This is a genomic window from Cytobacillus purgationiresistens, from assembly GCF_030813235.1.
Taxonomy (GTDB): domain Bacteria; phylum Bacillota; class Bacilli; order Bacillales; family Cytobacillaceae; genus Cytobacillus; species Cytobacillus purgationiresistens.
Genome location: NZ_JAUSUB010000008.1, coordinates 57,092 through 114,762, shown reverse-complemented (window position 1 = coordinate 114,762; position 57,671 = coordinate 57,092). Strand labels below are relative to the sequence as shown.

Genomic DNA, 57,671 nt, shown 5'->3' with positions numbered 1-57,671 from the left:
GTGCATACTAAGGCACGTCCTCTTTTTTGGCTTTTATATAGGGTAGATGGGTATAGTATAGTTGACATATGAAGGAGTTGTCCGATAATGAGTAGTTCCTCTAATAAAGAGGTTAACTTACCGATCGCGGGTATGACCTGCGCAGCCTGTTCAACAAGAATTGAAAAGGGTTTAAAAAAGCTAGAAGGCGTAGAGGATGCGAATGTGAATTTGGCGCTTGAAAAAGCTTCAATCAAATATAATTCTGACATTATAAGCGAAAAACAATTCAATGAAAAAATTGAAGCCCTTGGCTATTCAGTTGTTTCAGAAAAGGCGGAGTTTGATATTGCAGGTATGACCTGTGCCGCCTGTTCTTCACGTATCGAAAAAGTTCTTAACAAGCAACCGGGTGTTAAAAGCGCAAATGTTAATCTGGCTTTGGAAACCGGAACGGTCGAGTATAATCCAGAGCAAGTATCTGTGCAAGAATTAATTGAGAAAGTAGATAAGATTGGTTATCAGGCAAAATTGAAGAAAGATGATGAGGCAAGCGATTTTCGTGAAAAGGCGATAGAGAAGCAAAAGTGGAAATTTATTGCGGCACTTATATTGTCTCTTCCTCTCCTTTGGACGATGGTCGGTCACTTTGAATTTACTTCATTCATTTATATGCCAGATTTCCTTATGAACCCTTGGGTACAGCTCGCACTGGCGACACCCGTGCAATTTATAATTGGCTGGCAGTTCTATGTAGGTGCGTATAAAGCGCTTCGCAATGGAAGCGCCAATATGGATGTCCTTGTCGCATTAGGGACGTCCGCAGCCTATTTTTATAGCCTGTATCTAGGAATTCAATCGTTAGGTCAAACACATGCACACCATGTTGATTTATATTTTGAAACAAGTGCGATCATCATCACGCTCATTTTATTAGGGAAATTATTCGAAGCACGTGCTAAAGGCCGCTCTTCAGAAGCAATAAAGAAATTGATGGGCTTGCAGGCAAAGACGGCAACCGTTTTACGAGATGGAGAAGAAATGGTTGTAGAGATTGAAGAAGTGCGTAAAGGTGATGTTGTCTTCGTCAAGCCAGGAGAAAAGGTTCCAGTAGATGGAATCATTCTCGAAGGCCATTCCGCATTAGATGAATCAATGCTAACTGGCGAGAGCGTGCCGGTAGATAAAACAGCTGGCGATGAGGTAATTGGCTCAACCGTTAATAAAAATGGTTTTTTAAAAGTAGAAGCAACAAAGGTAGGCAGGGAAACGGCCCTGGCTCAAATTGTTAAAGTCGTTGAACAAGCACAAGGTTCAAAAGCGCCGATTCAACGATTAGCCGATAAGATTTCTGGAATCTTCGTGCCAATCGTTATCGGCATAGCTGTTATTACCTTTTTCATTTGGTACCTATGGCTCAGTCCTGGTGACTTTGGCGGTGCATTAGAAAAAGTAATTGCCGTCCTAGTAATCGCGTGCCCTTGTGCATTAGGATTAGCTACACCTACTTCTATCATGGCAGGATCAGGAAGAGCAGCTGAAAATGGGATACTGTTTAAAGGCGGCGAACATTTAGAATTAACACATCTAATCAATACTGTTGTGGTTGATAAAACTGGAACAGTTACAAATGGGAAACCCGTTTTAACTGATGTCATTGATGCAGGGAAAATGGAAAAGTCAGAATTTCTGAAGCTTGTAGGATCTGCTGAAAAGTCATCTGAGCATCCTTTAGCTGAAGCGATTGTACAAGGGATTGAAGGAAAGGGAATCGCGATAGACAGCCCTGAGCAATTCGAAGCCATTCCTGGGTATGGCGTAAAAGCGCAAGTGGGAGGCAAGGCAGTTCTAATCGGTACAAGAAGATTAATGAAGAGCAATCAGATTGATATCAAGTCTGTTTTGCCAATAATGGAAGATTTAGAATCCAATGGTAAAACAGCGATGCTCGTAGCTGTGGATGGTAATTATATGGGAATGATTGCAGTGGCAGACACAGTCAAGGATTCTTCAAAGGAAGCGATCCGCAGATTAAAAGATATGGGCCTCGATGTCATTATGATGACTGGAGATAATCAATTGACTGCAAATGCGATTGCTAAGGAAGTTGGAATCGACAGAACGATTGCAGAAGTGCTTCCAGAAGGAAAAGCGGAAGAAGTGAAAAAACTTCAGCAGCAAGGCAAAAAGGTCGCAATGGTTGGAGATGGTATTAACGATGCCCCAGCCCTAGCTGTTGCTGATATCGGTATGGCAATTGGCACAGGAACAGATATTGCTATGGAAGCGGCAGATATCACCTTGATGCGCGGAGACCTGAACAGCATTGCTGATGCTATTCTTATGAGTAAAAAGACAATCAAAAATATTAAGCAGAACCTATTCTGGGCATTTGGATATAACACTTTAGGTATTCCAATTGCAGCAGCAGGTTTTCTGGCCCCTTGGCTTGCTGGGGCAGCAATGGCATTCAGTTCGGTATCCGTTGTCTTAAATGCTTTAAGATTACAGCGAGTGAAACTTTAAGATTATGGGTTTTGAACTTTTATACAAATGATGTTACAATAAACGCCGCTCTGTAAATTTGGGTGGCGTTTATTTTTTACATTTATTTTATCTTTAGGAACTTGAAGATCGAACTAATAACCGGAAGTGATAGGTGAAGGATAAACGGGTAACTAGATGATCGAACTAGTGCCCGAATGGGATGGAAAAGAACAAAAGGGTAAACTAGATGATCGAACTAGTGCCCGAACAGGCTGGAAAAGAGTAAAAGGGTAAACTAGATGATCAAACTAATGCCCGAATGAGCTGGAAAAGAGTAAAAGGGTTAACTAGATGATCAAACTAGTGCCCGAATGGGATGGAAAAGAACAAGAGGGTAAACTAGATGATCAAACTAATGCCCGAACGAGCTGGAAAAGAGTAAAAGGGTAAACTAGATGATCAAACTAATGCCCGAACAGGCTGGAAAAGAGTAAAAGGGTTAACTAGATAATCAAACTAATGCCCGAATGAGCTGGAAAAGAGTAAAAGGGTAAACTAGATGATCAAACTAGTGCCCGAATGAGCTGGAAAAGAACAAAAGGGTAAACTAGATAATCAAACTAGTGCCCGAACAGGCTGGAAAAGAGTAAAAGGGTAAACTAGATGATCAAACTAGTGCCCGAATGAGCTGGAAAAGAGTAAAAGGGTAAACTAGATGATCAAACTAGTGCCCGAATGAGCTGGAAAAGAGTAAAAGGGTTAACTAGATGATCAAACTAGTGCCCGAATGAGCTGGAAAAGAGTAAAAGGGTTAACTAGATAATCAAACTAATGCCCGAATGAGCTGGAAAAGAACAATAGGGTAAAGAAGATGATCGAACTAGTGCCCGAACAAGAGGGCAAATGATAAATCTGTAAATCAAAATAAGATCGAACTAATACCTCGAACGAGATAGTTAAAAAAGAAATGGGGAACGAGATTCTCTCTTTAAAAGAAAAATAATTTGAAATCTGTAATTCCTTATGATAGAATTACTCATACAATATATTGTGTATGGAAATGAAAACAACAACTACATATAGTGATTAAGCGATGGTGTTCTATCAGAACATAATAGGGAATCCGGTCTAAATCCGGAGCTGTCCCCGCAACTGTAAGTGTCGACGAACAAAGCATGCCACTGTTTCATCCGAAAATATTCGGAGAAACGGGAAGGGCTTTTAGTAGAATGAAGCATGAGCCAGGAGACCTGCCACCTTAATCTAAAGTTTCTTTTTCTTCGGGGGTTGGGAAGATGAAACGATAGTACATAGTGAAGGTGCGTCATGCTTTATTATTATTCTGTCGTTTTATCCGCTCAAATCCTTGAGCGGATTTTTTTTGTTCAATTTCAGCTCTGTCAACCCTTGAGGATTAAGATTTCCATAAAAGTCGGGCCTGATCAAGGCGCCTACGCATTTCGTTTGCCTAGCTTCAGCGCCTAGCCCCTCGAGGTCTTAAGCCAAATCGTCAGGAAGGTGAAGAACAACCTTCCTGCCAATCCGTCTTAAGCTTGTCGGGCCTGAACAAGGCGCCTACGCATTTCGTTTCACATTTGGAGGAGGAATTAATTTGAAAATATTAGAAGTAAGTTATGAAATCAATTTTGACGAACTAATGAAATCATTCCCTAAATTACCTATACAATCATTGAAAAATAGAGCGGAGCAAATGGATCATTTAGATTCATCAACAATATATGAGCAACTCATTCTGGAATGCTTATCCTACATATCGATGGATGAGCCTGATTGGACCTATGTTGCAGCACAATTATATTCGAAAAAGATATATAAAGAAGCTGCACTCAATAGGAATTATTCAGATGAACAAGCTTACGGAGATTTCTATTCTCTACTAAAGAAGCTTACTGAACTGGATATCTATGAAAAAGACTTACTAAACACTTATTCAAAAGAAGATATTGATGAGTTAGGTACATTCATTTCTCCAGAACGCGATCAGCTTTTCACCTATTTAGGTGTGAAAATGCTGGCAGACCGATACTTAGCAAAGGATAGAATGAAGAATATTTATGAATTGCCACAGGAGCGATTCATGATTATAGCTATGGTATTAATGAAAAAAGAAACTTCCAATAGATTGGAATTGGTTAAAGAAGCTTATTGGGCGATGAGCAATCTGTATATGACTGTTGCAACACCAACGTTAACGAACGCAGGGAAAAACTGGGGGCAGCTATCCAGCTGTTTTATTGAAACAGTGGATGATAGCCTCGATTCCATTTATGACAGTAATACAGATATTGCAGCTCTATCTAAAAACGGTGGGGGAATTGGCGTTTATCTTGGGAAAATCCGCAGCCGCGGCAGTGAAATAAAGGGCTTCAAAGGTGCTTCTTCAGGTGTTCTTCCTTGGATGAAACAGTTGAATAACACGGCTGTAAGTGTGGATCAGCTTGGTCAAAGACAAGGCGCAATCAGTGTGTATCTTGATGTATGGCATAAAGACATCTTTTCTTTCTTAGATGCAAAGCTAAATAATGGCGATGAGAGATTGCGCACACATGATTTATTTACTGGAGTATGTCTTCCTGACTTATTTATGGAAAAAGTAGAAAACAGAGAAGAATGGTATTTATTTGATCCCCATGAGGTCAGACAAAAAATGGGTTATTCCCTAGAGGATTTCTATGATGAATCTGAAGGATCAGGTTCATTCCGTCAGAAGTATGAGGAATGTGTTCAGCATGCTGGATTGTCAAAAGAAACTGTACCGGCGATCGAAATAATGAAAATGATTATGAGAAGCCAGCTTGAGACAGGAACGCCTTTCATGTTTTATCGGGATGAAGTCAATCGTAAAAACGCAAATGCTCATGCAGGGATGATATATTGTACAAATCTATGTACAGAAATTGTTCAAAACCAAAGTGTAACAAAGCGGGAGGAAGAGTATACGAGGGATGGAAGAATCATTATTGAAAAAATCCCAGGAGATTTTGTCGTTTGCAATCTATCGTCTATAAATCTCGCACGAGCGTACAATGATCAAGTATTAGAAAGATTAGTCCCCATTCAAGTTAGAATGCTTGATAATGTGATTGATATCAATACGATTCCAGTATTGCAAGGTCAACTGACCAATCAGAAATATCGCGCAATTGGCCTTGGAACCTTCGGATGGCACCATCTGTTAGCAACAAATAAAATAATCTGGGAGAGCCCAGAGTCTCTCGATTTTGCAGATGAGATTTATGAGAAGATCGCTTATTTAACGATTGATAGCTCAATGAAGTTAGCAGCAGAAAAAGGAGCTTATCCAGCATTTCCAGGATCGGATTGGGATACGGGTGCTTATTTTACAAAACGTGGATATTTGGCATCCGAAAGTCAATATGATTGGTCTGGTTTGATGGCAGATGTTAAGAAAAATGGGATGAGAAACGGTTACTTGCAGGCCGTAGCTCCAAATGCATCTACAGCTTTAATCGCTGGGAGCACTCCGAGCATTGATCCAATTTTCAATAAGCAATATTCCGAGGAAAAGAAGGATTACCGCATCCCTGTAACAGCACCTGACTTGAACAGCCAAACGACTTGGTATTATAAATCGGCTTATCATATCGATCAAAAATGGAGCATTGAGCAAAACGCGCGCAGACAAAAACATATTGATCAAGCCATTTCTTTTAACCTTTATATTCAAAATAATGTTAAAGCAAAAGAACTATTAGATCTGCATGTTTCCGCTTGGAAAAACAAATTTAAAACAACTTATTATCTGCGGTCAACATCAACAGAAGTTGAGGACTGTGAATCTTGTTCCAGCTAAAAAAAGTTAGGAGAGTTTAATAAAATGGATGTTATAAAAAAACGCCCGATTATGAATCACGAGGCACCCAACCGTTCCACAGGGATTTTAAATGGTGAATGCTCAAATATTCTAAATTGGGATGATGTCAGATATTCATGGGCGTACCCGAAATATAAAAAAATGCTCGCAAATTTTTGGACACCTTTTGAAATAAATATGTCTCAGGATATAAGGCAATTCCCTCAATTAACTGATGACGAACAAGATGCCTTTTTAAAGATTATCGGTCTGTTAGCATTGCTTGATAGCATTCAAACCGACTATGCGGGGAAAACAGCAGACTATCTGACAGATTCCAGCCTGTCTGCATTGATGATCATTTTGGCACAACAAGAAGTGATTCACAATCATTCCTATTCTTATATCCTTTCCTCGCTTGTTCCTAAAAAGAAACAGGATGAAGTGTTTGATTATTGGAGAACAGAGCCAACATTGAGAAAAAGAAATGACTTTATTACGAACGGTTATAAAGATTTTGCAGAAAACCCAACAGCTGAAAACTTATTAAAATCCATAGTATATGATGTAGTTCTCGAAGGGTTATTCTTTTACTCAGGTTTTGCCTTCTTTTATTATCTTGCTCGCAATCAGAAGATGGTTTCGACTTCAACGATGATAAATTATATTAATCGTGATGAACAGATCCATGTTGATTTATTTGTGAAGATATTTAAAGAAATACTGAATGAAAACCCGGAACTAAACACATTAGAGTTGCAAGAATTTGTAAAAGAAACATTTAAAGAAGCGGCCGAGCTTGAAATTGAATGGGCCCATTATATCATTGGAGATAAAATGGATGGTATTTTAATCAGTGACTTAGAAGCTTATATTAAGTTCTATGCCAATGTTAGAAGCAATCAGCTAGGTTTTGAAAGACCCTTCGAAGGCTACCGCAAGAATCCTCTTCGATGGATTGTTGCCTATGAAGAAGTCGATCAAGGTAAATCAGACTTTTTCGAGCAGAAATCAAGACAATATACAAAAGTAAATCAAGTTGATAATGGATTTGACGAACTATAACACATATAATAAACCTTGCAAATACTGCAAGGTTTATTTTTATAAGAAAAGCGCAGGCAGCTCGCCCAGCCCCGACAAGCTAAAGGCCTCGAGGGGCTAGCCGCCGAAGCTGGACAAAGAGAAGCGCAAAAGGTATAAGAGATGAGTCACATGCGCTCGGTCCCACTGGTGTGTAGGATTTAACCCACGTTCATGGATTGGGCATGTCCGCCATAAGTCAAAAAGTCAGCCTACGAATGTAGATAAAAAGAATAGAGGGATTGAAAATGAAGACTGTTTTAATCGTTGACGATGATCAGCATGTCAGATATTTAGTGAAGGATTTATTGTTAAAGGAAGGATTTCGTGCAGTTGAAGCAGCAGATGGAAATGAAGCATTGGCTGAGCTCGAAAAAAGAGACTTCGATTTAGCGATAGCTGATATAATGATGCCTAATTTGGACGGATACGGACTAACAGAGCAGATTCGTACCAATTACGATATTCCGGTTATTTTATTAACTGCAAAAGGCCAAATAGAGGATAAGGAAAAGGGCTATCTTCTTGGTACAGATGATTATTTAGTAAAGCCATTCGAGCCTAAAGAGCTCCTTTTTAGAGTGAATGCACTATTAAGAAGGTATGGTAAAGCAGCGGAATCGAGTGTGAAGGCCGGCCCATTATTTATAAATAAAAAAAGCTACGAAGTAGAAGTAAACGGAAAAACATACATCCTTCCATTAAAGGAGTTTGATTTGCTTCATTTCTTTGCTTCACGTCCGAACCAAGTGTTCAGCCGAGCGCAATTAATTGAAAATGTCTGGGGTCTGGGTTTTGAAGGAGATGAACGGACTGTAGATGTACATATTAAGCGGTTAAGAGAAAGATTTACGAAACTAGGTATAGCTGTCAGCATAAAAACCATCCGAGGAGTAGGCTATTCACTGGAGGTCAATTAATGAAAACCTTATATTCAAAAATTGCCATCACCACAATTGTGATCATGCTTATTAGCAGTTTGCTTTCTTTTTTTATTTCGAATCTGTATTATCAAAAAACCCTTAAACCGCTGAATGATGAAAAAGTAACGAATATCGGTTTAGAATTAGTGGCTTTTTTAAATCATCATCAACAATTAAATATTGATGAATATTTGCACCATATTGGCGATATCGGTTATCAGCTTTATGTAACAGATGGACAGAATGATCATCGTTTTTATGGAGCAGAGTACCGTGAAACGAACTTGCCCAATACTGCGGTCGGTCAGGTTTTGAGAGGAGATATTTATCACGGCATATCCAACTTCCCAATTACAACATTTGTAACGGGTTTCTTTGCCAACGAATTAAAGAATTCAGTCGGTGTTCAATTTGAACATGGAGGTCATACATATGCACTTTTCATTAGACCGGATATTAAATTATTATTTAGTGAAATGCATATCATGTTTGGTTGGTTACTTTTCGGAATTCTTGTGCTCAGCATCCTTTTTGTATTAATTAGTACGAAGTATATTGTGAAACCGATTAGTAAATTAAATGAGGCAACCGCAATTATTGCAGATGGAAGGTTTGGCATTCAGCTTAATACTTCACAAAAAGATGAAATTGGTGAGCTCTCAGCAAGTTTTATGAAAATGGCCAGGAAACTAGATAAAGCTAATGAAATGAGAAAGGAATTTATTTCTAATATTTCTCATGATATTCAATCGCCATTATCCAACATTAAAGGGTACCTAAATCTGTTTAAAAAGAAAACATTATCAGCAGAAGAAAGAGATTATATTCATGTAGTAGAGGGAGAGGTCGACCGCTTATCAAACTTGACGAATCAACTATTACTATTATCGTCTATTGATACGAAAAAGGATTTGGTCAACCGATCATCTTTTGATATAAGCGATCAGATAAAACTCGTCATTAAACAAAATCAATGGTATTTAGAGGAAAAGGGAATAATGGTGAGCTATGCTTTGCCCCCATTTCAATATACAGGCGACCCGTCATTGCTCTATTCCATATGGGAAAATTTGATGACGAATGCGATAAAATATAGTGATGAAAATGGCGAAATAGATATCCGTTTAGAAGAGAAAGCAGATAGTGTGCATATTCATTTCCAAGATGATGGCATCGGTTTAACTAACGCTGAAATTGAGAGAATCTTTGAACGCCTTTATCGTGCAGATATATCAAGGAATCGAGCGGTTAAAGGTACCGGATTAGGCTTAGCCATAGTTCAATCAATTATAGAACTGCATGATGGCAAGATATTTGTTGAAAGTGAAAAAACAAAAGGAACAACTTTTACCATCATTCTTCCAAAAAATGCGGATTTATAGTAATCGAATTTAATTATAAAAAAGTAAAATCGATTGATTCAATTGTAAATTTCTATTCATATTCCGTTCATATTCATCTTGTAAATTGAAGGAGAAGTAAAGGAAAGGTGTTCATGAGACAACTTTCATACTTTATAATAATATATACTTGAATTGAACTTATATTTATATTGATGAAAAGAGGGGAATTATATGAATAAATATAGTAAGCTTTTATTAAGATTATCCGCAATATTTGCACTAGTTGGCGCATTTTTAGGCTCACATATGGCAGGAGAGGGCAGTTACTTATATAAGCCCATTCATGCCCATAGCTTGGTTGTTGGCTGGCTTTCACTATTTGCCTGGGCGGTCTATTATAAAGTATTCACGCCAAAACTGGGCTTGCTTGCTAAACTCCATGTAGGGTCAGCTGTTATAGGGTCCATTGGGCTGACTGGAGGAATGGCAATGTTTATTTTTAAACCAGCCTTCTTGCCTGATGTTGTAAACACGATTTTTTATATCGTTGGCGGCAGTATCTTATTGTTAAGCTTTTTATTTTTCTTAATCCTTACTTTTACTAATTCAAATGTAGAAAAACCATAATATAGAACGAGAGCCTCTCAACCAAGAGGTTTTTTTTTTGCGCTTTTAAAGGATTAGAAAAGAAGAGTATGAAGTACGCACCCAACTAATCTTCTTAACTCCCAGAGTCTACACTTCAATCTTATATTCTCTCAAATTAGTGAACTCTCATGCTCATGTACAGTCATTATTCTACAGTGAATATGTTCAATTAAACAATAAATCATAACCATATGGTTATGATTTATTGTGCAAATATGTATTATATTTAATACTATTCAGATAGTATAATTGTCCTTGAGTTAATTGTAGTCATATAAATAATTCTTAATATTCCTTCTCTCACCCGAGAAGGCTGTTGTTATGCAGAACATTAACAGAATAAAAGTCAAAGGAGGAGCATTCTTGGAGAATCATCACGCTTATTCTGAGATTAGGATGTTGAATCAGGTGATTGCACCGATATTTATCATTGCTAATTTTGGCTACTTCCTCTCATTATACATGCCTGAATTCCCTGGGTTAAGCTTTATAGCAGCCAGTATAGGACTTGCAATTATTTTAATTTCTTGGCTAGGGAAACGGTCTTTCCTTTTTACATTTGCTTTAATTGCTGTCACTCTCATCTATTCGATCGTGTTTAGTTGGGAAATGCTTTTTTAACGTCTAGATAGAATAGTCGGAGAAGTAGTAATTTAAGAAGAGACTGTTTGAACAATTATCTCGAATTAATGAATTTTTCTTTTCGAAATAATTTATGATTGTTTTATTTTTTATGGGGGGTATTCGTATGTCTGAAAATGAAAATCAAAAAGTGGATCATCATCTTAAATCAAGACGTACATTTTTGAAAAATTCAGGATTGACTGTTGGCGGTATCGTTTTGGGCGGGGCAGTGGCAAATCTTTTAGGTGTGAATACTGGAGGATCCTCTGAGCATGTACATACATCACCTCAAGAGCCAGTGTCTTATCCTAATGAAGCATTAATGTTTTTCACGATGGATCAATATCGATTGACAGCTGCCGCAGCTGAACGGATCTTTCCTAAAGATGAATTAGGACCTGGTGCGATTGAATTAAATGTCGCCATTTATATAGATCATCAGCTGGCAAGTCCATGGGGTGCAAATGTAAAGGATTATATGCAAGGTCCTTTTTATTCTCCAGATCAGCTTCAAGGGACTCAGCTGCGACTATTGCGTAAGGATTTATTCCTTTTAGGCCTTGAAGGTTTGGACAAGTACAGCAATAAAAAGTTCAAGAAAAACTTTATTGAGCTAGAAGTAAATGAACAGGATGAGGTGCTAACTGACTTTGAAAGTGGCGAGAAATATAAACTTTCAGGTATCTCCTCATCACATTTCTTTTCGATGCTGCGAACATTGACGATAGAAGGAGCATATGCGGATCCTTTATATGGAGGAAACAAAGAGATGAAAGGCTGGAAGATGAGGAAGTATCCAGGTTCTTATATGAGTTATACGAATGACATTCAAAGCAATTCATTTGTAGAGAAGAAGCCGCAAAGCCTAAACAGTCATATGGGCCATTAATCAATGAAAGGATTGACAATCATGAGTACAAAGTTACCTAAAGTGCCTGTTGTTATTGTAGGTATGGGCTGGGCAGGAGGCATCATTGCCTCAGAATTAACAAAGGCAGGGTTGAAGGTTGTTGGTCTTGAGCGGGGAAAAGCAAGATCAACACAGGATTACTCAATGGGGCATGATGAGCTTCGCTTTCAGCATCGAACAGAACTGATGCAGGATTTATCAAAAGAAACAATTACTTCACGTAATAATAGTAAGACGAGAGCTTTACCGATGAGGCATTACGGCACATTTATCGTCGGAGATGGTATCGGTGGTGCAGGAAGCCACTGGAACGGACAAACTTACCGCTTTTTACCCTATGACTTTGAAATAAAAACGCTGACAGAGAAGCGCTACGGAAAAAACAAAATAAAAAAAGGCTATACTGTCCAGGATTGGGGCATGACTTATGATGAATTAGAGCCCTATTATGATACTTTTGAAAAGATGGCAGGTATCTCTGGTGAAACCGTAGAGCTATATGGCAAAAGGTCAAATCCTTATCCGACTGGACCGATGTTGAAAACGCCGATTATGGAAGAGTTTGAAAAGGCTACAAAAAAGCTCGGCTATAAACCCTATATTTTGCCCTCTGGAAACCTGTCTGAAAATTACACAAATCCAGATGGCATTAGCCGAAGTGCTTGTCAATATTGTGCTTATTGTGAGAACTTTGGGTGCGAATATGGGGCAAAAGCGGACCCGGTTGTAACCGTTATTCCTGTAGCGAAGCAGACTGGAAATCTTGACTTGCGTACACATTCCAATGTCACAAAAATTGTGAATGACGGTCAAAAAGCTACTGGCGTTATTTATGTAAATACACTAACAGGAGAAGAGTTTGAACAGCCTGCAGAAGTCGTAGTTATCGCGAGCTATGTATTTAACAATGTACGCCTATTGCTTAACTCAAATCTTGGCAAGCCATATGACCCGCAAACAGGTGCAGGTGCTGTTGGTAAAAACTACGCCTACCAAATCTCTGCAGGTGGCTCTACACTATTTTTCGATAATAAAGAGTTCAATTTATATGGAGGTGCTGGAGCACTAGGCATAGAAATTGCTGAATTTACAGGGGATAATTTTGATCACACGAATGAAAATTTCATTCATGGAGCTGGTATTCGGACCACCCAATATGGCGACCGTCCGATTGCAGTCAACAGAGTGCCAAATGGTACAGCATCATGGGGTAGTGAATTTAAAAAGCAATCGATTAAATATGCAAACAGCACGTTTCCTGTTAAGATACAAGGTGCGAGCTTACCCCATCAACAAAATTATCTGGATCTCGATCCAACCTATAAAGACGCATACGGTATGCCTTTATTACGGATGACCTATGATTATACTGAGCAGGATAAAGAAATGGTTAAGTATATGTCAAAGGTGACGAGAAACATAGCAGAGAATATAGGTCCGGATCATATCGAAACCTCTGAAGAACAAGCGCCGTTTAATGTAAATAAAGACACGAACACGCATAATACAGGAGGCGTCATAATGGGGGCAGACCCGCAAACTTCTGCTGTTAATTCCTATTTGCAAATGTGGGATGCTGAAAATGTATTTGTAGCGGGTGCCTCAGCATTTCCTCATAATAGCTGCTTTAATCCTACTGGTACATTAGGTGCGCTATCTTACAGAGCTGCAGAAGGAATCATTCGATATATGAAGGATGGAGGATCTCTAGTTTAATACTATTTCCTATAAATACCTGGCTTCATTCCTTATGAAGGCAGGTGTTTTTTGCATTGATAAGCGATTTAATTTTACAATATGAATATCCTATCTTTAATCTAAGGAGGCTGCTCAGTGGATTTATTACAGATGAAGTATTTTGAAGCGGTTGCACGCCATCAGCATTTAACAAAGGCTGCTGCTGAGCTGAATGTTTCTCAGCCTGCATTAAGTAAAATGATTTCAAAGCTTGAACAAGATTTAGGCTATGAACTATTTGATCGTACGGGAAGACAGATTAAACTAAATAAGTACGGAGAGGCTTACAAAGGGACTGTTGAGAAAGTATTTTTAGAAATGAAAATCGGCGAAAGAGAGCTGGCATTTTTAGCGGAAAAACAAAATGATTTGATTACAGTTGCAGTAACCATTCCCTTAATCTTGCCAGACTTGTTTGGAGGATTTTTGGAAAAACAGCCAAGAGTGAGATTCAGACAATACCATGCCTCTTCAGAAAGAATGAGTCATCAGCTTCAAATAGGGGAAATTGATGTTGGGATTTCGACTGTGCCGATCATAGGTAACGACATTGAATGGTATCCAGTATTGGAGGAAGATATCCTAATGTCCGTACCCATTACTCATCCATTAGCGAACAGGGAATCTATTTTTCTAAAAGAGCTGGAGCATGATCCGTTTATCGTGATGTCAGCTGGTTACGGCTTTAGAGATATGACGGAGCGTTTCTGTGAAAAGGCAGGGTTTTATCCGAATTTTGCTTTTGAGGGGGACGAAACAGGTGTCACTTATGAATTGGTGGAAAAAGGTCTGGGTGTTGCCTTCTGTCCTTCCATCATTAAAAGTAAAAGAAGTGAGAGTCTAAATATAGCGAAGTTGAAAATAAAAGAACCTGAGTGCACAAGAATAGTTGGTGTTGTGTGGCATAAAAGGCGGGCCCAATCGGAAATGGTTAAAGAATTTATTGCATTTACAATCAATTTTTTAAAAAAGCAAATTTGACAAGGTTATTGAATAAAGCAGGCTGGTGTCATGCTTCACCTGCTTTGTTGTAACACTTAGCTTTAGTTCCCTATGTTTTAATATAAACCGCTTTTACAAAAAAAGAGTAAAAAAACCAACCGATGATAGCACCAAAAACATTCAAAATGATGTCATCGATATCAAAGCTCCCCCTTTTAGTAAGCAGTTGCATCGTTTCAATAAATGAAATAGTTAAAAACATAATGACAACGGTTTTAAGAAAATTTAGTCCTTTTATTCTTAAAAATAGGCCATAGGGTATGAATAAGCCAATATTAGCAGCTAGATTATAAAAAGAGATGAGCGAGTTAACTTCATTAGAAAGATAAAAGGAAATAGTAGCAAACGGAATGATGTTCATCGAATCATAGCTTTGATCATTTGGACGGAAAAATAACAAAATTAATAACGCGATGGAATATATAACTGCCAAATAATATCCGATCCTTAATGAAATCATTATCCTTTTACCTGAAATGTATGATATTAAAAAGAATACAATAGAAAATAAGCAAAAAAACACAACTGGCAACACAACCACATTCAAATAAAAAACCAGCTCATACATAACAGGTGAAACAAGCAAATATAAACAAATAGCTATAAGTAATGAAAAAACCAGACTTCTCTTCATAATTACTCCCCTCCCTCAATCACAAACCGAATTTCATAAACATTCTATCATAAATAATACCAAAATTTGTACAAGGATAGTTGGTTGACAATATACCCTATTGGGTATAAAGTTAATTTTGTAAGTTAATTAAATCATTTAGGGGGATCAATCAGTATGCTATTATTGCTTTTGATAGCAGTGATCATTGCCGTTTATTTAAATCTAAGAAATCGTCCAATAAAAGGGGTGGAAGCTGCTGATTCATTTGACCAGCATCCAGCTGATGTAAAGATACTTGATGTGAGGGATTATAACCAATCATATCAAAGTCCTATTTTGGATAGTATTAATATACCTGTTGCCTATTTAAATAGGTATTATCATGCGTCGAGTCAAATTGAAGAAAATATGAGTATCCGTTTTCTGAGAAAGAAAGGCTTTTCTGTTATTGGTTATCCATTAACGAATAAACAAATATAAAATTAACGGAAGGAGAATGAGCGGATGGAATATGGTGACCAAATGAAAAATAGAGTAAAGCGTATGGAAGGACAGCTTCGCGGAATATTGAAAATGATGGAAGATGGTAAAGATTGCCGTGATATCGTGACCCAACTTTCAGCAGTCCGCTCTGCAGCAGACAGAACAATCGGCTTGGTGGTAAGTTCCAATCTAGTGGAATGTGTATTAAAGGCCGATCAATCGAATGATGAAAGTAGTGAAATCATCAAAGAAGCTGTCAATATGCTTGTAAAAAGCAGATGAAATTTAGCGGTTGACATTTTTTATTTTGTTTATTAATATACCCATAGGGGTAATGGTATATTAATAAGGTGGCGGTTGGAGTGACTAAAAATTGAATTGGAATGACCAAAAAATGCAATTAGAGAGTTAAAACTAAGCAAAAGTGCCTAATAGGTGCCTATTGGTGGCGAAACATCGCTTCAGATTCACACTCAATAAATGAAATGATTACAAAAAGTGCTTTCAGCAACAATAAAAAGGAGGTAAAAAAATGAATGTAAAACAAGTATTAGATGTAAAAGGAATCGCATGCCCAATGCCAATTGTAAAAACTAAAAAAGCAATAAGGCAATTAGAAACTGGCGAGGTTTTAGAAATCCATGCTACAGATAAGGGTGCAAAGAATGATTTAACTGCTTGGGCAAAATCGGGCGGGCATGAATTATTAGAGCATATCGAAGAAAATGACGTATTAAAGTTTTGGATTAAAAAAGGATAAAAAAATTTACAATTCTATATACCTATACGGGTATATGTAAAAATATAAGGAGGCAATTATGACAGAGAAAAAGAGAACAACGATAATATTATTTAGTGGTGATTATGATAAGGCGATGGCGGCGTACATTATAGCGAATGGTGCAGCGGCATACGATCATGAGGTGACCATTTTTCACACTTTCTGGGGCCTGAACGCTCTGAGAAAAGACGAACAAGTAACAGTTAAAAAAGGTTTTATGGAAAAAATGTTTGCCAAAATGATGCCGCGTGGCGCAGATAAAATGGGGTTATCGAATATGAATTTTGCTGGTTTCGGTCCCAAGATGATTAAAGGTGTCATGAAAAAGCATAATGCTGTTCCGCTTCCAGATTTAATTGAGATGGCGCAGGACCAAGATATAAAGCTTGTTGCATGTACGATGACAATGGATTTACTCGGCTTACATCAAGAAGAATTACTAGATGGCATTGAATATGCTGGTGTAGCAGCTTATCTTGCAGATGCCGAAGATGGAAAGGTGAACTTATTTATCTAATTTATAGGGGGATACTTCCCTTATAAAAGGAGGTATTCATTCAATTGGATTATCTAAATTTTCTTCTTTTCGCTCTTATAGCTCTATTTCTGCTCAGTCGAATTCTCCCAACTAAAGGAATAAGGCATATTACAATGGCGGAATTAAGAACCGAATTAGGTGCAAAAGATAAGCAATTTATCGATGTTCGTACACAAGGAGAGTATAAAGCCCGCTCGATCAATCAATTTAAAAATATTCCCTTGCATGATATAACAGTAAAAGCATCTGGTCTTTCAAAGGATCAAGAAGTGGTTGTGATTTGTCAGAGCGGAATGAGAAGCAATAAAGCAAGTAAATTATTGAAACAACAAGGGTTTCAAAAGATAACAAATGTCAGAGGCGGCATGAATGCCTGGTAATCATAATGGGAGGTGGAACAAGAATGGAACAAATCTTACCATCTGAAGTCGAGCAATTCATAAAAAGTGATAAGGATCGCCAAATCATTGATGTGCGAGAAGTAGAAGAAGCAGCAAAAGGGAAAATCCCAGGCGCGGTCCATATACCTCTAGGATTACTGGAGTTCCGTTTGCATGAATTAGATAAAACGAAGGAATATGTGATGGTATGCCGCTCAGGTGGCAGAAGTGAAAGGGCAACGCGGCTATTAGAAGACCATGGCTACAAGGTGAAAAATATGGCTGGTGGCATGATGGCATGGGAAGGAAAAACTGAATAAACGGTTAACAAAATATATCATACCGATAGCGGTATAATTGGAGGCTTTATAATGGAAAAAATGAAAGTGAACCAAACGCTAGATGCAAAGGGATTAGCTTGTCCAATGCCGATCGTCAAAACAAAGAAAGCAATGAAGGATTTAGAATCTGGTCACGTGCTGGAAATACAAGCAACTGACAAAGGATCCAAAGCTGATATTAAAGCATGGTCTGAAAGTACAGGCCATCAATATTTAGGTACGATAGAAGAAGGTGGGGTTTTAAATCATTTTATAAGAAAATCGTCTCATGATGAAACCACTTCAGAAACAAAGTATCCGTATACAATCAGCAACGAAGACCTTATGAAAACATTGGAAGATAATGAACAAGTAGTTGTACTAGATGTACGTGAAACTGCAGAATATGCTTTCAATCATATTCCAGGTGCAATCTCTATTCCATTAGGAGAGCTTGAAGATCATTTTGACCAATTAAATAAAGCATCAAAGACTTTTGTTATATGCCGAACAGGAACCCGAAGTGATTTAGCTTCACAAAAGTTGGCGAGTAATGGTTTTACAAATGTATTTAACGTCTTACCAGGTATGAGTGGATGGTTTGGGAAAACAGTCAACTTCAATCAATAAGAATAATGCATACACATGCAACACTCTATTTTTTTACAAACTAATATACCGTGGGGGGTAATAAAAATGACAGTAAAAGCTATGAAGCCACATGAAGTTACGAAAAAGGTATTTAATAAGGAAGAGCTATTTATTATTGACGTTCGTAACGAAGCTGATTTTCAAGATTGGAAAATCGAAGGAGTGAACTTTGAATATTTGAATGTCCCGTATTTTGATTTGCTAGATGGTGTGGAAAGAATAATGGATCAGATTCCAGCCAATAAAGAAATCATTGTAGTATGCGCGAAAGAAGGCTCCTCCATTATGATTGCGGAAATGCTTTTGGAAGAAGGGCTTGAAGTGTCCTACTTGGAAGGTGGCATGAAAGCTTGGAGTGAGCATTTAGAACCAGTTAAGCTGGGTGAGTTGAAAAACGGTGGAGAACTATATCAATTTGTGAGAATCGGTAAAGGCTGTTTATCATATATGGCCGTTTCGGAAGGTGAGGCAGCTCTAATTGATGCGACAAGAATGACCGATGTTTATCTTAAGTTTGCCGAAAGTATTGGTGCAAAGATTATTCATGTTTTCGATACACATTTGCATGCTGATCATATTTCAGGCGGTCGTATCATTGCTGAAGAAACAGGCGCTGCCTATTGGCTGTCGCCAAAGGATGCAGAAGAGGTAACTTTTGAATACAACCGATTAGAAGATGGAAATGAAGTGAAGATAGGCAGTACAGCGATTAATATTCACGCATTATATTCCCCTGGACATACAATTGGTTCTACATCGTTTGTCATCGATGAGAAATACTTGCTAACTGGAGATATTCTGTTTATTGATTCTATCGGTAGACCTGACCTTGCAGGATTAGCAGGAGACTGGGTTGGTGATTTAAGAGAAAGCTTATATCAACGTTATAAAGAATTATCCAGTGAATTAATGGTTTTACCTGCTCATTTTATGATTATCGACGAGTTAAATGATGACGGAAGCGTTGCAGAGAAATTAGGTGTTTTATTTGAAAAGAATCATGGATTAAATATAGACGACGAAACAGAATTTAGAAAAATGGTCACTGAAAATCTTCCGCCGCAGCCAAATGCTTATCAGGAAATCCGCGAAACTAATATGGGGAAATTTGCACCTGATGAAGAAAAGCAGCGCGAAATGGAAATCGGTCCTAATCGATGTGCAGTGCGATAATAAAATCAGGGGGAAAACAAAATGGAAACAGCAAAACTACTAGATGCAAAAGGGCTTGCATGTCCGCTGCCAATTGTGAAAACAAAAAAGCGATGAATGATCTTGAACAAAGGCAAGTGCTAGAAGTGCATTCTACAGATAAAGGATCAATAAATGATATCAGTGCATGGACTAAATCTTGTGGCCATACTCTTTTAAAGCAAGAGGAAGAGGACGGAGTCTATAAATTTTGGATTCAAAAAAAATAATGAAAAAAAGGAACCGGTCTTGGTTCCCTTTTTCAAAGTACATGATAAGAGAGGAGAAGTAAAATGGATTTTGCATTTATTATCACAATCTTCCTGATTGGATTTATTGGCTCTTATTTATCAGGTATGCTCGGCATTGGTGGCTCAATTATCAAATATCCGATGCTATTATATATTCCTTCTTTATTAGGAGTTGCTACCTTTACAGCCCATGAAGTGTCCGGAATTAGTGCAGTCCAAGTGTTCTTTGCGACGATTGGCGGTGTATGGGCATATAGGAAAGGCGGGTACTTAAATAAAACGCTCATTGCTTATATGGGTATTAGTATATTGATCGGCAGCTTCGTTGGTGGATTTGGGTCAAAGCTTATGCCAGAGAGCGGAATTAATCTCGTCTATGGTGTATTGGCACTCATCGCAGCAATCATGATGTTTATTCCGAAGAAAGGCTTAGACGATATACCTTATGATCAAGTAAAATTCAATAAATGGCTGGCAGCTGTTTTAGCATTAATTGTCGGTTTGGGTGCTGGGATTGTCGGGGCAGCAGGTGCGTTTTTACTAGTGCCAATCATGCTCACTGTTTTAAAAATCCCAACAAGAATGACGATTGCATCCTCCTTGGCCATTACATTAATTTCTTCTATTGGCGCTACAGTAGGGAAAGTTTCGACTGGTCAGGTGGATTATTATCCGGCAATTATCATGGTTGTTGCCAGTTTAATCGCTTCTCCACTCGGTGCAATGGCAGGTAAAAAAATGAATACAAAGATTCTGCAAATTATTCTTGCCATACTTATCTTTGCAACAGCAGTTAAAATTTGGATTGATATTTTATAAGGTGAGGAGATATAAAGAGGAAAAGAATCATAAATGCAGTAATTGCCAATTTAGAGAAGAAAAACCGCGGAGACAATTTATTCCTTCCATATGACCCGGGGTTTTAGTTTTGCTCCTGGTTGAGTCATTATATTGATTTATCATATGAAGAACTGACAATTAAAATCACGGAATGTCAGTTTAAATTGATTTGGCGGTCTGTGATTTTTATTTATACAAGATAAAAAAATAATGGATAACGATAATAGAAAAAGGAGTGGTTGAAAATGAACATTTGTGAAGAGTATGATCCAACTTGTTAGCACAAACATTTTATATATACTTTTTTAATGCAGAGTTTCCGTTTACTGCGCATTATTCTAATTTCACTACAGGGGCATTAAACAAAAAATAAAATACCCTTCAGTGTTTGTTTATCAAGCTGTGATTGGTAATGAAGTTCATATTTCAATCTTCCAAAAAACACCCTTTCACTTGAAAGAGGGTGTTTTTTACAGAACTTAACATTAATTGTATATTATTCAGAATTATAAGTCTATATTTTTTAAAAAATTACTTTATAATCAATCCTATCAAATGATTGAAAGGTGGTTTTAAGTTTGTTTGAACAATCTCCTTATGAAGTGAGAGTGGAATGGGGAAGGCGTGGGGCTAGAGATGCAGCGAGTAGGGGGGATATTGTAATAATTGTGGATGTCCTTAGTTTTTCTTCAACTGTAATTTCAGCTTTGCGATATGGATCTATTATTTATCCTTTTCCACCAAATTTGGATGGAAGGGGGTACGCAAATAAAGTAGGTGCTAATTATATTCTAGGTAGAGCTGAGGCAACTAAAATAGGAAATCCGACTTTATCACCAGGTACCTTTAACCATGGTCACTCTAATAAAAAATATGTATTATCCTCGCTTAATGGTGCATTTTGTACTTGGGTAGCTTCTAAGGTTCCAGCACTTTTAATAGGCTCGTTAATTAATGCTTCATCAGTTGCTTCCGTTGCTAATCAATTAAGAATAAAAACAAAGGCAAATATTACTGTCATTCCTTGTGGTGAACAATGGAGTGATGCTAGAGAGAATGAAGATGCTCTTCGGCCTTCTATTGAAGATTATTTAGGTGCTGGTGCGATACTTTCATACTTAAACGGGAAAAAGTCCCCTGAAGTCGAAGTGTGTATTGGTGCGTTTAAGCATTCAAAACAAAAATTAAATGAATTAGTTTGGGAGTGTGGAAGTGGGCGTGAATTACGTGAACGAGGGTTTGCGGAGGATGTGAAATATTGTAGTCATTTAAATGTTGATCAAACGGTTCCAATATTAAATAAGGATCATTTTGTAACTGTGAGTGAAAAATGAAAAAAATTATCTTTAACAGAAGATGGCAGTGTTTCTTTTGAGCAGTTAAGCATTTCAGTAGACTGTTAAAAAAAAAGGCGCAGTTCTATAAAAAAGACTACACCCATTTTGGAATATTTAAGCTTGTTGATTTGTCGGACGAACAATTACTTCGTTGACAGCAACATCTGCTGGTTCTTCAATTGCAAAAGCGATTATACGTGCGATACTTTCAGGCGCAATTGCTCCTTTATATAATTCATCATAGGCACTCTTTAATTCTGTATCTGTGATTGTTTCTGTTAGCTCAGTATTGATCGCACCCGGTGAAATGTTTGTGGTGCGAATATTTGACCCATTAGCTGCTTCTTCTTGTCGTAAACCTTCTGTGATCGCTCTTACGGCATGTTTAGTACCACTATACACAGCACCACCTGCGTAGACATGGTGACCAGCAATCGATGATAAATTGATGATATGACCAGATTTCTGTTCTCTCATTGTTGGTAAAACTGATCCAATGCCATATAATAACCCTTTAATATTGACATCAATCATCATATCCCACTCATCAACTTTTTTCTTGAAAAGAGGAGATTGTGGCATAGTCCCCGCATTATTAATTAAAACATCAATTCTCTTATAATTATTTAAAGCATATTCTGCTAATGCTTCAACTTCTGTTCTTGAAGTGACATCTGTTACTTGATATACAGCTTGACCACCATTTTTTTCTATCTCATCCTTTAACATTTTTAAGCGATCCTCACGACGTGCTCCAAGAACTACTTTTGCACCTCTAGAAGCAAGTTCTTTTGCTGTAGCTTCTCCTATACCACTTGATGCACCTGTAATAATGACAACCTTATCTTTAATTCCCGACATGTTCATTCCTCCAAGTTTTTATCTTTATTTAATATTTTCCTAATTTTACACACATAGTGAACGTTTCCTTCTTTAAATGGGTTGTTTCAGGTATCACCTCCTGTGTAATATGTGCTTAGTTTATTTGCTAGAGTTATCTCTAAGTCAAGTGCTTTTTATTATTTTTTAAGGCTGTTTTCGTTTCCTTTGTTGCTTTTCGCAGGTAGTCGTTGATTTCCTCTCCAAGTGAGCCTCATCGTCCGCTTCACTTCCGCAGGAGTCTCGCACACCCGTTCCAATCACCTTTTTTATCAATGGTTTGTTTTATTAAAACCTATGAAAAAACAACAATCTATTAGAAAAGAGCCTTTTTTAATCTGTACTTTGATTTTTTTCTTGAACAAAACTTTCAAATAAATCTTTTCTGCCGTTTTTGGTAATATAGTCTTGGTAAAGGTCGATCTTCTTATCTAAAAGAGAAAGGTTGTTTTCATAAGTCTTTAACTTTGCTTTTACATTCGCTCGATGGTCTTCTAATAATTGCACAAGCTCATCTAACCCCTCATCACCTAATTCCCATAAAGCCTTGTATCGTTTCAAATCCTCTAAGGTCATGCCGGTATCTTTCATATGCAACAAAAATTCTATCCATAAACGATTTTCTTCAGTGTAACTGCGGATGTTACCTTTATTTCTCTTGGGAATAACAAGCCCTTCTTTTTCATAAAACCTCAAAGTATGTTCGCTCACACCAATCACTTTTGCTAACTGACCAATTCGATATGTTTTCTCAGTCAATTCTACACCCCCTAATCATTTGATTTACTGAGCGTTTGTTTTATTCAGCTACTTACTTAAGTGATCCTATAATAGGTGTTAGAGTTAACTCTAAGTCAAGAATAAATACTATTATCATGAATTTGTTCTTGAATAAATGAAATAAAGTGTCAAAAATTTGTTTGAGTAGGTTAAATAAGCCAAAAAGTTGGTCTTTTGGAATATAGAGAAAGGAAAAAAATGATGATGATATTCAAGTGCATTAACCGTCTATTGAACGAGATCCAAAACTTAACATTCAAGTTATTATATTTTGAACCATTCTTTGGGGAAAGGGACAGCATTCCTGTTATGTATGAAGATTGTTTTTAAAAATCCTGATTAATAGATAAATTATTTTTTATTACAGTTTTTCTTTTGTCTGGTTAGTAAATGAGCCTCAAATGTTTAACCAAAGAGAAATGAGTGTATGAACTATATAAAGTAGAATTGATGATACAAGATATGGAGGAGAATTTAATGACTAAATTAACAGGAGTAAAGGTATTAGTTCAAAATGAGATGGAACAGTATTTTGATGATGATAATGAAGACAAAAATGTTTCAAATCATTTATTAAGAGTGGATACAGTCCTTTTTTATGGAGAAAATGAAGAGATATTAAATGATTATGAACCAGCTAAGGAATGGGATCACTTCTTTGATTACGAGTTTCATTCTATTGATGATATTAAAAAGGATATTGCGATGAGATTAGAGATTGAACCAGAAAAGGTTGACGTAGAATGAGGTAGTAAATCGAATGAGCCAGTTTAGAATTGGCTTGTCTTTCATTTATCGAGTTCGAAAGATTCAAGGTATTAGACATTTACATATTTAGAACTGTAATGGAACTAAATAAAGTGGTCATCCGGTGACCTTTTTATACGGAGGGATAGCTTTAATTGAATAACATGATAGACTCTTATCGCGATGGAAGTGGATTGAATGGGTGATTACTCAAGCATCATTTTCTTTTATTAAAGAGATTGAGCGGTTGAAAAGTAACACCAGAACAGCGTGGACAAGCAATGGCAGAAAAGAGAGTATAGCAGAGCACTCTTGGCGGCTGACTATGTTTTGTATGGTATTAGAGGAATACCTTCCTAATTTAGATTTTAATAGAGTCTTACGTTTGTCTCTAATACATGATCTTGGAGAAGCTTTTGATGGGGATATATCTGCTAAAATTGAAGTGAATTCTGAAATGAAGTTCATGAAGGAAGGAGACGCCCTTAAGAGTCTGATCGCTTCTCTCTCCAAAAATAATCAACAAAAATTCATGGAATGATGGTACGAATATAATAAAGAGGAAACCAATGAAGCTAAGTTGGTAAAGGCAATTGATAAAATAGAAACGATTATTCAACATAATCAAGGTGCTAATCCTCCTGATTTTGATTACTTTTTTAATCTTGAATACGGAAAGAAGCAAGCTCTTTTCGATCCAATCATCCAATCCATCAGAGAAATGGTGGATCAAGAAACCCAGATTCAAATAGATAAGAGCAAACAAGCAGACTCATTAGAATGATATAATTTTCTTTCGTATGAATGATTACACCTATTCATTTTGTTGCATAAGAGTGGATCAGTGTCCTATTATCGCTGAAACTGAAATACCAACATTAGTGGTCCTTTTGTTGGTATTTTTTTATGGGTGATGGGGTTCTTTTATACAATTTAAAGAACAAACCAAGATTTTTTAAGTTTGTATAACTTTTCATTTATTCAGAGTGGTTTCCAGCTTATATAATAGGGAATACCCTTTTTATGAAAGAGAAGAGGCAGGAAAGTTGAAGAAGAATATAGAATTAAATGAAAAACGACGAAAACCTCTAAATCATTTTAGGTTTAGCCGTTCGATTTGCATATGAAAAAACACTTCAAACGAATGAGGGATTATTTATGAAAACGATTGGGTTAATAGGCGGGATGAGTTGGGAGTCTTCCGTTGAATATTATCGGATAATCAATGAAGAGATAAAAAATAAATTAGGTGGATTGCATTCAGCAAAATGCATTCTATACAGTATTGACTTCGAAGAGATTGAACGTTTCCAGGTAGAGGGGAACTGGGAAAAAGCAGGTATGTTATTAAGTGATGTTGCACAGGCTTTAGAAAAGGCAGGAGCAGAATTTATCGTGATTTGTACAAATACCATGCACAAAGTGATTAAATATATAGAAGAGAAAATTAGGATTCCGATTTTACATATTGCAGATGCAACAGCAAGACAAATTCAAAACTCGAAAATGAGTAAGGTAGGATTACTTGGAACGAAATATACGATGGAGCAAGACTTTTACAGATCACGCATCGAGGCATATGGTATTGAGGTTTTAGTCCCTAATAATGCAGATAGAGAGAGTGTAAATAAAGTCATTTATGAGGAGTTATGCTTAGGTGAAATTAATCAATCATCAAGGGAGCAATACCAAAAAATAATCAAGCGTTTAATAGATAAGGGAGCTGAAGGCATCATATTAGGTTGTACTGAAATTGGATTACTTGTAAAGCCAGATAATTCTGACGTGCCTTTATTTGATACAACAGTTATACACGCGATTGAATCAGTTAATATTGCACTTGAAGGATAATAAGACTTAACCAGGTCCCTGATGAGATGGTCTTTATTAAATCTCTAATGAACTAAAAATTATGCTCGGCTTTGAGTGTCACCATTAGATAAACATCGTATAATCTTATCTTATTCATAAAAGGTTTCTCAACCTTATATAAATAAGTGGATAGAATATCATTCCTTGAAATAAAAAGTATATAATATTTTTTTCCTTGTCTTATTACTGTATTCTATTCGATTCTCAATCTATAATTATATTAATTGAATTATTTGGAATTCGAGTTTAAGGGATTGTAAGTAAGGGGGAGGAATAATGGGGTTAGAAATGAGAAATCAATGCGAAAAGTGTAGCAGAGGAATGATGGATCACTCTGATGCTTATATTTGCATTCATGAATGCACATTTTGCTCATCCTGTACAGAAAGGATGAATTCTTTATGTCCTAATTGCGGTGGTGAACTTGTCCGACGACCAAAGGCTGGGAAAGTGATAAGATCATAGGCATCTTTCAAATTTAGGATTTGGCTATGTTTTTTTAAAAGTATAAAACTAGAAATTTATGATTTAATAAGAAGTTCATACCGCAACAAAAATAAAAAAGCCGTGAGGAGAGATGTTATTGAATCAAGCATTGTTAATCATTGATGCTCAGCAAGAGTTAATTGATGGAAACCAGGAAGAAAAAGAAGTGTTCAAGAAAAATAGATTGATTGCCAATATTAATAGCGTGATTAATCAAGCCTTAGTGGAAGGTGCACACCTCATTTTTGTAAGAGATAAGGATGTTGCCAATGGGGAAGGACCTGGATTTCAAGTTCACAGCGACATTAAGATTCCAGCCAGTAACGCCATTTTTTTTGACAAAGAAGCAACCAATGCTTTTTATAAGACAGATCTGCTTCAATACTTAAAAGAAAATCAAGTATCCCATTTAGTGATTATGGGATGTAAAACTGAGCATTGCATCGATACGGCTGTTAGAACTGCTACAGTGAACTCCTTTGATGTAACCCTCGTAGGGAATGGTCATTCAACGACTGACTCTGAGGTTTTATCTGCTGAGAATATCATTAATCACCACAATAAAACGCTACATGGGCATTATAATGTAGATAATTTTTCTGTTGTTAGGAATGCTGAAGAGCGTTTATTCGAGCCTAATCACAATCAATATCGGTAAATGCTTATTTTTAGCGGTTATTTTTGCTTGGCGATCCCGCTGGAAAAACCTTTGTGCATGATAAAGCAATAGCAACAAAGTATGAATAATGTTCTCGAATTTTGTAAAGTACAGGACTTATGCTGTCAATAGCGAAGCCCCTTCCATTATGTGAGGGGCTTATTATACGGAGAAGCTAAAATCTTCTGTAACTTTAAAAAGAAATTATTCAAAAGACCTCAGTCCTTTTTTAGCCTTTAGCCTTTCCAAAACATAAATATCAATTGCAGCATAAAGTGAGTAAAATCTATCTTCATCTGGTTTAAATCTTCTATTGAAAAACAAATAGATGATTTAAACATTTCAAACAAGCCAAATGATCTTCCTCGATACTAGCGAACCATCTTTTAATAAATTTCGTGACAGGTAACCTCATTGTTTATTCTATTATTGCACTACCTTATCCATTGCTGCTAAGAGAAGGCCTTACTACTTAAATAATAGTAGAGAAAAACAGCGACAGGCTACACGATTATAGGAAGCTAAGAGTAATTAATAATCAGTATTGTCCCCGAATAAAACTTAGGCGAAAAAAATGCTTAATTCTACTTGCCAAAAATAATTTTCATACAGTTGAAATGATCTGAAGTTAAACGGCTTTGGTAATTAGGTGTAGAAAGAACGCTCAGAATTTATGATGCGGCCACCTGCAAATTTCATAATATTAAATCCTCGCTTTAACGATCTTAATATTATCGTGGCTTAACCATGCAAAAATATGAATGGGGAATATTCCTTTGTACTTCATAAACTGTACAAGCAGCAGTAACAATACACTATTACTTAATCATCCGGACAAAATTATCGGCAGCCCTGGACAAGCTATGGTTCTTGAGCCATATCAATCCGACAGAAGTAAATAATTGTTCGCCGCCTTCAATTTTATAAGCTTGAATTGGATATTTGGGATGTTTTTTAAGAATCGCCTCTGGAACAATAGATGTACCGAAGTCGGTAGAAATTAACTCCATTAATAGTGAAATGTCGGAACATTCTCCGGTAATTTTGGGAATAAGCTTGAAACGGGAAAATGCTTCTAAAATTAAATAATGGACTCCTAACCCCTCTGTACTTGGCAGGATGAGTGAATCGTTATGAATATCAGAAAGTGAGACTGTTTTCTGATCAAAGCCTTTATGTTTCATGGAGGTAATAAAGTAAAAAGGCTCTGTATGAAGGTGGCAAACTGTAAAATCCTCCAGGTCGAGCGGCATCTGTATAATCCCGAGTTCGATTTTCCTTTCTCTTACCAACTCGCAAATTTGCGATGATTCATTTTGTTGAATTTTATATGTGACATTGGGATATTGTGCTTTGTATCGATGAAGGGTATTGCTTAATTCAGCGACGGAAAACGTATTGACGCCAATGGCCAGTGTTCCGTTAACACCGGTGCCAACAGCTTTTACATCCGATAACGCTTCTTCCATTAAGTGAGTAATTTGCAGAGCGTATTTATATAATGCTTTACCCGCTTCGGTTACTTCAAAATATCTCCCGCTCCTTTCCACTAGCCTTGAGCCGAGCTCTTCTTCCATTGCTTTCAACTGTTGGCTTAACGGTGGTTGGGAGATGTGAAGTCTTGCGGCAGCAGCAGAGATTTTTCTTTCCTCTACAATTGCAATAAAATAACGCAGTTGTCTGATATCCATTTGATTAAACACTCCTAAAGTATATGAAAAACATAATCAAATCTTACTTTTTTAATATTTTGCATATAATTGTTCTCATGATACCATATTTGAAAAGGAGGGTATCAACTATGATGATAATCTATCGAATCTCGATTATACTTTTTATATTCTTGATGGCGGGGTGCCAAGCGAATTCTAATACCTCTGAAGATATATCGACAGAAAAACACCAACAGAAAGAACAAGGGGAAGATAAAAAGATGGATCAAGAGATTATTTTATCAGCAGAGAATGGTGATGTTGAGAAGGTTAAGAAGCTGATAAAAACCGGCGCGAACATTGATGCAACGGATGAAAGCGGAAGAACAGCGGTATTGGCAGCAGCTCAGAACAACAGGGTAGATACGGTGAAACTGTTAATTCAAGAGGGAGTAGATATCAATATTCGTAATGATAACTCAGATAACGTCCTTTTATACGCTGGAGCAGAAGGACAGCTTGATATCGTTAAATTAGCTATTGAGGCGGGTGCTGATACCACACTTACGAATCGTTTCGGTGGCACTGCACTTATACCTGCTTCAGACCGCGGACATGATGAGGTCGTCAACCAACTTCTTGCCCATTCGGATATCGATGTCGATCATATCAATCACCTTAATTGGACAGCCTTACTGGAAGCGGTAATACTAGGTGATGGAAGTGGCGACTATCAAAAGATTGTCCAATTACTTGTTGACCATGGCGCAGATGTTCATATTGCAGATAAAGATGGGGTAACTCCTTTGGAACATGCAGAATCAAGAGGGTATCATGAGATTGCCAACATACTCAAACAAGCAGGAGCTTAAATTGACAAAAATGCCTCTCTCTAAAGATTAATTTTCGAAACATAGAATGAAAGTGATCAAGTAATAAAATAACAATAAGAAACAGAATATTCATATACAGGGAAGGGTTGAGAATGATGAAAAAACCATACTGGTTAACCAATGTTCGGCTAGAAGTCAGTTATAATTATCAGAATGGTTCAGTTGCCGGAACTGACACAAAGGGTTTTCACATTCGAATGGAAGCTGGAAAAATAAATAAAATAATGTCAGCTGACCAGCAGTTAGTGACCGAAGAGCCTATGCTGGATGCTAAAGAATATTTAATGCTCCCATCGTTTCGAGATATGCATATCCATATTGATAAAACTTATTATGGCGGACCATGGAAAGCTCCTACCATCCCTGCTAAAGGCATTTTTACCAGGTTGGAAGAAGAAGAAGAATTGCTGCCGAGATTATTGCCATTCTCGGAGGAAAGAGCGGGATTATTGCTTGAGTTGCTAATCAATTCAGGTTCGACACGCATTCGCACGCATGGCAATGTCGATCCAATCATCGGTTTGAAAAACCTTGAAGCAACGTTGCGAGCCGTGGAATCTTATAAAAGCAAAGCTTCTGTAGAGATTGTCGCTTTCCCGCAGCATGGATTGCTTCGCAGCCAATCGGTTCAGCTTGTAAGGGAAGCATTGCGAAGCGGGGCCTCTTTGGTAGGCGGGGTCGATCCTGCGACTGTTGACGGAAATATAGAAAAATCGCTGCAAACGATGATGGAACTAGCAGTGGAAGGAAACGCGGATATTGACATTCACCTCCATGAACCGGGTCATCTAGGGCTATTTACACTAAGGAGATTAGCGGCTCTAACTGAGGAGGCAGGCTGGGAGGGAAGAGTCACCATTAGTCACGCATTGGCACTAGCCGATGTTTCCAATGAGGAAGCAGGCGAAGTTGCTGAATTGTTGGCTCATCTGGACATTTCAGTTACATCAGCTGTCCCTATAGGCAGGACAATTCCGATTCCTCTCTTGCGTGAAAAAGGAGTGGGCGTATCTTTAGGTGATGATAGCATTATTGATCATTGGTCTCCTTTTGGTAAAGGCGATAGTCTATTAAAAGCAGGAACATTGGCTGAAAGGTTTGGCTTAAGTGATGAACGCTCACTTGGGCAAACGTTAGGGTGCATTACTGGAGGCATCACTCCATTGAATCAAGAAGGAAAGCAGGTTTGGCCTCAAGTTGGAGATAGCGCTGACCTTGTGCTCGTTGATGCACGCTGTTCAGCTGAAGCGGTGGCAAGAAATGCAACCAGAAGAGCAGTTTTGTTCAAAGGAGCAATAGTAGCAGGCGCGCTTTGATTTGTTTAAAAAGGAGGATGGCAAAATGAGTAATGCTTTTTGGTTAACAAATGTCCTTTTAGAGAGCGGCTACCAGATGAAACAGGGATTGATCAGCAGCACTAAGGCGGAACGCTTTAATCTGTTAATCAAAGAAGGCAAAATTGCTAAGGTTCAGCATGCTGATGAGGCGAATCCAGACAATTTGCCCCAAAAAGATGCAAGAGGACTGCTGGTTCTGCCTTCATTTACAGAAAAACATTGTCATTTGGATAAAACATTGCTAGGGGATCGATGGCGCTCGGTTACGCCAGCTAACCATATTTTTGAACGGTTGGAAATTGAGAAAAACACGCTTCCATCACTAGAAACGACAACGAAAGAACGTGCGGAAAAACTAATAGATATATATTTAAAAAATGGAGTCACTCATATTCGCACTCATGTGGATATTTATCCGGAAGTAGGTTTATCCAATTTAAAAGAAGTGCAAAAAGCTTTACACACATTTGAGGGGAAGCTTAGTTATGAAATTGTGGCTTTTCCACAGCACGGATTCCTTCGTTCTAATTCATTACAGTTGGTTAGAGAAGCTCTTCAGCAAGGGGCATGCATAATAGGCGGGGTTGATCCTGCTACAGTTGACGGAGATATTGAGGCATCACTTCAGGCAATGGTTGACTTGGCTGTTGCAGAAAATGCTGGAATCGATTTGCACTTGCATGACGCGGATCACTTGGGCATCTATACAATAAAAAGATTAGCCAAATTGACAAAGGAAGCCGGACTTCAAGGAAGAGTGACAATTAGTCATGCCTACTGTCTTGGGGAAATTCCTCGGGAACAGGTGAAATCAGTGGCCGAACAATTAGCTGATGCAGGAATTACAATTGTCACTAGTGTTCCAATTGATAGTAACCTCCCCCCGGTCGAGCTGTTAAGAAGCGAAGATGTACCTGTTGCTATCGGATGCGATAATATTTTCGATGTATGGTCACCATTTGGGAATGGTGATATTTTAGAACGAGCTGGCCGATTAGCAGAAATATCAAAGTGGACAGATGAACGCTCTTTAGCGCAGACTCTCGCGTATATAACCGATGGGAAGACGCCACTTAACTCTGAAGGTAAACAAATATGGCCGCAAGAAGGAAGCGATGCCAATCTCGTATTTATAGAGGCAACATGTTCCGCAGAAGCAATTGCGAGAAAATCTAAACGAATAGCAACGATGTTCCAAGGGAAGATGGTGTCGGGTAATTTATAGGAAATGCAACACAGCCAATATTTTGGCTGTTTTTTTGTGGGCAAATTTAGCCTTTAGTCTGCAATTAAGGTAGATGAATTAATTAATGAAAGGAATGGTATACATTGGGATTATGATAGATCCATGCTATAATAAATATTAAGAATGATCAATCAATTCTAACAATTGGAGGATATAATATGATTTCTTTTCCTAAGCCTGATGTAGCTCAGTTTCTGAAGACGTTTGCTATTGGAGATTTCTCTGTTAGTCCTGATGAAAGCCAAGTCGTATTCAGCACAAATTTAAGCGGGAAATATAACCTTTGGGCAATGAATTTGCCTAGTCAATTTCCTGTACAGCTTACCTTTAAGGATCAAGCCTGTCAGGGGCTATTATATGATAAGCAAGGCAGATTCATTGTTGCTGGCTTCGATACGGATGGAGACGAAAATACGCAATTTTATGCTCTGCCATTGCAAGGCGGAACGGTTAAGCAAATCGTTAATAATAAAAAAACGCGTAATTTCTTCCCTATATTATCTGAGGATGGCACAAAGCTCTACTATACATCCGCCAAGGGAAATCCATCTTTTTTCAATGTGTTTTCACTTGATTTGGAATCTGGTCACGAAGAGAAGATTTCAGAAGGAAAAGACGCGTCAACTTATTTGTATGCTTTAAGCCCCGAAGAAACCTGCAAACTATACTATCGCCACTTTTCAAATACTTACACACTTATGAATGTGAAAAAAGGCGAAGAAGATATGCTAATCACGCCTCAAACGGATGAACAGCATACTGTGAATGATGCAGTATTTGTCTCTGAATCACTCATTTACTTATTAACGGATTATAATGAGGATTTTACATATTTGGCCTCATTTGATGTAGACAAGAAAAAATTCACGAAAATTAAAGCGTTAGAAAACGAAAGCTTTAACACAGTAAAATATGACAAGGGCAATAATCTATTATATCTTTCCTCAGAGAAAGGTGTTGTAGATCATTTATATCAATTTGATTTGGCGACAGGGGACTTAGTGAGAGTCGATGCACCATGCAGCATAATAGAAAAGCTGATAGTTGCTAAATCCGGTGCAGCATATGTGCTTGGCAGAAGTGCGACCAAGCCCCATAATATCTATAAATATGATAATAACGAATGGGAAGCGCTGACGCATTATGCAGTTCCTGGGGTAGCCGAAAAGGATCTGGTAGAGCCGGACATCGTTACTTATGCCTCCTATGATGGATTGAAAATAGAAGCATTGTTTTTTAAAGCAAAGCCTGAAAATGATAATGGAGAAATTGTCTACTGGCCTCATGGAGGTCCGCAAGCAGCTGAACGAAAATTCTTTAGAGCTTCCTTCCAGTTCTTGCTGAATCATGGCTATAGCATATTCGTACCTAATTTTAGAGGATCAACTGGTTATGGGCTGAAATTTTCGAAAATGGTAGAAGGCGATTGGGGCAACGGTCCCAGATTGGATAATGTAGCTGCTCTCGATTGGTTAATTGATGAAGGATATGCGGAAAAAGGAAATATTTTATTAATGGGTGGAAGCTATGGAGGCTATATGGCGCTTCTTCTTCATGGCAGGCATGCAGATTACTTCAAGGCTGTCGTTGACATTTTTGGACCATCTGATTTATTCTCCTTTATCAACTCCGTCCCTGAAGACTGGAAACCTGTAATGGATCAATGGGTAGGGAATCCGGAAAGAGACAGAGAGAAACTGATTGAATTCTCTCCTATTACTTATTTGGATTCAATGACTAAGCCAATGCTAGTTATCCAAGGGGCGAATGATCCTCGGGTTGTGAAGGAAGAATCCGACCAAATCGTTCAAGCGCTTCAGGGTAAAGGCAGAGATGTGGAATATATGCTGCTTGAGGATGAGGGCCATGGTTTTTCTAAGAAAGAGAATGAAATTGCAGTATATGAAAAAATCCTTTCATTCCTTAATAAATTTTCAAATAAAAAGGTGAATGTGTAAGCATTTCTAGAACCAAGCCCCTGCCTTCATTGTATAAGAAGGCAGGGCTTTCATTTACATAAATTAGCTAGATTCCTAAGGAGGGGTCACTATGACACTTCAACTTCAAACTGCATATGCCATCATGATGACGGATGATGAAGATATAATCATAGAAGTCAATGATAAACTAAAACAATCCGTAAACAAAAACTTGGAAAATCACCATGTGAATGAAGTGTTCAAACGCTGGATTCCTTATGAAGATGGGAAGGTCGTCATTGCTGAGGCAACAGAAGAATTGTCGCTGTTATTTTTAAAAGGAGAGTCACAACTCAATCGCAATCTCTACTTTGGTATTATTTCATCTGAAATGAAAGAATTGATGGTTAAATTAGATGAGTTAATCAAAGCAAATAGTCGGCTTCAAGCCATTATTGAAAGCTCTTATGATGGCATTTACTTAACGGATATAGAAGGTAATACATTGCTGACAAACTCAGCAATGGAACGGATAACTGGTATCCCAAAAGAATACTATATGGGGAAAAAGGTAGAATCATTAATCAAGCGCGGAATACTGGAATCCTCTGTCACCAAAAGAGTGATTGAAACAAAAGAAAGCATTTCCCGTGTGCAATTTAATCGAGCGGGAAACGAGTCATTATTGCTGACTGGCAGCCCTGTTTTTAATGAAAAGCGGGAAGTTGAAAGCGTCGTCACGAATATTAGGGATTTATCTCAATTGATAGAATTGCAAAATGCATTGAAAGAGGCGAATGAGCTAAATCACAGCTACCGCAAAGAAATCGAACGGTTAAAGAAAAAGGAAAATGAGCAATCCTCAAGTATCATCATGAAAAGTGAAAAAATGAGAGAGATCTATGATACTGTTGACCGGCTCGTAAACGTAGATGCCACCGTCCTTGTACTTGGAGAAACAGGTGTTGGAAAGGATGTATTGGCAAAGTATATTTATGAACATAGTGATAGAAACCGTAAAGGTAAATATATCAAGTTGAATTGTGGAGCCATTCCGTCAGAATTAATAGAATCTGAGCTTTTTGGTTATGAAAAGGGGGCGTTTACAGGAGCAGGGCAGCAAGGAAAGCCAGGAATGTTTGAGCTTGCCGATCAAGGTGTTTTATTTTTGGACGAAGTTGGGGAGCTTCCTCTATCTGCCCAAGTCAAGCTGCTACGTGTAATCCAAGAAAAAGAGGTACAAAGAATTGGAGCAGTTGCTGCACAGCAGATTAATGTTCGCCTAATTGCTGCAACAAATCGCAACCTGAAAAGCATGGTGGATGAAGGCTTATTCCGTGAAGATCTTTATTATCGTTTAAATGTCATTCCAATTCATATCCCTCGTCTATCAGAAAGACCAAAGGATATTCATCCGTTATTAGAATACTTTCTTGCGAAAAACAATCAGAAATACAATTTTCAGAAACAGTTTAGTGAGGAATTGAAATCGTTTTTCCATCAGCATAGCTGGCCAGGGAATATTCGTGAATTATCAAATCTAGTAGAACGCCTATTATTAGTTTCTAAGGAAACAATCATTACTTTAAAAGATTTACCACAAGAATATCAACTGGCGATCCACTCCGTGAATTTACCTCCAGAATCACTTACTCTAAAAGAAGCAATTGAGCTTGCTGAAAAACAAGTGATCTGCCATGCAATGAAAACTTGTACCTCAACCTATGAACTAGCAACGAAATTAGAAACAAGTCAGCCAACGATATCGAGAAAACTGAAAAAATATGGTCTTCATATGATTCAATAATGAATCGATGAATCATTTTTGAATCACTCTAAACGTACCATTTAGCCATTGGGTGATTCAAAAATAAATAATGATAAAAAGTAAGCGGATACAATCCTTGATATATAAGGTTTCTTATAGTTGGCACACTCCTTGCAATATAAGTGATAGAACATTTATAAGGAGGAAACGTGCATGTTTACAGTAAAAGATCCAGAAATTGAACAAATGGCACAAATGGTGCACAATTTTGTAGAAAATGAAGTAGAACCATATGCACAGCAGATTGAGGACGAGGATAAAATACCACAACATCTAATTGATCAGGTAAAAGAATTAGGATTGTTTGGAATGAGTATTCCAGAAGAGTTTGGCGGAATTGGCCTTGGCATGGTCGGTAAAGCAGCAGTTCTTGAGAAGCTTGGCCGCACACATAATGGATTTGTCAGTTTAATAAGTGCCCATACAGGAATCGGAAGTACAGGTCTTGTGCGTCTTGCGTCTCCGTACTTAAAAGAAAAATATTTACCTGATTTAGCAGCTGGAAATAAAATTGCTGCATTTGCACTATCAGAGCCTGGTGCGGGTTCTGATGCAACCAACTTAGCTACACGCGCAGAAAAATATGGAGATAAATGGATATTAAATGGTACGAAGCATTTTATTACAAATGCACCTGTAGCAGATGTATTCACCGTATTTGCCGTAACAGATAAGGAAAAAGGAGCAAAGGGAATTACAGCCTTTTTGATTGAGCGTGGCTTCCCAGGCTTTACAGTTGGTAAAAAAGATAAAAAGATGGGTCTTCGCGGCTCGTATACTGCGCAGCTTATTTTTGAAAATTGCGAGGTCCCTGACGAAAACGTGATTGGTGATGTGGGAATGGGTTATGTCGCAGCTTTAAAAATCTTGAGCGAAGGTCGAATTGGATTAGCTGCCAGAGCAGTAGGCTCATGTGATAAATTGATTGAATTATCAGCTAAATATGCACAGGAACGCATCCAGTTTGGCAAACCAATTGCATCGAATCAAGCCATTCAATGGATGATTGCAGATATGGCAACAGAAACAGAGGCAGCAAGAACATTAACATTGAAAGCTGCCCATCTAGTGGATGAAGGCAAAAAAGTGGTGAAAGAATCATCCATGGCAAAATTATATGCCTCAGAAGTATTTAACCGAGTTGCAGATAAAGCTGTACAAATTCATGGCGGCATGGGCTATGTGTCTGATTATCCTGTAGAACGCTTCTATCGCGATGCACGGATAACAAAAATCTACGAGGGAACAAATGAAATTCAGCGGCTCATTATCTCTAGAAGCGTACTGAACGAATTTTAAACTATCTAGAGAGAGTGGGTGAGGGAAAATGCGCTGGACAGTACTCGTATTATTATTTTTCGGTATGATTGTTAACTTTGCAGATAAATCAATTATCGGCTTAGCAGCAAAGCCGATTATGGAGGATCTTAATCTTTCATATGCTGAATGGGGAATTGTAGGGAGTGCATATTACTGGCTATACCCTATTACTGGTATTTTTGGAGCCGCATGGGCAGACAAAATAGGTGCCAAAAAAGTGCTTAGCTTCCTTATGCTGACTTGGGCAGTATTACAATTTGGTGTCATAGCAATCACGGCATTGCCGCTTTTAATTGTCTATCGAATTTTATTAGGAGCTTTCGAAGGGCCGTTTAGCCCAGTTGCATACAGCCATGCAGATCGCTGGTTTCCTCCTAAATTAAAAGGTTTTGCCAATTCAGTGCTTGTTTCAGGCGCAACGGTTGGTGCAATGGTGGTTGCGCCATTACTCGTAGCGATGATTGTTGCTTGGGGATGGAAGGTTGCCTTTGCTGCACTTGGTGGAGTCAGTATCATTTGGTTCTTCCTTTTTATGTTTTTAACAAAGGAATCACCTGTAGAAGCCTATGAAAAGGTGAAAAAGAAGAAAAAACTTGAGAAGTTCACACTTAAAGATTTAAAACATATAGCCACTTCCAAAGTAGCCTTATTTACAACATTAGCTTATTTCTCTACTTATTTCATCGTCGTTTGGATTGCAACATGGCTTCCATTATATCTAGTAGATGTAATTGGAATGAGCACGGGGCAAATGGGATTTGCAGTCGCTGCCATAGGGATTGTCTCAGTTGCAATCTATATGGGTGTATCAGTCATTTCCGATTATCTATTTAAGAAAACGAAGGATTGGAAGCTTTCTCGAGTATATGTTACTGGTTTATCTATGCTTTTAGGGGCAGCATGCATGCTTTCCGTCGTTGTTTACCAAAACCCGATTTGGGTTATCATAGCTATGTGTCTTGCGAAAGGGCTTACATATGCAATTCTGCCAATTGGACCCACAATAATGATTAATGAATTGCCTGAGAGAGGCGGTTTGATGACAAGTATTCTCACGTCTTCAGGAAATTTAGCAGGGATTGTGGCTCCACTTGCGACAGGGTTTGTCGTTAATCTTGCCAGCACAAAATTATTGGGCTATAACCTATCAATCGGTGCAATGGCCATACTCGTTTTAGTCTTTTCATTGTTATTTTTACTAGTGGTTAGACCAAAAACAACAGAAAATACATCTGAATTAAGTGAAGAAGCAAGTTAATAGATAAAGAATTCTTGCAGATGGGAGTGATAAAACGTTGAGTACAACACCACAAACAAAGGTGTGGGAGGAATATTATGAAGACATTATCGATACTTTTAATATTCCAGAAATCAGTCTGTATGAAATGTTTGACCAGGCAGCAAATCGCTTTGGGAACCAGACTGCCACAATTTTCAAGGATGAAACCTTATCTTATAAAGAACTAAAGCGCCGCATTGATGGCCTAGCAGCGGAATGGGTAGAGAAAGGATATAAAAAGGGTGATCGAATTGGCTTAATGCTTGCAAATCACCCAGATTATATTACCGCTTACTATGCCGCTCAAGCATTAGGTGCAATTGTTGTACAAATGAACCCATCTTATACAGCAAGAGAAGTACTGCAAATCTTGCACGATACACAAATTAATTATGTGGTTGCAGATGCCAAGTCTATTGATACTGTTAGACAAATTAAAGAGTTATATAGCTTTCAACATATCACTCTATCAACGACAGTAGGCGAAGAAGCTACTATTCACAATGCATCAAAAATGAGTGAAGTTTTCATGAATGCCAAGCCCCTACAAGCATCTGCCAAAGTAGACTCAGTAGAGGATGTTGCAGTAATCCAATACACTGGGGGAACCTCCGGCAAGGTAAAAGGAGCGATGCTCACTCATCATAATTTAGTAGCAAATGTCTATCAAAGCTATGTTCTGTATAGACAGAGGGTCGAATTTGGCCGCGAAACAGTCTTGGCAGCGACGCCTTTCTATCATGTGTATGCGATGACAAGCGCTATGAATTTAGGAATCTACCTTGGAGCAAGAATTCTCATCATTGAGAAATTCCAGGTGGATGATGTGTTAAGGCAAGTGAAAGAGTATCGGCCGACCATGTTTCCAGGTGTCCCAAAAATGTATATATCTTTCGTCAATCACCCTGATGCCGGTGTATCTGGATTGAATTCATTGAAAGTTTGTTCAAGCGGCTCTGCTCCCCTGCCAATAGAAATCATCAAAAAATTCAAAGAGATAACAGGTTCCAATATTCTAGAAGGGTTTGGTATGTCAGAAACCTCCCCAACCACCCATCGTACACCAATTAATGGCAAGCATAAGCATGGCAGTATTGGTATCCCAGTTCCAGCAACAGATTGCCGGATTGTGGATAAAGAGCATCATTTTCTCGGACCAAATCAAGTCGGTGAACTGCTGATCAAAGGTCCACAGGTAATGAAGGGCTATTGGAATAAGCCGGAAGAAACAGCTGAAAATTTAAAAGATGGCTGGTTATATACGGGCGATTTAGCAACCATGGATGATGAAGGCTACTTCTATATCGTGGGCCGCAAAAAAGAAATGATCATCTTTGGTGGATTCAATGTCTATCCTCAGGAAGTGGAGGGGGTTCTTTATGAACATCCATCCATTCAGGAAGCTGCAGTTGTTGGCTTACCAGATGCTGAGTCCGGAGAAATTGCTAAAGCATTTATTGTTGCGAAAGAGGGAACTGAACTCGACTTAGAAGAAATAAGAGCCTATTGCTATACAAAGCTTACACCTTATAAAGTACCAAGATTATTTGAAAAGATTGATCAGCTGCCACGAAATGGTGTGGGCAAACTACTCAAACGTTTACTTGTAAAAGATGAAATGGAAAAGAGGGGTGTTCATAATGGCGAATCAACAAATTAAGAATGTCGGTGTCGTTGGTGCTGGCGCAATGGGTGCACAAATTGCAGTGGTCGCCGCATTACATGGCTATCCGGTTGTATTGCAGGATATTTCAAGTGAGAGCTTGGAAAAAGCAGAAGGTATTTTACGAACACAATTAGAAAAGCGTGTAACTAAAGGAAAGTTTACGAGAGAGCAAGTAGATGAAGCTTTTGCTCACTTAGTCTTTACAACAAAGCTTGAAGATTTAAGTGATGCGGATATCGTGATTGAAGCGATTATCGAGAATTTAGATGCGAAGACAGCGTTATATGCAAAACTCGATGATATTTTACCTTCTCATGCGATTTTAGCAACCAATAGCTCAACAATCGTTAGCTCCAAACTTGCGGATGCAGTAACAAGAAAAGATAAGGTATGTAATATCCACTTCTTCAATCCAGTTCTTGTAATGGATCTTGTAGAGGTGGTTAAGGGACCTCATACTTCAGATGAAACAGCAGATACGAGTATGGAATTTATTAAAACGATTGGAAAAACGCCAGTTCTGCTCAAAAAGGAGATTTCAGGCTTTGTCGCTAATCGAATTTTAGCTAGGCTAATGGATGAAGCAATCTACCTCTATGAAAATGGCTATGCCACTTATGAAGAGATAGATATAGTGGTTACGAAGGCATTAGGACATCCAATTGGACCATTTGCCCTTATGGATTTGACAGGCCTTGACGTCAATTATGCTGTGAGGAAGCAGCGTTATTCCGAGTCAGGTGATGAACGTGATAAGCCGACTAAATCAGTGGAAGAGAAGGTGCAAAAAGGAGAGCTTGGCCGCAAAACTGGCAAGGGCTGGTATGAATACGATGAAAATGGAAAGCGTATTCAAGGAGAGACGATACAGCAATAAAAGAGGTGCGTAATAGATGGAAAGAATTACAATAATCGGAGCAGGTACGATGGGCAAAGGCATTGCCCTTGTGTGCGCTCAAGCAGGCTTTGAGGTCATTGTTCAAGATATCCAACAGGAATCTCTGGATAAATGTAAGTCATATATTGATAGATTTTTAGATGCAGGGAACATTCGTTATATGACAAGTCTTGAGGAAGCAGTAGCTTCTTCTGATTTAGTCATTGAGGCAGTACTAGAAATCATGGATTTGAAAAAATCCATCTTTAAAACAATGGATCAGTTTTCACCACGGCATGCGATTTTGGCAACGAACACTTCGACGATGAGTCCGACTGAAATCGCATCACATACATCTCGTCCAGAAAAATGCATCGCACTCCATTTTTTTAACCCTGTCCATAAAATGAAACTGATTGAGGTTGTTACAGGATTGGAGACAAGTAAAGAGACGGTAAAAGCGGCTTTTGATTTCGGCAGTAAAATCGGAAAAGAATGTGTGAAAATCAATGAATTCCCAGGTTTTGCAACGAGCCGTATGAACTGCCTTATTGGAAACGAGGCGATGAATATGGTTATGGAAGGTGTCGGATCAATTGCAGACATCGACCAAGCGATGAAACTGGGGTTAAATCATCCAATGGGGCCGCTTGAGCTAGCGGATCTAGTTGGCTTAGATTCAAGATTGCGCAATATGGAATATTTGCATAAAACACTCGGAGAGAAATTCAGACCTTGCCCCATTCTCCAAAAATACGTCAGCGCAGGCTGGACTGGCAAAAAGGCCGGAAGAGGCTTTTATCAATACGATGAGAGGGGAAATAAAATATGAGCTATTTAGTAAGTGAAGATATAGAAATGTTAAAAAGGAATGTACGTGAATTCGTACAAACAGAGGTAGAAGCAGTCGCAATGCAAATTGAAAAAGAAAACAAAATACCCGAGAGAATTGTTGATATGGCAAAAGAGATGGGTTTATTTGGACTAAGTATTCCTGAAGAATATGGTGGATTAGGAATAGGAATGGTTGGTAAATGTGCACTTTATGAAGAAATCGGTGCGACTCATAATGGCTTCACAACCTTAATTGGCGGCCATACAGGAATTGGATCAGTCGGAATTGTGGAAATGGGTAACGAGCAGCAAAAACAAAAATACCTTCCAGCTATGGCATCAGGAGAGAAGATTGGTGCATTTGCATTGACAGAACCGCAAGCGGGTTCAAATGCAACAAATTTAAAAACGACTGCCGTCCGTAAAGGCGATAAATATATCTTAAATGGCTTAAAGCATTATATTACTAACGCAACAGAAGCAGATGTTTTTACAGTGATGGCAGTTACCGATCCATCAATGGGAGCCAAAGGCATCACTTCATTTATTGTAGAAAAGGACTTCTCTGGCTTTAAGGTTGGTGCAGTAGAAAACAAAATGGGACTGCGCGGCTCACATTCTGCTGAAATCATTATGGAAGATTGCGAGGTTCCAGTAGAAAACGTACTTGGTCAAGAAGGAAGAGGCTATGTCAATGCCCTCACAATTCTCACTAATGGGCGTGCTGGTCTTGCTGCCAGAAATTTGGGCTCATCACAAAAACTATTGGATCTATCTATGGCTTACGCAAAAGAGCGCATCCAATTCAATGTTCCTATTATTGAGCATCAAGCCGTTGCACATATGCTGGCCGAGATGGCGGTTGATATTGAAGCACTTCGTTCCTTTACATACCGAGTTGCTAATATGGTTGATGAAGGAAAAAAAGTCATTAAAGAAGCAGCAATGATTAAATTATATGGTTCAGAAGTATATAATCGTGTCGCTGATAAAGCAGTGCAAATCCACGGGGGCATCGGTTACATCTCTGATTATCCAATTGAACGTTTTTACAGAGATGCTAGAATTACACGAATTTACGAAGGTACATCAGAGATTCAAAAAAATATCATTGTTGGTCAGTTAAACAAGGAATATAGCTAAATAAGGGAGGGTTTTCTATGAGTACAAAAAATCGTATTGTTATTGTTGAAGGTGTGCGAACAGCAATCGGCCGTTATGGCGGTGTACTGAAAGAGGCAGGTTCAGCTTATTTGGCTTCACATGTCATTTCAGAAGTGTTGCAAAGGTCTGGTGTAGAAGCAAGCGCAGTAGAGGAAGTAATTCTGGGGGAAGTACGTCAAACTTCACAATCCTCTAATGTTGCTCGTGTAGCAGCTTTACGTGCTGGGATTTCCGAATCTGCTCCAGCATTTACGGTCAATCGTTTATGTGCTTCAGGAATGCAGGCGATTGCTTCTGGCATTCAACAAATTCAATCAGAGCAAGCGAAGGTCGTCATTGCTGGTGGAACAGAAAGTATGAGCAACGCGCCAATATTCATTAGAGGCTCACGGTTTGGCGGCGATAAAACGCATCTGGTAGATTCAAATAGCGAAAATGGGCAGCAGCCTCAGGAGATCTATGGTGACCACTTAGGCATGGGCGTAACTGCAGAAAATGTAGCAGAAAGGTTCAATGTAACACGTGAGGACCAAGATCAATTCTCTTATGACAGTCAGCAAAAAACGGATCGTGCCATCAAATCTGGTGCATTCAAAAGTGAAATCGCACCCTATGTAGCGAAATCGAAAAAATCAGAAATCACAGTTGATACAGATGAGCATCCAAGACCTGAAACAACACTTGTAAAACTGTCTACATTAAAGCCGGTCTTTAAAAAAGGCGGCAGTGTCACAGCAGGCAATGCATGTGGAAGAAACGACGGTGCTGCCGCTGTTCTTTTAATGAAGGAAGAGGAAGCAGCTTCAAGAAACCTTTCTCCACATGCAGCGATCGTTGATTGGACCTCTGTAGGTGTTTCACCTGAAATTATGGGTATCGGTCCTGTTCCTGCGATTAAGAAACTGCTTGAGCGCACAGGCGTAACCTTGGATGAAATTGATCTATTTGAGGTGAATGAAGCATTTGCTTCCCAAGCCTTAGCTGTTCAACGTGAACTGGGCATTGATGCAGACAAGTTAAATATTAATGGCGGAGCAATTGCACTCGGACACCCGCTTGGAGCAACCGGTGCCCGAATCGTCGTCACCCTTATGCATGCCCTTTCGAAAAAAGGCGGTAAATATGGAATCGCTTCTCTCTGTGTTGGCGGCGGCCAAGGGATGGCCATCCTGATTGAAAACTTGCGTCATGAAGAGGGGGCGTAAGGATGTATGATTCTATTTTAGTAAAAAAAGAAGGTCAGCTTGCATACATCAGCATCAATCTTCCAGACGTCCGCAATCGTTTAAGTAAGGAAACGGTAGGCGAAATCATAAATGCACTTGAAGGGCTAAAGAGCGATGCAGAAGTCGGCTGTATTGTATTTACTGGCGAAGGTGACAAGGCCTTTGCTGCAGGTGCTGATATAAAGCAGCTAAATAACCGTGAACCACTGGATGTTTTAAAATCGGGTGGTATGCAGGAAGCATATGATTATATTGAAGCTTACGAAAAGCCAACAATAGCGATGATCAATGGCTTGGCATTAGGAGGAGGATGTGAGCTCGCACTCGCCTCTGATATTCGTGTTATGGCAGACCATGCCAAAATAGGACTTCCTGAGCTAAACCTTTCAATCATACCTGGAGCAGGTGGAACGCAACGTTTAACTAGAATTGTCGGGCGCGGCAAAGCATTAGAAATGATTTTGCTCGGAAAGTTTATATCGGCAGAGGAAGCAAAAACTTGTGGACTCGTATCAGAAGTAGTGCCCCTAGCTGATCTGAAGGCGAAAGTAGAGGAAATGGCAGCACAAATCCTCGCTAAAGGCCCGCTTGCCGTAAGATTAGCTAAAATCGCCGTTCAATTAGGCGCAGATACAGATTTAAAAACAGGACAAATGATTGAACGTCTTGCCCAAGCTGTCCTTTTTGCAACAGATGATAAAAAAGAAGGCACAGCCGCATTCATCGAAAAGCGAAAACCTGAATTTACAGCAAAATAAAACGTGTTCGGCTTAGCCGATCACGTTTTTTTGATGATAAGAGCAATTAAATTGGCGGTTCTGTGATTAATTCAGCGAAAATCGTAATTAATTCGGCAGAAAAAGGAATAATCCGGCGAAAACCGCAATTAATCCGGCGGGAATCATAGATAATCCGATGAAATGGAATATATATCCTGAAATTTCTAAATAAAACCCTCACTCAATTTCTCTTAATAAACCTTATCTCCATTAAAGATAGAGTTTTTCACAACAACGTAGTCAACATTGCGGATGGACTCTAATTTATTGCCTCCTGCATAAGAAATAGAAGATTGCAGGTCTTGCTCCATTTCTTTAAGCGTATCGACAAGTGAGCCTTTATGCTCGACGAACATTTTTTTACCTTCGACGTTTTTCTTTTCGCCTTTTTGGAACTCTGATGCTGAACCGAAGTATTCTTTGAATAGCTTTCCGTCTTTTTCAAAAGTTTCGCCTGGTGATTCTTCGTGTCCGGCAAATAGAGAACCAATCATAACCATTGTTGCGCCGAAACGGATTGATTTTGCGATGTCGCCATGAGTACGAATGCCGCCGTCAGCGATAATTGGTTTGCTTGCTGCTTTTGCGCACCAGCGAAGTGCTGCTAATTGCCAGCCTCCAGTACCAAAGCCTGTTTTAATTTTTGTGATACAAACTTTACCTGGTCCAATGCCGACTTTAGTTGCGTCAGCCCCGGCATTTTCTAATTCTCTTACTGCCTCAGGCGTACCAACATTTCCAGCAATGACGAAGCTTTCAGGTAAGTGCACTTTAATATGTTGAATCATTTTAATTACAGCATTTGAATGTCCGTGTGCAATATCAATGGTAATATATTCTGGAATAATATTTTCATTAGCTAAATGTTCAATGAAGCCATATTCTTCTTCTTTTACCCCAACACTGATAGAGGCGATTAAATTTCTTGCTTGCATATCTTGGATAAAAGCTTGACGCTTTTCTGGTTGAAAACGATGCATAACATAGAAATATCCGTTTTCTGCAAGGTAAATAGCTATTTTTTCATCTATGATTGTTTGCATATTTGCTGGAACAACTGGCAATGTAAATGTATGTTTTCCTAAAGTGATAGATGTATCACATTCTGATCGGCTGTTAACAATGCATTTTGCAGGAATTAGTTGAATATCTTCATAATCAAATACGTTTTCCATAGATGGCACCCCTAAATACGAATATTATTAGACGTTATTTATAAAATTGTTCGTCCATAAGGTAATTTACATTATTTTAAATGAGATGTCAAAGTTTTTATTCCGCAATTCTCATAAATTTGACTGTTCAAATGGTTGAAATCCCTTATAATGCCGGTATGATGGCGAATTAAGAAAATTATTTTTATTTGAATATTGAATGACTAGTCGTTCAATTCGTTGACAGTAAGCTCTTTGCATACTAATATTAAAATATCAAAATATTTAATTTGTTTGAATTGATAGATTTTCTTAATGGATGATGTAGCTAGGGGGATAAAAATGAAAACGGTTACTGAAGGCAGTTTATTATGGGAACCATCACAACAACAAATTAAAACATCAGGTGTCACTTTATTCATGAATTGGCTTAAGGAAGAGAAGGGGCATACCTTTAGCAATCAACTGGAGCTATGGAAATGGTCTGTTGATGAACTGGAAGAGTTTTGGGGAAGCATTTGGACATATTGTAATGTCATCTCGAAAACGCCATATGATCAAGTATTAGACTCAAGAAAAATGCCAGGCGCAAAATGGTTTGCTGGTTCAACTATTAATTATGCAGAGCATGTTTTCCGCAACCATAGCAAATCAAAGCCTGCGTTAATTTTTCAATCGGAAACGTTACAACGAACTGAAATTAGTTGGGACCAGCTCCAGGAAAAAACAGCATCAGTTGCCCATTATTTAAGAAAGCTTGGCGTAAAGGCTGGAGATCGAGTGGTTGGTTATATGCCTAATATCCCGGAAACGATTGCAGCTTTCCTTGCCTGTGCAAGCCTCGGTGCAATTTGGTCCAGCAGTTCACCGGACTTCGGGACAGGTAGTGTCATAGATCGCTTAAAACAAATTGAGCCGACTGTTTTATTTGCTGTAGATGGCTATTCTTATAATGGCAAGCTGCATAACCGTCTTTCAAGTGTTGCTGAGTTGCAGGCTGCACTGCCTTCGTTAAAGCAGACAGTTCTCATCTCGAATATAAATGCGAATGATATTGAGTTGACTAAGTCTACAGTGAAATGGGAAGAGGTTTTACAGGAAAAGAGCGAGCTTATTTTTGAAAGTTTGCCATTCGACCATCCTCTTTGGATTCTCTTTTCTTCTGGCACAACAGGATTGCCGAAACCGATTGTACAGAGTCAAGGCGGTATCCTAATCGAACATCTGAAAACTTTAATAGTGGAACAAGGTGTGAATGAGGAGGATGTCTTTTTCTGGTTTACAACAACTGGCTGGATGATGTGGAACTTGCTAGTCGGCGGTCTTCTTGCTGGAGGAACAGTCGTCCTTTATGATGGCAGCCCTTCCTATCCGAATATCGATGTGCTTTGGAATTTAGCAGATGAAGCTGGTGTAACCTTCTTCGGCACAAGCGCAGCCTTCCTAAGTGCAAACTTGAAGTTTGGAGTGAAACCAAATGGAAGATACCGCTTTGATAAATTGAAAGCGATATGCTCTACAGGCTCGCCGCTTACTGTTGATGGATTCAATTGGGTTTATGATAATGTGAAAAAAGATGTGTGGCTCGTCTCTACTAGCGGAGGTACGGATGTATGCACCGCGTTTGTTGGCGGCTCGCCTATCCTGCCTGTTTACGCTGGAGAGATTCAAGGGCGTTCATTAGGTGCAAATGTGCAGTCATTTGATGATGACGGCAATGAGGTGATTAATGAGGTAGGAGAACTTGTAATTACAGATCCTATGCCTTCCATGCCGCTTTATTTCTGGAAGGATGAAAATAACGAGCGCTATCATGAAAGTTATTTTGATATGTATCCTGGCATTTGGCGTCATGGTGACTGGATTCAGATTGATGAAAAGGGCAGCTGTGTCATTTATGGACGTTCAGATTCAACAATCAATCGCCACGGGGTCCGCTTAGGAACCAGTGAAATCTATCGAGCTGCTGAAGGATTGGAAGAAGTCACCGAAAGCATGGTGATTGATCTGGAGCTGCTGGGCAGAGAATCATTTATGCTATTGTTTGTCGTTTTAAAAGAGGGTACAGAGCTCAATAACGATTTGAAAAATAAAATTAAGTCGAAAATCAAACAGATGGTATCTCCTCGCTTCGTACCAAATGAAATTTACGAGGTGAACGAAATTCCTAAAACATTAACAGGCAAAAAGCTCGAAGTACCTGTAAGAAAAATTTTATTAGGAATGCCACTGGAAAAGGTCGTCAACCCAGGGTCGATGGCAAACCCCGGAACATTGCAATATTATATCGATTTAGCAGAAAAACTAAATATAAAGAAGTAAAATTAAAACAGCTTGGGGAATGTACACATTCTCTAAGCTGTTTTTTCTTAGCTGGGAACATAATTATTTCTATGAAAAGCAGAAACAGGGACGTTAGCATATGCAGACAAAGCTAACAGAACAAGATGATAATGTTAAGTTTGCCTGGATATATAACTGATGTAAGCCCTCGAATGGATCAATTTGGCGAGTAGTACATCGTTAATCGGATGCCAGATGAATAGGAGGTATAAGTATATCCTCTTCTGTAAGCTTCCAGTTGGCAGGAAGAAATCTATTTTTTACCATCGAATTTACTCCTTTAATGAGTCTAGAAGCAGTTTAATATTCCTATTTGGTTTCGTTCCTTTCGTAAGTACATATGAAAATGCTCGTCTTTCGTAAAGCCCTTCAATTGGAACAATTTCAAGTGTTCCATGGTTGAGCTCTTCTTGGATGGCTGCTTCTGAAAGCAAGGCGATGCCCATTCCATTAATGACGCTTCCTTTGATTCCTTGGGTTGAGCTAAATATGAAGGTAGAACCCACTCGGATGTTATTGGTTGTAATCAAGTGTTCAAAGGATTGCCTAGTGCCTGAACCCTCTTCACGAATAATCCATACTTGTTCATGCAGGTCTTCCAAAGTATGAATGGGCTTTTTAAATAGAGGAGAGCGGACAATGACAAGCAGATCCTCCTGAAAGGGTGTTTGAACTACATCCTTGGAGTGACCGTGCCCTTCAACTAAACCGATGTCGACTTCCAGTCGGCGAACAGCATTAATCATCGCATCTGTGTTTCCAATTGTAATATGGAAATCCAATTGCCCATAGGATGAATGCATGCTTGCAATAACCTTTGGCAGCAAATATTCACCTATTGTAAAGCTCGCACCGATTCGAATGAGTCCAGACGCTTCCAGCTTTTTCTGATAAAGAGATTCTTGGATATTCTTATACAAAGCTCTCATTTGCAAAACATGATCATAAAAGAGTTCACCCTCTGCCGTCAAGCTGACATGCTTCGTTGTCCGCGTAATAAGTGAAGTGGAAAATTCATTCTCCAAATTCTTGATATGTACGCTTACAGTAGGCTGAGATAATCCCCGTTTAACAGCTGTTTTTGTGAAATTCTTCTCTTGCACCAATGTGATAAACGTCTCAAGTTCATCCATATGCATATAGATACCTCATTTATTAATATTTTGTATAAATATAATTATATATATTCATTTAACAAATAGGAAGGGGAGGAGTATGCTTAAAAGAGTCAGGAGGAAATAACATGCAGATGAAGAAAGAATATCAAAAACGTTCTTTTTATATGGGGTTATTAATCACTTTAATTATTGCCATGACAGCTGCTATACTAGCCCAGCTTCCATACCTTGCAATCGTTGGTCAGCTCGTGTTAGCCATTGTTCTTGGTATTATTTGGAGCCATACGGTGAATGTGCAGCCACAATATTTGAGCGGCATTGAGTTTTCAAGTAAAAAGCTATTGCGCATAGGGATTATTTTATTAGGGATGAGGTTGAATTTAGGAGATATTTACGAAGCTGGAATCTTTCCATTCCTGTATGCTAGCATCTTGCTAAGCATGACATTAGCTGTCGTATATGCACTGGCGAGGTTGTTTAAAGTCGATAAGACTTTAAGCATCTTAACGGCTTGCGGCACAGCGATTTGCGGAGCAGCTGCAATTGTAGCTATTGCTCCGCTTGTAAAGGCTAAGGAAAATGTAACGGCTGTTAGTGTAGCGGTGATAGCTGTTCTTGGTACATTGTTCACAATTCTCTATACACTGCTGTTTCCTATGCTGCCATTGACAACTTATCAGTTTGGTATATTCTCAGGTGGAACCTTGCATGAAATTGCCCATGCAATTGCTGCGTCATCAGCAGGTGGGGCCGAGTCAGAAGACATTGCCATAGTTGTTAAGCTGACCAGAGTTGTTCTGCTTGTACCCGTAGCGGTTCTAATTGGCCTCTATGTGAGTAAAACAGAGAACAAGACACAAGAAAAGAAAAGTTTTTCTATAAAAAAATTGCCGATTCCCTGGTTTATCTTTGGCTTTCTTGCTATGAGCGCTGTGAATACTTCGGGGATATTGCCTGAAGCTATAGTTAACGGATCTGTGACAGTCTCATATCTGCTGTTAGGGATGGCTATGGCTGGACTAGGATTAAAAGTGGAGTTGTCCGTTTTCAAGAAGCTAGGATTTAATATTTTCTATGCAGCATTCTTAGGAACGGTTGTCCTCATGGTGATTGGGTTTGCACTCATCTATTTTTTGCGAATTAATTAAAAAATAATAAAGAGCGATTAGGCAGCCGTAAAAGGATGATTTGAGATTCCTTTTATGGTTGCCCACTTTCTGTTCATTTTTAGTATCTCAAGCAATCAAAAACATTAAATAAAGCGCTTACAAAATTAGGTTAAAATCCCTCTTCTAATTAATAATCCAACAGCATGTGCCCGATTATGTGCACTCAGCTTCTTTATGGAAGACTTGACGTATTGATTAATTGTTAACTCGCTAATTTGCATTGCCGCAGCCATATCCTTTGTTCGTTCTCCCCATGAAATGCGTTTCATCACTTCAAGCTCTCGTTTTGATAACCCTGTACCTTGACTGGGCAGATCAGATTCTTCCACAAATTTTCCGACAAGCTTTCCAAAAAGGGTAAGAGAAGACAGCATATCTTCATCTATGGTTGTTCCTTTTTCATTACCCATTCACGTACTTTATGTATGATTACTTTAGTTTTTATTATTCTCCTCCAGAAAGCTCCGTTATAATGCGCCCCTTTTTGATGAAATTCTCAAATAGTAAACACTTGTCTCTCGAAAATAAGACAATGTCTTTTTCATCAGACAGTTATAATGATAAATTCCTGACATTGAGGAAAAAAGGGAACTGGCATATAAATTGCATCAATATAATAAGGTTCTATTGAGTGTTAATCAATTGAATGGATATCAAACGGGGTATTCAAAATAAAATGCAAGCGCATTCAGTGGGTCGCTAGGCATGATCATTTTTAATTTTAGAAGAGGGGGATATTTGATGAATATTAGTCAATTGTTATTCAACTCAGCAGAGACCTATCCATCAGAAGCATTCATTTTTTTTCGAAATCAATCTTTTTCGTATGAGGCAATTGCCGATCAAGTAAAAAGAAAAGCAGTGGGCTTTAGGGAATATGGCATTAAGGATAGGTCACATGTTGGGCTAATGATGGGGAATAAGCCTGAATATGTCATCGCCTATTTTTCATTACTTTCTCTTGGAGCGACAGTAATACCAATTAATCCAGCGTTTAAGGAATCAGAAATCACCTATATTCTTAATGATTCAGAAGCAGAAGCGGTTATTGCAGATGAGATTGCTATAGAAGCAGTATTAAAGGCACTGCCGCCTGTATCCACCGTGAAAACGGTCTTTTCTTTAAGGAAGGAGAAGAACTGTGTTTCATGGGAGGACGTTAATGGAATGATACAAGACTTTTTTCTTGAAGACAAAGGGAAAGAGGATCCAGCGCAAATTATTTATACTTCGGGAACAACAGGTAAACCAAAGGGTGCGATTATTACACATAGTAATCTTGATTGGATGTCACATACTTGTGCTGAAATGAGTGAGGTGACAAAGGATGACCGCATTCTCGTCGTTTTGCCAATCTTTCATGCCTATGCCAAGCTGCAAGGAATATGGCAGGCTGTATATAAAGGCAGTAAAGTTTATTTAGAGGAACGATTTGTTGCCGACGAAATTCTGAATAAGATAGCGCAAAAAAAAATCACGATTTTTCTTGGTGTACCGACAATGTATACATTGTTTCTAAGTAACCCATCAATTAAGGAGCTTGATTTTACTGATTTACGGATTGCAGGGTGTGGTGGGGCAAACCTGCCTTTAGATACTCTCGAAAAGGTGAATGAAGCGATGGGTGTTCAATTAAAAGAGGGCTACGGCCAGACTGAAAGTACAGTGATGATCAGCTGCTTTCCACCTGGAGTGGATCGGAAATATGGATCTGTCGGACTGCCTTTGCCAGGTATTGAACTGCAGGTGATCGATCCAAATGGGCGGGAAGTGCCTGCAGGAGAAGTGGGCGAAATCATCTTCCGTGGGCCAAATGCGATGAGTGGCTATTACAAAAAAGAACAGGAGACGAGTGAAACAATCAGAGGCGGCTGGGTATTTACAGGTGATCTAGCCAAACGTGATGAGCAAGGGTATCTTTATATTGTTGATCGAAAAAAAGATATGATTATCCGCGGCGGTTATAATGTGTATCCACGAGAAATAGAGGAGACGCTTTACAATCATCCCAATATAATTGAATGTGCTGTATTGGGTGAATCTGATCCGGTCTTTGGTGAGGAAATAGCAGCCTATGTGGTGACAAAAATAGATACTTCTACTGAGGAAATTATTGCTTTTTGCAAGCAGCATCTTGCCCATTATAAAGTACCAAGAAAAGTTTATTTACTAGATTCTTTACCGAAGAATGCAACCGGAAAAATATTAAAAGCACCTTTGAAAAATCGTTCATTTCAGTAAAGAGTCTAAAGTTAATGAATAGCAGTTGGTAAAAAGAATGATCGGGAAAGCAGCATTTTAGTTTATCCGAGAAAAGATGAAAGGAAGGGAGGTTTATTTGGAGTTGGTATTGAAAGTAGTTTAGTAAGAGGAACAGGATATAGGTTAAATAATCTAAATATTCATATTAATAAAAAATATAGACTGACTGGAGTGGTTTTGATGCAAAAAGTTCAATATGAAACGATAAAAACGGAAATAAAAGATCATATTTTGATGATCACTTTAAGCAGGGAAAATATGAATGCGTTTAATCGTCAGATGCTATCAGAATTACTGCAAGTGTTTGATGAAGCGGATGAGAATGATCAAATCCGGGTGATTATAATGACTGGGGATGGGAAGGCATTTTGTGCAGGGGCGGACTTAGGACGCGGTGGAGAAACATTTGAGAATAAAGAGACACCAGTCGGTGAGTATCGCGATGGAGGTGGAATACTAAGTCTGCGAATATTCGACCTTAAAAAACCGATTATTGCTGCGATTAATGGGGCGGCGGTGGGTGTTGGAGCGACCATGACACTTCCCATGGATATTAGAATTGCCTCATCAAAGGCAAAAATGGGCTTTGTATTTTCCAAAAGAGGTATCACTCCGGAAGCTTGCAGCGGCTGGTTTTTACCCAGAGTTGTTGGCATTAGCCGTGCAACCGAATTGGTGTTTACTGGAAAGATAATTCCTGCGGAGGAAGCATTGAATTTAGGGTTAGTAAGTCAAGTTGTACCTCCTGAAGAATTACTCGCAACTGCAGAGGCGCTTGCGAAAGATATTGCGGATAACACTTCTGCTACCTCAGTAACCCTGTCAAGGCAGCTATTATGGAAAATGCTCGGTGCTGACCACCCAAAGGAGTCACATTTAATAGAATCAAAGATGATTCAATGGGCTGGGCAGCAAGCAGATGCTCGGGAAGGAGTTCATTCCTTCTTAGAAAAAAGAAAACCGGATTTTACAATGAAGCCAAGTAAGGACTTACCTGATTTTTATCCATGGTGGGAATAAGTAAGGCATGGGTAAAGGAATGTGGGGGTTCTTGCCCTATTAATTTGAAAAGAATAGGAGAGGGGTAAGATATGGAGATTATAACGGAAATAATCGTGCAACAAGAAGACATTGATCATCTTGGACATATGAATTATATGAAGTATCTAACGTATTTAGAAAAAGGTGTGATTGAATGGTATGCCAAGTCTGGGGTAGGTAAAGAAGGCTTGGACAAAAGAAACCTTGGGACAGTACTGATTAAATTTGATGTATCCTATATACATGAAGCTAGATTAGGAGATAAGTTAAGGATCATGACGAATCTTACATATGTAGGGAATAAAAGCTTTGTATTAAAACAAGATATCTATAATGAAAACCAAGAACATTTAACAGATTGCAAAAAAACATTTGTCATGTTCAATCTAGAAACAAGAAAGGGTGTTCCTGTAATAGAAGAGATTGCCCAACAGTTCTCCCCAGCTGACAAGACCTCATGAATCCATTAAGACTGCAGCTTTTAGATTGAATTAGAATAAATAGGCTGTATTGGAGTGAATTAAAATGACAGAAGGATTGGATATAGGAAAGGTCATACCATTAATCGGCGCGGTTAACTTTCGTGATATGGGCGGACTACTTACAGCTGACGGAAGGAGAATAAAAATCGGTCAACTCTATCGTGCAGCTGCGCTAACCAGTCTAACAGATGAAGATAGACATACCCTTGCCAGGTTGGAAATCAAACGAATCTTTGATTATCGCACACAGGCTGAAGCGGAAAGGCAGCCTGACCCGAATATTGGACTTGAGATCAATGAAAGAATTTCTGTTATGAAGGAAGACAATATTACAACAAATATGTTCAAGGAAAAAGGGTATAATGAGGATTATTATAAAAAGTTTACAAGAGAAAGATTCCTGAGAATATATGCAGAAATGCCTATCAAAAATCCATCCTATGCAAGGTTAATGGAGCTGATAAGAAATCCTAAGGAAAATCTGCCTCTAGTCCATCATTGCACGGGTGGCCGTGATCGTACGGGTGTTGGTTCCATGTTGATATTGTTAACTTTGGGTGTGCCTTTTCAAACAGTAATGGAAGATTATTTATTTTCGAATGAAGCGTTAGAAGCCTACCATAATCGGATTTTTAAAAGGACAGCTATGTTTTTTAACGAGGTGCAGTCTGCTGCATTTCAGCAAGCCTTTCTTTTGCAGGAGGAGTATTTGCACGCTGCAATGAACGCGATTATCCATACCTATGGAAATTTTGAAACGTATCTCGAAAAAGAATTTGATATTACAGAAGAAATTAGGACCCTTATACAAGATGAAATATTAGAATAAAGAAAAAATGCTGAGATTCACTCAGCATTTTTTACTGCTCTTTTTTATTCAAAGGAGTCCTTTTGTCTTTCTAATTCCAATTCCATATCACATAAAACAGTGACGCCAAAAGAAACCAATAAAATAATCCAGAGCTCTGTTCCTGAGAGGGTATGCCCGACATAACTCCTTTTTAAAAGAACGCTAATACCGATTACTGCAACAAAGATGATCATAGATCCCATAAAGTATAAAAAAATTTTTTCAGATATACTCTGATCTTCCATCGAGATGATCCCCTTAAATTAAAAAGTTTTACAATGCACAGAAATATGTCTCGGTTTTTTTAATATATATAATACCATCTTTATGATGAAAAGGAACTAATTTTTCTAAAGATTTAAAATGCTTAATCTTGGATAGGCTGCCTATTATTTGGTTAATCCTCGTATAGCTACATCAAATAATAAATCTTGTTCTGATGATAAGGAATACTGTCCTTTACTTATGCTCCAATCATAAAGAATTCCACGAATCATACGGGCTAAAATCGTTACCATTTGTTCGGAAGTGATATCGGTTCTAAAAAGTCCTGCTTCTTGCCCCTCTTCACATAGGTTTTTCAGGATTTGATATAAAGGTCTGTCAGGAATAAGGAAGAATGATTCTCTTTCAACATTTAATTCAGCTTCATAAATGGAACGCGTGACATCCCAGCCAAATTCTGACTCAATAAATTCCATTTCTATTTTGAAAAATGTTTTAAGCTTTACATTTGCAGGGGCATCTTTTTCTAATTGTGGGAGCAGTTCATCTAAATAAAAGTGATCAATCTCTTTGAATTTTTCAAAAAAGATATCATGCTTGCTTTTAAAGTGGTTATAGAATGCTCCTTTGGAAGAATTGGTTTTTTCGATAATTTCATCAACTGTTACATTGCTAAAGCCTTTTTCATTAAATAAAGACAGGGCTGCTGTCAGAATTTTATTCTTTGTTTGAAGCGCTTTTTTTTGCCGGATATTCATCCATTACACCTTCTTATCAGAAAATTAAAATTATATTGACAAACAGACTACAGTCTGAGAAATTATTAATAGACTAGAGTCTATGTAATCTTCTCAAAGTTTGGTAGAAAAAGTCAAATTTTTTCAAGGGAATGAAAGCGCTTTTATCTAAAAACCAAGGAGGAATTGGGATGTCGGATCAAGCAATCGCTAAGAGCACGATCAGTAAAACAATGAAAAGGATATTGCCATTTATTTTGATTCTTTACATTATTGCATATTTAGACAGAGTGAATATGGGATATGCTGCTCTAGAAATGAATGCAGATTTAGCGTTATCTGCTGAAGTTTTCGGTCTGTTATCAGGTATTTTCTTTATTGGCTATTTCTTTTTTGAGGTTCCCAGCAATATCATAATGCACAAGGTAGGGGCTCGAATTTGGATTGCCAGGATCATGATTTCATGGGGGATTGTGGTTATCCTTACAGGGTTTGTGCAAACAGCCACACATTTATATATTTTACGCTTTTTGTTAGGCGTAGCAGAAGCCGGGTTTTTTCCTGGGATTATTCTCTATTTAACTTATTGGTTCAGGTCAACTGAGAGAGGCAAAGCAACGGCTGTACTGCTGCTCGCACTTCCGATCGGCGGCCTGGTTGGTGCCCCATTATCAACTTGGATTATAGACAATATTGCATGGTTCAATCTTGAAGGATGGAGATGGATGTTCATTCTGGAAGGCATCCCTGCACTGTTTTTAGGTGCTGCCGTTCTAGTATGGCTTACTAACAAACCTTCTCAGGCAAAATGGCTGACAAAGGAGGAAAGCACGTGGCTTGAAAGCGAGATAGCACGAGAAAGAGCAGCAAGTGCAAAGGTAAACAAAGC

General features: G+C 38.4%; 53 protein-coding genes, 2 pseudogenes and 1 riboswitch (1 of these 56 cut by a window edge). Of the genes and pseudogenes, 46 read left to right on the top strand and 9 right to left on the bottom strand.

Going from position 1 to position 57,671, the window contains the following annotated elements; genetic code table 11:
- Nucleotides 1-87: 87 nt before the first annotated feature.
- The 10 genes from J2S17_RS11375 (at nucleotide 88) to J2S17_RS11330 (ending at nucleotide 14,550) form a co-directional block, all read left to right on the top strand.
- Nucleotides 88-2,505 (top strand): heavy metal translocating P-type ATPase, encoded by a 2,418-nt coding sequence (locus J2S17_RS11375; protein WP_307474887.1) that lies wholly within the window; start codon nucleotides 88-90, stop codon nucleotides 2,503-2,505.
- A gap of 1,038 nt (nucleotides 2,506-3,543) precedes the next feature.
- Nucleotides 3,544-3,738: riboswitch (cobalamin riboswitch) on the top strand.
- 334 nt (nucleotides 3,739-4,072) lie between these two features.
- Nucleotides 4,073-6,301 (top strand): ribonucleoside-diphosphate reductase subunit alpha, encoded by a 2,229-nt coding sequence (locus J2S17_RS11370; protein ID WP_307474975.1) that lies wholly within the window; start codon nucleotides 4,073-4,075, stop codon nucleotides 6,299-6,301.
- Between the two features lie 24 nt (nucleotides 6,302-6,325).
- On the top strand, nucleotides 6,326-7,366 hold the full coding sequence (locus J2S17_RS11365) for a ribonucleotide-diphosphate reductase subunit beta (RefSeq protein WP_307474885.1): 1,041 nt from the start codon (nucleotides 6,326-6,328) through the stop codon (nucleotides 7,364-7,366).
- A gap of 266 nt (nucleotides 7,367-7,632) precedes the next feature.
- Nucleotides 7,633-8,304 (top strand): response regulator transcription factor, encoded by a 672-nt coding sequence (locus tag J2S17_RS11360; RefSeq protein ID WP_307474883.1) that lies wholly within the window; start codon nucleotides 7,633-7,635, stop codon nucleotides 8,302-8,304.
- Nucleotides 8,304-9,689, top strand: a complete 1,386-nt coding sequence (locus J2S17_RS11355) for a sensor histidine kinase (RefSeq protein ID WP_307474881.1) — start codon at nucleotides 8,304-8,306, stop codon at nucleotides 9,687-9,689. Before J2S17_RS11360 ends, J2S17_RS11355 begins: the two co-directional genes overlap by 1 nt.
- Before the next feature lie 192 nt (nucleotides 9,690-9,881).
- A complete protein-coding gene (locus tag J2S17_RS11350; protein WP_307474880.1) occupies nucleotides 9,882-10,277 on the top strand; it encodes a hypothetical protein in 396 nt (131 codons plus the stop codon).
- 384 nt (nucleotides 10,278-10,661) lie between these two features.
- The gene (locus J2S17_RS11345; RefSeq protein ID WP_307474878.1) at nucleotides 10,662-10,919 is read left to right on the top strand and encodes a hypothetical protein; all 258 of its coding nucleotides are present in this window, start codon (nucleotides 10,662-10,664) and stop codon (nucleotides 10,917-10,919) included.
- 127 nt (nucleotides 10,920-11,046) lie between these two features.
- Nucleotides 11,047-11,811 (top strand): gluconate 2-dehydrogenase subunit 3 family protein, encoded by a 765-nt coding sequence (locus J2S17_RS11340; protein WP_307474876.1) that lies wholly within the window; start codon nucleotides 11,047-11,049, stop codon nucleotides 11,809-11,811.
- Between the two features lie 21 nt (nucleotides 11,812-11,832).
- Nucleotides 11,833-13,548 (top strand): GMC family oxidoreductase, encoded by a 1,716-nt coding sequence (locus J2S17_RS11335; RefSeq protein ID WP_307474874.1) that lies wholly within the window; start codon nucleotides 11,833-11,835, stop codon nucleotides 13,546-13,548.
- 117 nt (nucleotides 13,549-13,665) lie between these two features.
- Entirely contained in the window at nucleotides 13,666-14,550 is an 885-nt protein-coding gene (locus tag J2S17_RS11330; protein ID WP_307474871.1) for a LysR family transcriptional regulator, read from the top strand.
- Nucleotides 14,551-14,620: 70 nt separating this feature from the next.
- Here J2S17_RS11330 and J2S17_RS11325 read toward each other — a convergent pair whose 3' ends face one another.
- Entirely contained in the window at nucleotides 14,621-15,205 is a 585-nt protein-coding gene (locus J2S17_RS11325) for a VanZ family protein (RefSeq protein WP_307474869.1), read from the bottom strand.
- A gap of 156 nt (nucleotides 15,206-15,361) precedes the next feature.
- Between J2S17_RS11325 and J2S17_RS11320 the strand changes: the two genes are divergently transcribed.
- The 11 genes and pseudogenes from J2S17_RS11320 to J2S17_RS11270 all read left to right on the top strand — a co-directional run bounded on the left by J2S17_RS11320 (nucleotide 15,362) and on the right by J2S17_RS11270 (nucleotide 21,956).
- A complete protein-coding gene (locus J2S17_RS11320; protein ID WP_307474867.1) occupies nucleotides 15,362-15,667 on the top strand; it encodes a hypothetical protein in 306 nt (101 codons plus the stop codon).
- Nucleotides 15,668-15,691: 24 nt separating this feature from the next.
- Complete coding sequence (locus J2S17_RS11315) at nucleotides 15,692-15,952, top strand: metal-sensitive transcriptional regulator (protein WP_307474865.1); 261 nt, start codon at nucleotides 15,692-15,694, stop codon at nucleotides 15,950-15,952.
- Nucleotides 15,953-16,202: 250 nt separating this feature from the next.
- Nucleotides 16,203-16,430: a sulfurtransferase TusA family protein gene (locus J2S17_RS11310; RefSeq protein ID WP_307474863.1), complete on the top strand. Its 228-nt coding sequence runs from the start codon at nucleotides 16,203-16,205 to the stop codon at nucleotides 16,428-16,430.
- Nucleotides 16,431-16,488: 58 nt separating this feature from the next.
- A complete protein-coding gene (locus tag J2S17_RS11305) occupies nucleotides 16,489-16,968 on the top strand; it encodes a DsrE/DsrF/DrsH-like family protein (protein ID WP_307474861.1) in 480 nt (159 codons plus the stop codon).
- Between the two features lie 44 nt (nucleotides 16,969-17,012).
- Entirely contained in the window at nucleotides 17,013-17,369 is a 357-nt protein-coding gene (locus J2S17_RS11300) for a rhodanese-like domain-containing protein (protein ID WP_307474859.1), read from the top strand.
- Nucleotides 17,370-17,392: 23 nt separating this feature from the next.
- A complete protein-coding gene (locus J2S17_RS11295; RefSeq protein ID WP_307474857.1) occupies nucleotides 17,393-17,689 on the top strand; it encodes a rhodanese-like domain-containing protein in 297 nt (98 codons plus the stop codon).
- Between the two features lie 51 nt (nucleotides 17,690-17,740).
- Nucleotides 17,741-18,319: a sulfurtransferase TusA family protein gene (locus J2S17_RS11290; RefSeq protein ID WP_307474855.1), complete on the top strand. Its 579-nt coding sequence runs from the start codon at nucleotides 17,741-17,743 to the stop codon at nucleotides 18,317-18,319.
- Nucleotides 18,320-18,385: 66 nt separating this feature from the next.
- Nucleotides 18,386-19,513, top strand: a complete 1,128-nt coding sequence (locus J2S17_RS11285; RefSeq protein WP_307474854.1) for an MBL fold metallo-hydrolase — start codon at nucleotides 18,386-18,388, stop codon at nucleotides 19,511-19,513.
- 21 nt (nucleotides 19,514-19,534) lie between these two features.
- Nucleotides 19,535-19,761 (top strand): annotated as a pseudogene (locus J2S17_RS11280) (sulfurtransferase TusA family protein).
- Between the two features lie 63 nt (nucleotides 19,762-19,824).
- Entirely contained in the window at nucleotides 19,825-20,601 is a 777-nt protein-coding gene (locus tag J2S17_RS11275; RefSeq protein WP_307474853.1) for a sulfite exporter TauE/SafE family protein, read from the top strand.
- 599 nt (nucleotides 20,602-21,200) lie between these two features.
- The gene (locus tag J2S17_RS11270) at nucleotides 21,201-21,956 is read left to right on the top strand and encodes a 2-phosphosulfolactate phosphatase (RefSeq protein WP_307474852.1); all 756 of its coding nucleotides are present in this window, start codon (nucleotides 21,201-21,203) and stop codon (nucleotides 21,954-21,956) included.
- Between the two features lie 117 nt (nucleotides 21,957-22,073).
- Here the strand turns inward: J2S17_RS11270 and J2S17_RS11265 are convergent, their stop codons facing one another.
- On the bottom strand, nucleotides 22,074-22,820 hold the full coding sequence (locus J2S17_RS11265) for an SDR family oxidoreductase (RefSeq protein ID WP_307474851.1): 747 nt from the start codon (nucleotides 22,818-22,820) through the stop codon (nucleotides 22,074-22,076).
- A 351-nt stretch (nucleotides 22,821-23,171) separates the two neighbouring features.
- The gene (locus J2S17_RS11260) at nucleotides 23,172-23,597 is read right to left on the bottom strand and encodes a MerR family transcriptional regulator (protein ID WP_307474850.1); all 426 of its coding nucleotides are present in this window, start codon (nucleotides 23,595-23,597) and stop codon (nucleotides 23,172-23,174) included.
- A gap of 498 nt (nucleotides 23,598-24,095) precedes the next feature.
- On the opposite strand from J2S17_RS11260, the gene J2S17_RS11255 reads away from it, so the two are divergent.
- The 5 genes and pseudogenes from J2S17_RS11255 (at nucleotide 24,096) to J2S17_RS11235 (ending at nucleotide 27,381) form a co-directional block, all read left to right on the top strand.
- Nucleotides 24,096-24,365, top strand: coding sequence for a hypothetical protein (locus J2S17_RS11255; protein WP_307474849.1), 270 nt, complete (start codon nucleotides 24,096-24,098; stop codon nucleotides 24,363-24,365).
- A 202-nt stretch (nucleotides 24,366-24,567) separates the two neighbouring features.
- Nucleotides 24,568-25,149 (top strand): annotated as a pseudogene (locus J2S17_RS11250) (HD domain-containing protein).
- A gap of 374 nt (nucleotides 25,150-25,523) precedes the next feature.
- A complete protein-coding gene (locus tag J2S17_RS11245) occupies nucleotides 25,524-26,216 on the top strand; it encodes an aspartate/glutamate racemase family protein (protein ID WP_307474848.1) in 693 nt (230 codons plus the stop codon).
- Nucleotides 26,217-26,513: 297 nt separating this feature from the next.
- Nucleotides 26,514-26,702 (top strand): DUF1272 domain-containing protein, encoded by a 189-nt coding sequence (locus J2S17_RS11240; RefSeq protein WP_307474847.1) that lies wholly within the window; start codon nucleotides 26,514-26,516, stop codon nucleotides 26,700-26,702.
- A gap of 118 nt (nucleotides 26,703-26,820) precedes the next feature.
- Entirely contained in the window at nucleotides 26,821-27,381 is a 561-nt protein-coding gene (locus J2S17_RS11235; RefSeq protein WP_307474845.1) for an isochorismatase family protein, read from the top strand.
- A gap of 818 nt (nucleotides 27,382-28,199) precedes the next feature.
- On the opposite strand, the gene J2S17_RS11230 is transcribed toward J2S17_RS11235, so the two are convergent.
- On the bottom strand, nucleotides 28,200-29,072 hold the full coding sequence (locus J2S17_RS11230; protein ID WP_307474843.1) for a LysR family transcriptional regulator: 873 nt from the start codon (nucleotides 29,070-29,072) through the stop codon (nucleotides 28,200-28,202).
- 242 nt (nucleotides 29,073-29,314) lie between these two features.
- On the opposite strand from J2S17_RS11230, the gene J2S17_RS11225 reads away from it, so the two are divergent.
- The 13 genes from J2S17_RS11225 to J2S17_RS11165 all read left to right on the top strand — a co-directional run bounded on the left by J2S17_RS11225 (nucleotide 29,315) and on the right by J2S17_RS11165 (nucleotide 45,380).
- Nucleotides 29,315-29,905, top strand: coding sequence for an ankyrin repeat domain-containing protein (locus J2S17_RS11225; protein ID WP_307474973.1), 591 nt, complete (start codon nucleotides 29,315-29,317; stop codon nucleotides 29,903-29,905).
- A gap of 116 nt (nucleotides 29,906-30,021) precedes the next feature.
- A complete protein-coding gene (locus J2S17_RS11220; RefSeq protein WP_307474971.1) occupies nucleotides 30,022-31,242 on the top strand; it encodes an amidohydrolase in 1,221 nt (406 codons plus the stop codon).
- Nucleotides 31,243-31,267: 25 nt separating this feature from the next.
- Complete coding sequence (locus J2S17_RS11215) at nucleotides 31,268-32,488, top strand: amidohydrolase (RefSeq protein WP_307474842.1); 1,221 nt, start codon at nucleotides 31,268-31,270, stop codon at nucleotides 32,486-32,488.
- Nucleotides 32,489-32,667: 179 nt separating this feature from the next.
- On the top strand, nucleotides 32,668-34,467 hold the full coding sequence (locus J2S17_RS11210; protein WP_307474840.1) for a S9 family peptidase: 1,800 nt from the start codon (nucleotides 32,668-32,670) through the stop codon (nucleotides 34,465-34,467).
- Nucleotides 34,468-34,558: 91 nt separating this feature from the next.
- The gene (locus J2S17_RS11205) at nucleotides 34,559-36,235 is read left to right on the top strand and encodes a sigma-54 interaction domain-containing protein (protein WP_307474838.1); all 1,677 of its coding nucleotides are present in this window, start codon (nucleotides 34,559-34,561) and stop codon (nucleotides 36,233-36,235) included.
- A gap of 174 nt (nucleotides 36,236-36,409) precedes the next feature.
- Nucleotides 36,410-37,555, top strand: coding sequence for an acyl-CoA dehydrogenase family protein (locus J2S17_RS11200; RefSeq protein ID WP_307474836.1), 1,146 nt, complete (start codon nucleotides 36,410-36,412; stop codon nucleotides 37,553-37,555).
- Between the two features lie 28 nt (nucleotides 37,556-37,583).
- On the top strand, nucleotides 37,584-38,834 hold the full coding sequence (locus J2S17_RS11195) for an MFS transporter (protein WP_307474834.1): 1,251 nt from the start codon (nucleotides 37,584-37,586) through the stop codon (nucleotides 38,832-38,834).
- 37 nt (nucleotides 38,835-38,871) lie between these two features.
- Complete coding sequence (locus tag J2S17_RS11190) at nucleotides 38,872-40,515, top strand: long-chain-fatty-acid--CoA ligase (protein WP_307474832.1); 1,644 nt, start codon at nucleotides 38,872-38,874, stop codon at nucleotides 40,513-40,515.
- Complete coding sequence (locus J2S17_RS11185) at nucleotides 40,496-41,398, top strand: 3-hydroxyacyl-CoA dehydrogenase family protein (protein ID WP_307474830.1); 903 nt, start codon at nucleotides 40,496-40,498, stop codon at nucleotides 41,396-41,398. The genes J2S17_RS11190 and J2S17_RS11185 overlap by 20 nt, the downstream gene beginning before the upstream one ends.
- 16 nt (nucleotides 41,399-41,414) lie before the next feature.
- Nucleotides 41,415-42,230, top strand: a complete 816-nt coding sequence (locus J2S17_RS11180) for a 3-hydroxyacyl-CoA dehydrogenase family protein (protein ID WP_307474828.1) — start codon at nucleotides 41,415-41,417, stop codon at nucleotides 42,228-42,230.
- A complete protein-coding gene (locus tag J2S17_RS11175) occupies nucleotides 42,227-43,375 on the top strand; it encodes an acyl-CoA dehydrogenase family protein (protein ID WP_307474825.1) in 1,149 nt (382 codons plus the stop codon). The genes J2S17_RS11180 and J2S17_RS11175 overlap by 4 nt, the downstream gene beginning before the upstream one ends.
- 17 nt (nucleotides 43,376-43,392) lie before the next feature.
- A complete protein-coding gene (locus J2S17_RS11170; protein WP_307474823.1) occupies nucleotides 43,393-44,601 on the top strand; it encodes a thiolase family protein in 1,209 nt (402 codons plus the stop codon).
- A gap of 2 nt (nucleotides 44,602-44,603) precedes the next feature.
- Nucleotides 44,604-45,380 (top strand): enoyl-CoA hydratase/isomerase family protein, encoded by a 777-nt coding sequence (locus J2S17_RS11165; protein ID WP_307474821.1) that lies wholly within the window; start codon nucleotides 44,604-44,606, stop codon nucleotides 45,378-45,380.
- A gap of 212 nt (nucleotides 45,381-45,592) precedes the next feature.
- Here J2S17_RS11165 and guaC read toward each other — a convergent pair whose 3' ends face one another.
- Nucleotides 45,593-46,576 carry a GMP reductase gene (gene guaC / locus J2S17_RS11160; protein ID WP_307474819.1) on the bottom strand — a complete coding sequence of 328 codons (984 nt, stop codon included), beginning with the start codon at nucleotides 46,574-46,576 and terminating at the stop codon, nucleotides 45,593-45,595.
- A gap of 321 nt (nucleotides 46,577-46,897) precedes the next feature.
- On the opposite strand from guaC, the gene J2S17_RS11155 reads away from it, so the two are divergent.
- Nucleotides 46,898-48,877: an acetoacetate--CoA ligase gene (locus J2S17_RS11155; protein ID WP_307474817.1), complete on the top strand. Its 1,980-nt coding sequence runs from the start codon at nucleotides 46,898-46,900 to the stop codon at nucleotides 48,875-48,877.
- Between the two features lie 293 nt (nucleotides 48,878-49,170).
- Here the strand turns inward: J2S17_RS11155 and J2S17_RS11150 are convergent, their stop codons facing one another.
- Nucleotides 49,171-50,037, bottom strand: a complete 867-nt coding sequence (locus J2S17_RS11150; protein ID WP_307474815.1) for a LysR substrate-binding domain-containing protein — start codon at nucleotides 50,035-50,037, stop codon at nucleotides 49,171-49,173.
- Between the two features lie 104 nt (nucleotides 50,038-50,141).
- Between J2S17_RS11150 and J2S17_RS11145 the strand changes: the two genes are divergently transcribed.
- Nucleotides 50,142-51,164 carry a YeiH family protein gene (locus tag J2S17_RS11145; RefSeq protein WP_307474813.1) on the top strand — a complete coding sequence of 341 codons (1,023 nt, stop codon included), beginning with the start codon at nucleotides 50,142-50,144 and terminating at the stop codon, nucleotides 51,162-51,164.
- Between the two features lie 125 nt (nucleotides 51,165-51,289).
- Here the strand turns inward: J2S17_RS11145 and J2S17_RS11140 are convergent, their stop codons facing one another.
- Nucleotides 51,290-51,595 (bottom strand): response regulator transcription factor, encoded by a 306-nt coding sequence (locus J2S17_RS11140; RefSeq protein ID WP_307474812.1) that lies wholly within the window; start codon nucleotides 51,593-51,595, stop codon nucleotides 51,290-51,292.
- Between the two features lie 331 nt (nucleotides 51,596-51,926).
- Here J2S17_RS11140 and J2S17_RS11135 point away from each other — a divergent pair, with 331 nt between their 5' ends.
- From J2S17_RS11135 to J2S17_RS11120, 4 genes are all read left to right on the top strand, one after another.
- Nucleotides 51,927-53,426: a class I adenylate-forming enzyme family protein gene (locus J2S17_RS11135; protein ID WP_307474810.1), complete on the top strand. Its 1,500-nt coding sequence runs from the start codon at nucleotides 51,927-51,929 to the stop codon at nucleotides 53,424-53,426.
- A gap of 201 nt (nucleotides 53,427-53,627) precedes the next feature.
- The gene (locus J2S17_RS11130) at nucleotides 53,628-54,467 is read left to right on the top strand and encodes a crotonase/enoyl-CoA hydratase family protein (protein WP_307474808.1); all 840 of its coding nucleotides are present in this window, start codon (nucleotides 53,628-53,630) and stop codon (nucleotides 54,465-54,467) included.
- A gap of 71 nt (nucleotides 54,468-54,538) precedes the next feature.
- Nucleotides 54,539-54,949, top strand: coding sequence for an acyl-CoA thioesterase (locus J2S17_RS11125; RefSeq protein ID WP_307474805.1), 411 nt, complete (start codon nucleotides 54,539-54,541; stop codon nucleotides 54,947-54,949).
- A 64-nt stretch (nucleotides 54,950-55,013) separates the two neighbouring features.
- Complete coding sequence (locus J2S17_RS11120; protein ID WP_307474804.1) at nucleotides 55,014-55,799, top strand: tyrosine-protein phosphatase; 786 nt, start codon at nucleotides 55,014-55,016, stop codon at nucleotides 55,797-55,799.
- Between the two features lie 44 nt (nucleotides 55,800-55,843).
- Here the strand turns inward: J2S17_RS11120 and J2S17_RS11115 are convergent, their stop codons facing one another.
- The gene (locus tag J2S17_RS11115; protein ID WP_307474802.1) at nucleotides 55,844-56,065 is read right to left on the bottom strand and encodes a hypothetical protein; all 222 of its coding nucleotides are present in this window, start codon (nucleotides 56,063-56,065) and stop codon (nucleotides 55,844-55,846) included.
- Nucleotides 56,066-56,209: 144 nt separating this feature from the next.
- Nucleotides 56,210-56,803: a TetR/AcrR family transcriptional regulator gene (locus tag J2S17_RS11110; protein ID WP_307474800.1), complete on the bottom strand. Its 594-nt coding sequence runs from the start codon at nucleotides 56,801-56,803 to the stop codon at nucleotides 56,210-56,212.
- A gap of 170 nt (nucleotides 56,804-56,973) precedes the next feature.
- Here J2S17_RS11110 and J2S17_RS11105 point away from each other — a divergent pair, with 170 nt between their 5' ends.
- Nucleotides 56,974-57,671: the 5' portion of an MFS transporter gene (locus tag J2S17_RS11105; RefSeq protein WP_307474798.1), read on the top strand. The gene runs 610 nt beyond the window's last position; the window shows 698 of its 1,308 coding nt (coding positions 1-698); its start codon is at nucleotides 56,974-56,976; its stop codon lies beyond the right edge, outside the window.

Coding starts and splice junctions, on each gene's coding strand:
- J2S17_RS11315 (WP_307474865.1), top strand. CDS start 15,692: ATGGAATATGGTGACCAAATGAAAAATAGAGTAAAGCGTATGGAAGGA.
- J2S17_RS11320 (WP_307474867.1), top strand. CDS start 15,362: ATGCTATTATTGCTTTTGATAGCAGTGATCATTGCCGTTTATTTAAAT.
- J2S17_RS11185 (WP_307474830.1), top strand. CDS start 40,496: ATGGCGAATCAACAAATTAAGAATGTCGGTGTCGTTGGTGCTGGCGCA.
- J2S17_RS11240 (WP_307474847.1), top strand. CDS start 26,514: ATGGGGTTAGAAATGAGAAATCAATGCGAAAAGTGTAGCAGAGGAATG.
- J2S17_RS11125 (WP_307474805.1), top strand. CDS start 54,539: ATGGAGATTATAACGGAAATAATCGTGCAACAAGAAGACATTGATCAT.
- J2S17_RS11305 (WP_307474861.1), top strand. CDS start 16,489: ATGACAGAGAAAAAGAGAACAACGATAATATTATTTAGTGGTGATTAT.
- J2S17_RS11350 (WP_307474880.1), top strand. CDS start 9,882: ATGAATAAATATAGTAAGCTTTTATTAAGATTATCCGCAATATTTGCA.
- J2S17_RS11140 (WP_307474812.1), bottom strand. CDS start 51,595: ATGGGTAATGAAAAAGGAACAACCATAGATGAAGATATGCTGTCTTCT.
- J2S17_RS11210 (WP_307474840.1), top strand. CDS start 32,668: ATGATTTCTTTTCCTAAGCCTGATGTAGCTCAGTTTCTGAAGACGTTT.
- J2S17_RS11225 (WP_307474973.1), top strand. CDS start 29,315: ATGGATCAAGAGATTATTTTATCAGCAGAGAATGGTGATGTTGAGAAG.
- J2S17_RS11290 (WP_307474855.1), top strand. CDS start 17,741: ATGGAAAAAATGAAAGTGAACCAAACGCTAGATGCAAAGGGATTAGCT.
- J2S17_RS11335 (WP_307474874.1), top strand. CDS start 11,833: ATGAGTACAAAGTTACCTAAAGTGCCTGTTGTTATTGTAGGTATGGGC.
- J2S17_RS11265 (WP_307474851.1), bottom strand. CDS start 22,820: ATGTCGGGAATTAAAGATAAGGTTGTCATTATTACAGGTGCATCAAGT.
- J2S17_RS11355 (WP_307474881.1), top strand. CDS start 8,304: ATGAAAACCTTATATTCAAAAATTGCCATCACCACAATTGTGATCATG.
- J2S17_RS11310 (WP_307474863.1), top strand. CDS start 16,203: ATGAATGTAAAACAAGTATTAGATGTAAAAGGAATCGCATGCCCAATG.
- J2S17_RS11365 (WP_307474885.1), top strand. CDS start 6,326: ATGGATGTTATAAAAAAACGCCCGATTATGAATCACGAGGCACCCAAC.
- J2S17_RS11295 (WP_307474857.1), top strand. CDS start 17,393: ATGGAACAAATCTTACCATCTGAAGTCGAGCAATTCATAAAAAGTGAT.
- J2S17_RS11135 (WP_307474810.1), top strand. CDS start 51,927: ATGAATATTAGTCAATTGTTATTCAACTCAGCAGAGACCTATCCATCA.
- J2S17_RS11285 (WP_307474854.1), top strand. CDS start 18,386: ATGACAGTAAAAGCTATGAAGCCACATGAAGTTACGAAAAAGGTATTT.
- J2S17_RS11275 (WP_307474853.1), top strand. CDS start 19,825: ATGGATTTTGCATTTATTATCACAATCTTCCTGATTGGATTTATTGGC.
- J2S17_RS11115 (WP_307474802.1), bottom strand. CDS start 56,065: ATGGAAGATCAGAGTATATCTGAAAAAATTTTTTTATACTTTATGGGA.
- J2S17_RS11175 (WP_307474825.1), top strand. CDS start 42,227: ATGAGCTATTTAGTAAGTGAAGATATAGAAATGTTAAAAAGGAATGTA.
- J2S17_RS11195 (WP_307474834.1), top strand. CDS start 37,584: ATGCGCTGGACAGTACTCGTATTATTATTTTTCGGTATGATTGTTAAC.
- J2S17_RS11145 (WP_307474813.1), top strand. CDS start 50,142: ATGCAGATGAAGAAAGAATATCAAAAACGTTCTTTTTATATGGGGTTA.
- J2S17_RS11360 (WP_307474883.1), top strand. CDS start 7,633: ATGAAGACTGTTTTAATCGTTGACGATGATCAGCATGTCAGATATTTA.
- J2S17_RS11340 (WP_307474876.1), top strand. CDS start 11,047: ATGTCTGAAAATGAAAATCAAAAAGTGGATCATCATCTTAAATCAAGA.
- J2S17_RS11230 (WP_307474843.1), bottom strand. CDS start 29,072: ATGGATATCAGACAACTGCGTTATTTTATTGCAATTGTAGAGGAAAGA.
- J2S17_RS11120 (WP_307474804.1), top strand. CDS start 55,014: ATGACAGAAGGATTGGATATAGGAAAGGTCATACCATTAATCGGCGCG.
- J2S17_RS11110 (WP_307474800.1), bottom strand. CDS start 56,803: ATGAATATCCGGCAAAAAAAAGCGCTTCAAACAAAGAATAAAATTCTG.
- J2S17_RS11165 (WP_307474821.1), top strand. CDS start 44,604: ATGTATGATTCTATTTTAGTAAAAAAAGAAGGTCAGCTTGCATACATC.
- J2S17_RS11220 (WP_307474971.1), top strand. CDS start 30,022: ATGAAAAAACCATACTGGTTAACCAATGTTCGGCTAGAAGTCAGTTAT.
- J2S17_RS11200 (WP_307474836.1), top strand. CDS start 36,410: ATGTTTACAGTAAAAGATCCAGAAATTGAACAAATGGCACAAATGGTG.
- J2S17_RS11375 (WP_307474887.1), top strand. CDS start 88: ATGAGTAGTTCCTCTAATAAAGAGGTTAACTTACCGATCGCGGGTATG.
- J2S17_RS11205 (WP_307474838.1), top strand. CDS start 34,559: ATGACACTTCAACTTCAAACTGCATATGCCATCATGATGACGGATGAT.
- J2S17_RS11150 (WP_307474815.1), bottom strand. CDS start 50,037: ATGCATATGGATGAACTTGAGACGTTTATCACATTGGTGCAAGAGAAG.
- J2S17_RS11180 (WP_307474828.1), top strand. CDS start 41,415: ATGGAAAGAATTACAATAATCGGAGCAGGTACGATGGGCAAAGGCATT.
- J2S17_RS11170 (WP_307474823.1), top strand. CDS start 43,393: ATGAGTACAAAAAATCGTATTGTTATTGTTGAAGGTGTGCGAACAGCA.
- guaC (WP_307474819.1), bottom strand. CDS start 46,576: ATGGAAAACGTATTTGATTATGAAGATATTCAACTAATTCCTGCAAAA.
- J2S17_RS11245 (WP_307474848.1), top strand. CDS start 25,524: ATGAAAACGATTGGGTTAATAGGCGGGATGAGTTGGGAGTCTTCCGTT.
- J2S17_RS11255 (WP_307474849.1), top strand. CDS start 24,096: ATGACTAAATTAACAGGAGTAAAGGTATTAGTTCAAAATGAGATGGAA.
- J2S17_RS11325 (WP_307474869.1), bottom strand. CDS start 15,205: ATGAAGAGAAGTCTGGTTTTTTCATTACTTATAGCTATTTGTTTATAT.
- J2S17_RS11130 (WP_307474808.1), top strand. CDS start 53,628: ATGCAAAAAGTTCAATATGAAACGATAAAAACGGAAATAAAAGATCAT.
- J2S17_RS11215 (WP_307474842.1), top strand. CDS start 31,268: ATGAGTAATGCTTTTTGGTTAACAAATGTCCTTTTAGAGAGCGGCTAC.
- J2S17_RS11155 (WP_307474817.1), top strand. CDS start 46,898: ATGAAAACGGTTACTGAAGGCAGTTTATTATGGGAACCATCACAACAA.